The 55,931-nt window shown below is 65.4% G+C and carries 52 protein-coding genes, 1 rRNA gene and 1 riboswitch (2 of these 54 cut by a window edge); of the genes, 26 read left to right on the top strand and 27 right to left on the bottom strand.

Going from position 1 to position 55,931, the window contains the following annotated elements; genetic code table 11:
• On the top strand, positions 1–146 hold the 3' end of the coding sequence (locus ACNJYD_RS36070) for an ABC transporter ATP-binding protein (protein ID WP_439364792.1). It extends 823 nt beyond the left edge of the window; only the last 146 of its 969 coding nucleotides appear in the window; the start codon falls outside the window, past its left edge; the stop codon is at positions 144–146.
• Between the two features lie 60 nt (positions 147–206).
• Here ACNJYD_RS36070 and ACNJYD_RS36065 read toward each other — a convergent pair whose 3' ends face one another.
• Both ACNJYD_RS36065 and ACNJYD_RS36060 read right to left on the bottom strand, forming a co-directional pair.
• Positions 207–854, bottom strand: coding sequence for an HAD family hydrolase (locus ACNJYD_RS36065; RefSeq protein ID WP_439364791.1), 648 nt, complete (start codon positions 852–854; stop codon positions 207–209).
• Between the two features lie 49 nt (positions 855–903).
• Positions 904–1,935 (bottom strand): helix-turn-helix domain-containing protein, encoded by a 1,032-nt coding sequence (locus ACNJYD_RS36060; RefSeq protein ID WP_439364790.1) that lies wholly within the window; start codon positions 1,933–1,935, stop codon positions 904–906.
• 147 nt (positions 1,936–2,082) lie between these two features.
• On the opposite strand from ACNJYD_RS36060, the gene ACNJYD_RS36055 reads away from it, so the two are divergent.
• Positions 2,083–2,535: a YncE family protein gene (locus ACNJYD_RS36055; protein WP_439364789.1), complete on the top strand. Its 453-nt coding sequence runs from the start codon at positions 2,083–2,085 to the stop codon at positions 2,533–2,535.
• Between the two features lie 101 nt (positions 2,536–2,636).
• Here the strand turns inward: ACNJYD_RS36055 and ACNJYD_RS36050 are convergent, their stop codons facing one another.
• From ACNJYD_RS36050 to ACNJYD_RS36015, 8 genes are all read right to left on the bottom strand, one after another.
• Positions 2,637–4,541 (bottom strand): sensor domain-containing diguanylate cyclase, encoded by a 1,905-nt coding sequence (locus tag ACNJYD_RS36050; RefSeq protein WP_439364788.1) that lies wholly within the window; start codon positions 4,539–4,541, stop codon positions 2,637–2,639.
• A gap of 160 nt (positions 4,542–4,701) precedes the next feature.
• Positions 4,702–4,923 carry a dodecin gene (locus tag ACNJYD_RS36045; RefSeq protein WP_172785980.1) on the bottom strand — a complete coding sequence of 74 codons (222 nt, stop codon included), beginning with the start codon at positions 4,921–4,923 and terminating at the stop codon, positions 4,702–4,704.
• 261 nt (positions 4,924–5,184) lie between these two features.
• Positions 5,185–5,742, bottom strand: a complete 558-nt coding sequence (locus ACNJYD_RS36040) for an HNH endonuclease (protein ID WP_172785979.1) — start codon at positions 5,740–5,742, stop codon at positions 5,185–5,187.
• A gap of 203 nt (positions 5,743–5,945) precedes the next feature.
• A complete protein-coding gene (locus ACNJYD_RS36035; RefSeq protein WP_439364787.1) occupies positions 5,946–6,923 on the bottom strand; it encodes a peptidyl-alpha-hydroxyglycine alpha-amidating lyase family protein in 978 nt (325 codons plus the stop codon).
• 137 nt (positions 6,924–7,060) lie between these two features.
• Entirely contained in the window at positions 7,061–8,848 is a 1,788-nt protein-coding gene (locus ACNJYD_RS36030; protein ID WP_439364786.1) for a flavin-containing monooxygenase, read from the bottom strand.
• Positions 8,849–9,011: 163 nt separating this feature from the next.
• Positions 9,012–10,538, bottom strand: coding sequence for an acyl-CoA synthetase (locus ACNJYD_RS36025; protein WP_439364785.1), 1,527 nt, complete (start codon positions 10,536–10,538; stop codon positions 9,012–9,014).
• A gap of 23 nt (positions 10,539–10,561) precedes the next feature.
• Positions 10,562–11,746 (bottom strand): ABC transporter substrate-binding protein, encoded by a 1,185-nt coding sequence (locus tag ACNJYD_RS36020; protein ID WP_439364784.1) that lies wholly within the window; start codon positions 11,744–11,746, stop codon positions 10,562–10,564.
• Between the two features lie 51 nt (positions 11,747–11,797).
• Positions 11,798–12,772, bottom strand: coding sequence for an NAD(P)H-dependent flavin oxidoreductase (locus tag ACNJYD_RS36015; RefSeq protein ID WP_172785974.1), 975 nt, complete (start codon positions 12,770–12,772; stop codon positions 11,798–11,800).
• Between the two features lie 180 nt (positions 12,773–12,952).
• Here ACNJYD_RS36015 and ACNJYD_RS36010 point away from each other — a divergent pair, with 180 nt between their 5' ends.
• Positions 12,953–13,840, top strand: coding sequence for a LysR family transcriptional regulator (locus ACNJYD_RS36010; protein WP_172785973.1), 888 nt, complete (start codon positions 12,953–12,955; stop codon positions 13,838–13,840).
• Here ACNJYD_RS36010 and ACNJYD_RS36005 read toward each other — a convergent pair.
• Complete coding sequence (locus tag ACNJYD_RS36005; RefSeq protein ID WP_212256380.1) at positions 13,837–14,490, bottom strand: DNA-3-methyladenine glycosylase family protein; 654 nt, start codon at positions 14,488–14,490, stop codon at positions 13,837–13,839. The genes ACNJYD_RS36010 and ACNJYD_RS36005 overlap by 4 nt on opposite strands.
• Before the next feature lie 187 nt (positions 14,491–14,677).
• On the opposite strand from ACNJYD_RS36005, the gene gluQRS reads away from it, so the two are divergent.
• Entirely contained in the window at positions 14,678–15,550 is an 873-nt protein-coding gene (gene gluQRS / locus ACNJYD_RS36000; RefSeq protein ID WP_439364783.1) for a tRNA glutamyl-Q(34) synthetase GluQRS, read from the top strand.
• Between the two features lie 100 nt (positions 15,551–15,650).
• The gene (locus ACNJYD_RS35995; RefSeq protein WP_439364782.1) at positions 15,651–16,910 is read left to right on the top strand and encodes an ATP-binding protein; all 1,260 of its coding nucleotides are present in this window, start codon (positions 15,651–15,653) and stop codon (positions 16,908–16,910) included.
• On the opposite strand, the gene ACNJYD_RS35990 is transcribed toward ACNJYD_RS35995, so the two are convergent.
• Positions 16,837–17,730, bottom strand: a complete 894-nt coding sequence (locus ACNJYD_RS35990; protein ID WP_172785971.1) for a YihY/virulence factor BrkB family protein — start codon at positions 17,728–17,730, stop codon at positions 16,837–16,839. The genes ACNJYD_RS35995 and ACNJYD_RS35990 overlap by 74 nt on opposite strands.
• A 235-nt stretch (positions 17,731–17,965) precedes the next feature.
• Between ACNJYD_RS35990 and ACNJYD_RS35985 the strand changes: the two genes are divergently transcribed.
• From ACNJYD_RS35985 to ACNJYD_RS35960, 6 genes are all read left to right on the top strand, one after another.
• Entirely contained in the window at positions 17,966–18,160 is a 195-nt protein-coding gene (locus ACNJYD_RS35985) for a twin transmembrane helix small protein (RefSeq protein ID WP_028178512.1), read from the top strand.
• Between the two features lie 2 nt (positions 18,161–18,162).
• Positions 18,163–18,747 carry a cob(I)yrinic acid a,c-diamide adenosyltransferase gene (locus tag ACNJYD_RS35980; RefSeq protein WP_439364781.1) on the top strand — a complete coding sequence of 195 codons (585 nt, stop codon included), beginning with the start codon at positions 18,163–18,165 and terminating at the stop codon, positions 18,745–18,747.
• Positions 18,748–18,873: 126 nt separating this feature from the next.
• Positions 18,874–19,623: an electron transfer flavoprotein subunit beta/FixA family protein gene (locus tag ACNJYD_RS35975; RefSeq protein WP_260381133.1), complete on the top strand. Its 750-nt coding sequence runs from the start codon at positions 18,874–18,876 to the stop codon at positions 19,621–19,623.
• Positions 19,623–20,567, top strand: a complete 945-nt coding sequence (locus ACNJYD_RS35970; RefSeq protein ID WP_439364780.1) for an electron transfer flavoprotein subunit alpha/FixB family protein — start codon at positions 19,623–19,625, stop codon at positions 20,565–20,567. The genes ACNJYD_RS35975 and ACNJYD_RS35970 overlap by 1 nt, the downstream gene beginning before the upstream one ends.
• Before the next feature lie 208 nt (positions 20,568–20,775).
• A complete protein-coding gene (locus tag ACNJYD_RS35965; RefSeq protein WP_172785967.1) occupies positions 20,776–21,657 on the top strand; it encodes a 3-hydroxybutyryl-CoA dehydrogenase in 882 nt (293 codons plus the stop codon).
• A 192-nt stretch (positions 21,658–21,849) separates the two neighbouring features.
• Positions 21,850–22,044, top strand: a complete 195-nt coding sequence (locus tag ACNJYD_RS35960; protein ID WP_212256295.1) for a hypothetical protein — start codon at positions 21,850–21,852, stop codon at positions 22,042–22,044.
• 3 nt (positions 22,045–22,047) lie between these two features.
• Here the strand turns inward: ACNJYD_RS35960 and tlpA are convergent, their stop codons facing one another.
• Positions 22,048–22,713 carry a thiol:disulfide interchange protein TlpA gene (gene tlpA, locus ACNJYD_RS35955; RefSeq protein ID WP_439364779.1) on the bottom strand — a complete coding sequence of 222 codons (666 nt, stop codon included), beginning with the start codon at positions 22,711–22,713 and terminating at the stop codon, positions 22,048–22,050.
• 100 nt (positions 22,714–22,813) lie between these two features.
• Here tlpA and argH point away from each other — a divergent pair, with 100 nt between their 5' ends.
• The 3 genes from argH (at position 22,814) to lysA (ending at position 25,887) form a co-directional block, all read left to right on the top strand.
• On the top strand, positions 22,814–24,211 hold the full coding sequence (gene argH / locus ACNJYD_RS35950) for an argininosuccinate lyase (RefSeq protein ID WP_439364778.1): 1,398 nt from the start codon (positions 22,814–22,816) through the stop codon (positions 24,209–24,211).
• 93 nt (positions 24,212–24,304) lie between these two features.
• Complete coding sequence (lptM, locus tag ACNJYD_RS35945; protein ID WP_439364777.1) at positions 24,305–24,598, top strand: LPS translocon maturation chaperone LptM; 294 nt, start codon at positions 24,305–24,307, stop codon at positions 24,596–24,598.
• A gap of 23 nt (positions 24,599–24,621) precedes the next feature.
• A complete protein-coding gene (gene lysA / locus ACNJYD_RS35940) occupies positions 24,622–25,887 on the top strand; it encodes a diaminopimelate decarboxylase (RefSeq protein ID WP_439364776.1) in 1,266 nt (421 codons plus the stop codon).
• Between the two features lie 180 nt (positions 25,888–26,067).
• Here the strand turns inward: lysA and ACNJYD_RS35935 are convergent, their stop codons facing one another.
• Both ACNJYD_RS35935 and ACNJYD_RS35930 read right to left on the bottom strand, forming a co-directional pair.
• Positions 26,068–26,976 carry an NAD(P)-dependent oxidoreductase gene (locus ACNJYD_RS35935; RefSeq protein WP_439364775.1) on the bottom strand — a complete coding sequence of 303 codons (909 nt, stop codon included), beginning with the start codon at positions 26,974–26,976 and terminating at the stop codon, positions 26,068–26,070.
• A gap of 136 nt (positions 26,977–27,112) precedes the next feature.
• The gene (locus ACNJYD_RS35930; RefSeq protein ID WP_172789435.1) at positions 27,113–27,496 is read right to left on the bottom strand and encodes a carboxymuconolactone decarboxylase family protein; all 384 of its coding nucleotides are present in this window, start codon (positions 27,494–27,496) and stop codon (positions 27,113–27,115) included.
• Positions 27,497–27,665: 169 nt separating this feature from the next.
• On the opposite strand from ACNJYD_RS35930, the gene ACNJYD_RS35925 reads away from it, so the two are divergent.
• Positions 27,666–30,341 carry a TIGR02302 family protein gene (locus ACNJYD_RS35925; RefSeq protein ID WP_439364774.1) on the top strand — a complete coding sequence of 892 codons (2,676 nt, stop codon included), beginning with the start codon at positions 27,666–27,668 and terminating at the stop codon, positions 30,339–30,341.
• A 164-nt stretch (positions 30,342–30,505) separates the two neighbouring features.
• Here ACNJYD_RS35925 and ACNJYD_RS35920 read toward each other — a convergent pair whose 3' ends face one another.
• Together ACNJYD_RS35920 and ACNJYD_RS35915 are read right to left on the bottom strand one after the other, a co-directional pair.
• Positions 30,506–30,880 (bottom strand): response regulator, encoded by a 375-nt coding sequence (locus tag ACNJYD_RS35920; RefSeq protein ID WP_025033579.1) that lies wholly within the window; start codon positions 30,878–30,880, stop codon positions 30,506–30,508.
• A 37-nt stretch (positions 30,881–30,917) separates the two neighbouring features.
• Complete coding sequence (locus ACNJYD_RS35915) at positions 30,918–31,796, bottom strand: MJ0042-type zinc finger domain-containing protein (protein WP_439364773.1); 879 nt, start codon at positions 31,794–31,796, stop codon at positions 30,918–30,920.
• A 181-nt stretch (positions 31,797–31,977) separates the two neighbouring features.
• Here ACNJYD_RS35915 and ftsE point away from each other — a divergent pair, with 181 nt between their 5' ends.
• The 4 genes from ftsE to ACNJYD_RS35895 all read left to right on the top strand — a co-directional run bounded on the left by ftsE (position 31,978) and on the right by ACNJYD_RS35895 (position 35,156).
• Entirely contained in the window at positions 31,978–32,637 is a 660-nt protein-coding gene (ftsE, locus tag ACNJYD_RS35910) for a cell division ATP-binding protein FtsE (protein WP_018646542.1), read from the top strand.
• Positions 32,630–33,598: a cell division protein FtsX gene (locus ACNJYD_RS35905; RefSeq protein ID WP_172789432.1), complete on the top strand. Its 969-nt coding sequence runs from the start codon at positions 32,630–32,632 to the stop codon at positions 33,596–33,598. The genes ftsE and ACNJYD_RS35905 overlap by 8 nt, the downstream gene beginning before the upstream one ends.
• Positions 33,599–33,669: 71 nt before the next feature.
• Complete coding sequence (locus ACNJYD_RS35900) at positions 33,670–34,374, top strand: YdcF family protein (protein ID WP_172789431.1); 705 nt, start codon at positions 33,670–33,672, stop codon at positions 34,372–34,374.
• Between the two features lie 11 nt (positions 34,375–34,385).
• Positions 34,386–35,156 (top strand): lysophospholipid acyltransferase family protein, encoded by a 771-nt coding sequence (locus ACNJYD_RS35895; protein WP_439364772.1) that lies wholly within the window; start codon positions 34,386–34,388, stop codon positions 35,154–35,156.
• On the opposite strand, the gene ACNJYD_RS35890 is transcribed toward ACNJYD_RS35895, so the two are convergent.
• Positions 35,153–35,764, bottom strand: a complete 612-nt coding sequence (locus ACNJYD_RS35890; RefSeq protein ID WP_439364771.1) for a gamma-glutamylcyclotransferase — start codon at positions 35,762–35,764, stop codon at positions 35,153–35,155. The genes ACNJYD_RS35895 and ACNJYD_RS35890 overlap by 4 nt on opposite strands.
• 110 nt (positions 35,765–35,874) lie before the next feature.
• Between ACNJYD_RS35890 and ACNJYD_RS35885 the strand changes: the two genes are divergently transcribed.
• A complete protein-coding gene (locus ACNJYD_RS35885) occupies positions 35,875–37,059 on the top strand; it encodes a DUF2125 domain-containing protein (RefSeq protein ID WP_439364770.1) in 1,185 nt (394 codons plus the stop codon).
• A gap of 125 nt (positions 37,060–37,184) precedes the next feature.
• Here the strand turns inward: ACNJYD_RS35885 and ACNJYD_RS35880 are convergent, their stop codons facing one another.
• Genes ACNJYD_RS35880 through ACNJYD_RS35870 form a run of 3 tightly spaced genes read right to left on the bottom strand, consistent with a single transcriptional unit; the run spans position 37,185 to position 40,096 of the window.
• Positions 37,185–38,120: a prephenate/arogenate dehydrogenase family protein gene (locus ACNJYD_RS35880; RefSeq protein WP_439364769.1), complete on the bottom strand. Its 936-nt coding sequence runs from the start codon at positions 38,118–38,120 to the stop codon at positions 37,185–37,187.
• The gene (gene hisC / locus ACNJYD_RS35875) at positions 38,117–39,214 is read right to left on the bottom strand and encodes a histidinol-phosphate transaminase (protein WP_439364768.1); all 1,098 of its coding nucleotides are present in this window, start codon (positions 39,212–39,214) and stop codon (positions 38,117–38,119) included. The genes ACNJYD_RS35880 and hisC overlap by 4 nt, the downstream gene beginning before the upstream one ends.
• 33 nt (positions 39,215–39,247) lie before the next feature.
• Positions 39,248–40,096, bottom strand: coding sequence for a chorismate mutase (locus ACNJYD_RS35870; RefSeq protein ID WP_172789425.1), 849 nt, complete (start codon positions 40,094–40,096; stop codon positions 39,248–39,250).
• A gap of 156 nt (positions 40,097–40,252) precedes the next feature.
• Positions 40,253–40,332, top strand: a riboswitch (SAM riboswitch).
• A 94-nt stretch (positions 40,333–40,426) separates the two neighbouring features.
• On the opposite strand from ACNJYD_RS35870, the gene metX reads away from it, so the two are divergent.
• Complete coding sequence (gene metX, locus ACNJYD_RS35865; protein ID WP_439367552.1) at positions 40,427–41,629, top strand: homoserine O-acetyltransferase MetX; 1,203 nt, start codon at positions 40,427–40,429, stop codon at positions 41,627–41,629.
• Between the two features lie 2 nt (positions 41,630–41,631).
• Positions 41,632–42,294: a methionine biosynthesis protein MetW gene (gene metW, locus ACNJYD_RS35860; protein ID WP_172789424.1), complete on the top strand. Its 663-nt coding sequence runs from the start codon at positions 41,632–41,634 to the stop codon at positions 42,292–42,294.
• A gap of 117 nt (positions 42,295–42,411) precedes the next feature.
• On the opposite strand, the gene ACNJYD_RS35855 is transcribed toward metW, so the two are convergent.
• Positions 42,412–43,275: an alpha/beta fold hydrolase gene (locus ACNJYD_RS35855; protein ID WP_439364767.1), complete on the bottom strand. Its 864-nt coding sequence runs from the start codon at positions 43,273–43,275 to the stop codon at positions 42,412–42,414.
• Positions 43,276–43,490: 215 nt separating this feature from the next.
• On the opposite strand from ACNJYD_RS35855, the gene ACNJYD_RS35850 reads away from it, so the two are divergent.
• Complete coding sequence (locus ACNJYD_RS35850; RefSeq protein ID WP_212256314.1) at positions 43,491–44,150, top strand: NlpC/P60 family protein; 660 nt, start codon at positions 43,491–43,493, stop codon at positions 44,148–44,150.
• Positions 44,151–44,392: 242 nt separating this feature from the next.
• On the opposite strand, the gene ACNJYD_RS35845 is transcribed toward ACNJYD_RS35850, so the two are convergent.
• Positions 44,393–45,181, bottom strand: a complete 789-nt coding sequence (locus ACNJYD_RS35845) for an MOSC domain-containing protein (RefSeq protein WP_439364766.1) — start codon at positions 45,179–45,181, stop codon at positions 44,393–44,395.
• 242 nt (positions 45,182–45,423) lie between these two features.
• Here ACNJYD_RS35845 and clpB point away from each other — a divergent pair, with 242 nt between their 5' ends.
• On the top strand, positions 45,424–48,063 hold the full coding sequence (clpB, locus tag ACNJYD_RS35840; RefSeq protein WP_439364765.1) for an ATP-dependent chaperone ClpB: 2,640 nt from the start codon (positions 45,424–45,426) through the stop codon (positions 48,061–48,063).
• Between the two features lie 42 nt (positions 48,064–48,105).
• Here clpB and ACNJYD_RS35835 read toward each other — a convergent pair whose 3' ends face one another.
• A complete protein-coding gene (locus ACNJYD_RS35835) occupies positions 48,106–48,546 on the bottom strand; it encodes a nuclear transport factor 2 family protein (RefSeq protein WP_246709097.1) in 441 nt (146 codons plus the stop codon).
• 33 nt (positions 48,547–48,579) lie between these two features.
• On the opposite strand from ACNJYD_RS35835, the gene ACNJYD_RS35830 reads away from it, so the two are divergent.
• Positions 48,580–49,392: a helix-turn-helix domain-containing protein gene (locus ACNJYD_RS35830; RefSeq protein WP_439364764.1), complete on the top strand. Its 813-nt coding sequence runs from the start codon at positions 48,580–48,582 to the stop codon at positions 49,390–49,392.
• Between the two features lie 189 nt (positions 49,393–49,581).
• Here the strand turns inward: ACNJYD_RS35830 and ACNJYD_RS35825 are convergent, their stop codons facing one another.
• From ACNJYD_RS35825 to ACNJYD_RS35815, 3 genes are all read right to left on the bottom strand, one after another.
• The gene (locus ACNJYD_RS35825) at positions 49,582–49,845 is read right to left on the bottom strand and encodes a hypothetical protein (RefSeq protein ID WP_035996955.1); all 264 of its coding nucleotides are present in this window, start codon (positions 49,843–49,845) and stop codon (positions 49,582–49,584) included.
• Positions 49,846–49,928: 83 nt separating this feature from the next.
• Positions 49,929–51,548, bottom strand: a complete 1,620-nt coding sequence (locus ACNJYD_RS35820; RefSeq protein WP_439364763.1) for a hypothetical protein — start codon at positions 51,546–51,548, stop codon at positions 49,929–49,931.
• 155 nt (positions 51,549–51,703) lie between these two features.
• Positions 51,704–53,767 (bottom strand): M23 family metallopeptidase, encoded by a 2,064-nt coding sequence (locus ACNJYD_RS35815; RefSeq protein WP_172789722.1) that lies wholly within the window; start codon positions 53,765–53,767, stop codon positions 51,704–51,706.
• Between the two features lie 1,114 nt (positions 53,768–54,881).
• Between ACNJYD_RS35815 and ACNJYD_RS35810 the strand changes: the two genes are divergently transcribed.
• Positions 54,882–55,931: ribosomal RNA gene (locus ACNJYD_RS35810) — 16S ribosomal RNA — on the top strand (it continues 439 nt past the right edge of the window).

The following is a 55,931-nucleotide window of genomic DNA, read 5'->3' as shown; positions in this document are numbered from 1 at the left end:
AGGGCGACGTGCCGAGCCCGATGAAGCCGCCCTCCGGCTGTCACTTCCACACCCGCTGCCCGATCGCCCAGCCGCGCTGCGCGGAAAGCGCGCCGGTGTTGAGGGAGGGCGCGGGCGGGCACTTCGTGGCGTGCCATCTGGCGTAGTGCCATGAATCCGCAGGGCGGCCATTAGCGCTTGCGCGCGCTTCCGCACCCTACGCTTGTTCATCCATGAAGCAGTCCATGTTCCGAAAGAGCCTGCCTGAAAGCCTCCACGGACGTGTGATGATGCGCGAAAAGGCCCGCCTTTCGCGCGCCGGCGACGTTGGCCGCGAGGTCGTCGACGAACAGGACGGCTTCCGGCCTCACGTCGAGATCCGAAAGGCAGAGGCGATAGCAGCGCGGGTCCGGCTTGGCCGTCTTGAATTGGGCCGAGGCATAGATCCGCGAGCCGAACAGTGGACGCAGGTCCGGCAGCAGCGTGTCGATGTGGTCGGCGACCAGCGTGGTATTGTTGGTCAGGACCGCAATATCGACGGTTTGCCGCAAGCTCCCAGCAATCTCCAGCATCGCGCGATCCGCCTCCATTGAGCGGCGCCGCGCCTCGACCCACTCGTCGAGCGACAACGGATAGCCAATGCGCTCACCGAAGCCCCGCAGATAGTCCGCGGCCTCGAGCGCGCCGGAATCGCCGAGCGCTTCAAAGCCACTGTCCCAGATTGCCGCGTGGACGGCTTCGCTGGTCGTCCCCGCAAGCTCGGCGAGACATGCGACGCGCTTACCCCTGTCGTAATCGCATAGGACGTTGTCCATGTCGAACAGGACGAGCTTGATGACGTCAGTCACGGCGGCACTCGCGGATTGGCCGAACATCGGCCGTGAGTGCACTCATATCCCGCCGGAACGCGGGCGACAAATCCCGCTACGGCCGCGATCCGCGCCGCCGTGCGAGTTGATGCAGCACCGTGTCGACGGCCGGCACCGCTCCGGTCTCACGCAGCCAGGCGTCGGCCAACTCCCTGAGTTCGCCCGGCGTCAGGCCGAACTTGCGGCGGAATGCGCGAATGAAGGTGGAATCGCTGCTGAAGCGCATGTCGACGGCGAGCTCGATCAGGCGGCCGTCCTGCGCGGACGGCGATATCAACCGCCGAAACGCGAGATTGAGCCGCTGCTCCCGCACATAATGGGCAAGTCCGCCCTCGGCCTCGAACAGCCGGTAGAGGGTCGCGCGCGAGATCTGGAAATGGCGGCAGAGCTCTTCCGCGGTGAGCGCATCGGTTTCGAGATTGTTCGCGATGTGGCGCTTGATCAGCGTGATGTAAAGATGGCGCTCGGCGCGCTCGAGGCCCGCGACGATTTCAGCCGTCCCGCCGGCTGCGGCCGCGACGAGGTCGGCGATCGCCTCGACCGTGGCCTCGGCATGGCCGGTCGCGGTGTCTGTCCCGGGCCCGGAGCGCAAGGCGAGCGCGGCGTAGTGGCTGGCGAGCAGGCGGGCATGAGGATGGTCCGAGGGCAGCAGAGTTGCCGTCGCCGCATCCGGATGGGCGAGCCGCGGTGCCAGCATCGCGCGTTGCAGGACGATCGACATCAGGCGGGTGCGGCCGCCCGCGGCGCGCAGCGCGGTCCGGTTCGGTTGCGCCATGTCGATGAGGACGATGTCGCCGGGCCGCAGCGTGACCTCGCGCCGGCCCGAGCCGAACTTCATCTCGCCCTCAAGGCAGAGGGTGATCTGAAAATGATCCATGACGCCGCGGGCGACGTGTGCGGCCGAGCGGTCATAATCCTGGTCGGTGGCACGCGTGTCGATCAGCAACGCGTTGCGAGTCATCATCGTCACGGTGGTGACATGAAAATCGTCCTCCGCGGTATGCGGAATGACCTCGCAGATGTCGATCGTCATCGCGCGCAACCGCGCGAGCGCCTCCGGGCCGCGCCCGGGAATGTCTGCCGCCATGCTCACGTTCAACGCTGTGTCGTCCACATCCCCTCACGACGCGGAAGAACCGCACGCAACTGAATTCCCGAGATCGGCGGCAAGCCAATGTCGCGTCTGGATGTAGCCATTCGGAAATCGGTGTGCAAGCGAGGCGAGGTAGAGGGAGTGAATGACATTGTGCAACTATTACGAGATTTACGTGGATTTTGCCTCGCGCTGAGACGTTGGGCAAGGACCCGGGTCTATGTCGCCAACGAGAACTCTTCAAACATCTCGATCATCGACGCCGCGTCGAAGACCGTCATCGGCACGGTCGGGGTCGGAAGCGCCCCCTCCGGCATCACGATATCTTCGGACGGAAGCCGGATCTATGTGGCCAATCAAGGCAGTGGCAGCGTCACGGTGATCGATGCAGCGTCGCAATCGGTGGTGACGACGGTTTCGGTCTCAGGAGCCCCCTTGAGTGCTGCGGCCAGCCCGGACGGGTCGCGGATCTACGTCACGACGCAGTCCAGCCAACTCGTGGTCATCAATGCTCTGACGAACACGGTCACGGCAAACGTGACCCTGTCCGTAGTCGCACAGGACGTTGTCCATGTCGAACAAGGACGAGCTTGATCGCATCGGTCACAGCAGAATCTCTCGGACCGGCCAAGTATCGAGCCGTTGCCTACGGTCATATCCTGCCGGATCGCGAGCGGCAAATCCGGCCGTGCAGCTCACGCGGTTTTCGCGGGCCATGGGATCACCTGGCCCGACATCACCAGCCGGTCTCGGCCGCTCTCCTTGGCGGCGTAGAGCGCACGGTCGGCGGCGGCGACCAGCGTGCTAGAATCCATCGCAGTCTGGGACGGAAGAGCCGCGGCGCCGCCGACGCTCGCAGTCACGAGCCGGGAAGGCGGATTTTGCGCATGCAGCATGGCGAGATCGTGCAACGCCTGGCGAATCGCTTCTCCAACCTCGGCGCAGCCTTCGGGGCCGGTGTTCGGCAGCAGCACGGCGAATTCCTCGCCGCCATAGCGCGCCGCGAAGTCGGCTGGACGCCTGGCCTGGGCGGATAGAATCCGGGCCAGCGCGCGCAAGCAGGCGTCGCCCGCCAGATGCCCGTAGAGGTCGTTGAATTTCTTGAAATGATCGACATCGATCAGCAGCAGCGAGAGCTGCGTTCCGTCGCGGCGAGCCCGCGCCCATTCGTCGGCAAGGCGGTCGTCGAAGGCGCGGCGGTTGGCGAGGCCGGTGAGACCGTCGGTGGTTGCCAGCGAGGCGAGCCTGTCCTGAAGATCCTTCTGCTCGGTCATGTCGCGCACGACTGCGACGACGCCGTCGACCACGCCGCTGTCGGACGCCACGGTCACATGTAGCGCCGCCTCGGCCCAGATCTCGCCCCTGTCGCGATGACGCTGCCGATAGACGAACCGCGCTTCCTCCGCCTCGCCTTTCTTCAGCGCGGCGATGGCCTGCTCAACCCGTTCCATGTCGTCCGCGTGAATGCCGGCGAGGGCCGAGGTGCCCAGCAGTTCTTCGGCCGACCGGCCGGTGATGCGCGCGCAGGAGGGAGAGACGTAGAGCAGCCGGTTATCGAGCCCGATGCGGGTTACCATGTCGCTGGATTGTTCGGCCAGTAGGCGGAAATTGGCTTCCTTGGCGACCAGGGCCTGTGCCGTGCGCTGCCGCTGTAGTAGCTGACGGACGAGATAGTAGCCGATCACCGCGATCAAGAGCACGAGTCCGAGAACGAAGCTCATGCGTGTTGCTGCTGCGCGCCGCCAGGGGGCGAGTACGTCGTCCTGCGACTTGCTCGCCAGCACCATCAGCGGATAGCGGCTGCTGCGCTGGTAATAGCTCAGCCGCGCCACGCCATCGAGCGGCGATTTGAAATAATAAACCGCCGCGGCGGGGCGGCTCTTCCAGCTTTTGAACAAGGGCGCATCGGACAGGTCGCGTCCGACGAAGGCGCCGCTCTCGTCGCGACTGCGCGCCAGCATGATGCCGCTGCCGTTGAGCAGAGATGCCGAGCCGTTCGACCCGATGTCGAACCGCTCGTAGAACTTGACGAAATAGCTGACGTCGATCGTGAGCAGGGCAACGCCGGCGAAGCCGCCGTCGGAATCGTTGATCCGGCGGGATGCAGTGATGATCCACTGGCCGCCGGAGCGGCTCTTGATAGGCCGCCCGATCAGCGTGCCCGTCTCGGGAGAATCGCGATGGCGCTGGAAATATTCGCGGTCGTTGTTGTTGAGCTTGGAAAAGTCGAGGCGCTCCGTCGTGGCGAGCCAGCGGCCGGTCGCATCATAGACGAAGATGCCGCGGATGCGGTCCGATGATTTGCGGGTCGGCAGATAGGCCTGGAGCTTCGTAATCGTGTCCGGACCCGTCCCGTCGAGTTCGAGCCGGTGGACCAGCCCGACCAGAATCGTATCGGCAAGCTCGAACGTGTCGTCCGCATGCTGGATCAGCGAATGAGCAACGTTCGCCACGTCGATCTCGGCGTTCCTCAGATCGGCGTTGCGCGCCTCCCATTCGCGCCAGGCACTCAGGCCGAGGATGGTCACGCAAATCAGCACGACGAATCCGGCCGCCCAGAGCGGAAGGCGCGTCTTGCCGAGTTCGCGGCTCGTGACCATCAGGCTTGCTCCAAATCGGAGCAAACCTCTCACTTTCGCCTTAACGGCCTATTGCAATATCCGCGATGATTGTGCGGGGTCTGTACTGGACCGGGGGAACCATCGATATATCTTGGTTCATTCGCGTCAGCGGATGTTAACCTCGCTCCAGCCTAAGGCTTCATCCTTCCAACGTGAAACCGACGCGCAGCGTCACCTGAAAATGACGCACGGCGCCGTTCTCGACATGGCCGCGCGTCTGCACGACCTCGAACCATCTTATCTCGCGAACAGTCTTCGAGGCGCGGCTGATGGCGTTCTTGATCGCATCCTCGATCGAGGTCTCAGACGATCCGACGAGGTCCAGGATCTTGTAGACGTGATCGTGCTCGGGTGTGGGCATGGCCTTTCCCTTGTTTGATATGTTGCCATCCGAAACATGTATGGCGGAAGCGCAGGCGAGCGTGCCTGGCCCACGGTCTGAACGGTCGTCGAAGCTTCGGGTTCCTTGCTCCGCGATGGCCCGCATCCAGCCGAGGTGGAGCGGCCCGCGCCGGCCTGCTAAGCGTTGGGGATGGACACGGCGCGACGCGACGATCGGCTCTCTCTGCCTCTGCGTGACGCTGGCGTTGCAGCGAGGAGAGCAGAGCGCGCTGCTCGAACCCTACGGATCCAGCTCCGTATCCCAGTACAGATAGTCCAGCCAGCTGTCGTGCAGATAGTTCGGCGGGAAGAGGCGACCGTTGCGGTGGAGCTGGTGCACGGTCGGTGCGAACGCGGTCTGGCGCGGAAACATCTTCGCCTGCGCCGGCGTGAGATTGCCCTTGCGCAAATTACACGGCGAGCACGCCGCGACCACGTTCTCCCAGGTAGTCTGGCCGCCTTTGCTGCGCGGGACGATGTGATCGAAGGTGAGGTCTTCGGGCGAGCCGCAATATTGGCAGGCGAAACGATCGCGCAGGAAGACGTTGAACCGGGTGAAGGCGGGGTGGGTGGTCGGCTTGACGAAGGACTTGAGCGAGACGACGCTGGGCAGCTGCATTTCCAGCGTGGGACTTCGAACCGCCTGATCGTAATGTGCGACGATGTTGACGCGGTCGAGGAACACCGCCTTGATCGCGTCTTGCCACGACCACAACGACAGTGGGTAGTAACTCAGCGGCCGGAAGTCCGCATTCAGCACCAACACCGGCCAACTGCCTTGCGAGACATGTGCGTTCAAGTAACGCTCCCGGCCTCCAATGTACGCTGCGAAGCAGCATGTATTGACATACTACATGCAGCGTGACGGGATTGTGAAGCCCGTTGAGCGACTTATTCAGCCGCGGCCAATGCGGCGGCGGGGTGGCGAACTGCCCAAAAACGCCGTGATTCGGAGAGGGCCGGGCGAGGCCTGGCGCGGAACCGCCGGGCAGGCGCCGATCCTCATTCCGGTACCCGCTCCAGCTTCTGCAGGCATCGCGTTGCGCGCACCGCGGCCGGCATCTCCTCGTCCGGAAAGCTGGTCTCCCAGTTGGTGACGCCGACCTCGCCGACATAGATATCGCCCTTCGAGTCCAGCGCGATGCCGTGTGGCGCCAGGAATTTGCCGCTGGCGACGCCTGGTCCCTCCTCGCCGCCGAGCCGCGCGATGCGATTTCCCCTGGCGTCCACGATCGACAGCCGCGGGCCGAGATTGGGCACATTGCGGTTGATGGCGAGGCCGGGGCCGAGCTCGCCGATCACGAAAGTCGGGCTCTTGGCCCCGCCGCAGCGGCACAGCGCGCAGGGGCGGTGCAGATTGTTCCACTGCGTCTCGTACTTGCCCTCGCCGTCGAACACCTGGACGCGGTGGTTCTCGCGATCGGCGACATAGACCCAGCCGTCGGCATCGGTCGCGATATTGTGCACGATGTTGAACTGGCCGGGATCGGTGCCCGGCTCGCCCCAGCTCTTGATCAGCTTGCCATCGGGTGTGAATTTGTGCACGCGCGCATTGCCATAGCCGTCGGAAACGTAGATCTCGCCCTTCGGCGACAGTGCGGTGTGGGTGCAGCGATGGAACGGCTCGCCGCTCATGAACGGTGCCGGCTTTGCGGGGATGCCGATCGTCAGCAGCACCTTGCCGTCGGTGGTGCATTTGCGCACGGTGTGGTCGCCGTCATCGGTGCAATAGAGATTGTCGTCGGCGTCGGTGTGCAGGCCGTGCGCGCGCGAGAACAGGCCTTCGCCGAAACTGCGCAGGAAATTGCCCTCGCGGTCCAGCACCACCATCGGGTGGGCGCCGCGGTTGAAGACGTAGACGCGGTCCTTGCTGTCGACCGCGACCGAGGCGACGTCGGTGAGCTGCCAGCCGTCCGGCAATTTCGCGAAGTTGTCGACGACGCGGTAACGGTGCTCGCCGCTGCCGAGAATGGCTGGCATGGGTGGTCCTTTCCTTTAGTTGCTTCTTCCGTGCAGGTCTGCATCCGCGTCGTCATTGCGAGCGCAGCGAAGGAATCCAGACTGTCTCCTCGGAAAAATTCTGGATTGCTTCGCTACGCTCGCAATGACGGTGTTGCTCAAGCTGTGCTCAGCGGCGTAGCCACAGCCTTTGGCAAAATCCCTTCCTCGATCGCCTTGATCTGCAGCGCCAGATATTTCGAGTTGATCCGGCATTGCGCGAGGCTCCCGGCGATGAACCAGAGGCCGGGCTGCTTGGTGCGCGCATACATGTTGCGCAGCTCGAAGCCGTCGCCAAAACCCCAGATCGGGCCGACGCGGTCGGCGATGCAATCGCCAAACAGCTTGCGCACCAGATATTCCTGCGGCTTGTAACCGGTCGAGAGCACGATCAGGTCGGCGGCAATGATCGAGCCGTCCCTCATCCGCGCGCCGTCGGCGTTGAAGCTTTCTATGTCGGAAAACTGCCTGAGCCCGATCTTGCCCTCGACGATCAGGTTGGAGCAGCCGACGTTGAAATAATAGCCGCCGCCGCGGGTGAGGTATTTGAACTGCCAGCCGGTGCCGGCCTCGCCGAAATCGAGCTTGAAGCCGACGCGCGAGAGGCCGTCGAGCAGCTCCCTGTCGAGCTGCTTCGACTGCTCGGTCAGCATCACATGCGTCTTCCTCGCGAGCGGCGTCGGCATCGAGGCCGCGATCAGATCGTTGTCCTCGAGCGTGCCCTCATTGTAGGTCGCATAGGCCAGCTGCGCCGACGGCTCGATGTTGGTGACCAGCGTGGGCGAGCGCTGCACCAGCGTCACCTCGGCGCCGCTGGAATGAAGATCCTGCGCGATATCGTGACCGCTGTTACCGGTGCCGATGACGATCGCGCGCTTGCCGGTCCAATTCTCGCCGTCCTCGTAGCGGCTGGAATGCAGCAGCGTGCCCTTGAAATTGTCGAGCGCCGGAATGTCTGGAATGTTAGCGATGCCGCTGACGCCGGTCGCCATGATCACATGGCGCGGATGCATAGTCCGCTTGCTGCCATCGGCGCGCCGCAGCGTGACAGTCCAACGGCCGCTCGCCTCGTCATAGGCGCCGCCCTCGAACTCGGTGCCGGTCCAGAAGTTCAGCTCCATGGCATCGACATAGGCCTCGAACCAGTTGGCGAGCTTGTCCTTGGGGATATAGACCGGCCAGCTCGGCGGAAACGGCATATAGGGGAGGTGATTGACCTGCACCTGGTTGTGCAGGGTCAGCGCGTGATAGCGCTTGCGCCAATTGTCGCCGATCCGCATCCCGCGATCGACGATCAGGGTATCGACCTGCAGCTGCTTCAGCCGCGCCGCAATCGCGAGCCCGGCCTGCCCGCCGCCGACCACCAGCACAGCGGGATCGCGCTCGGCATAGGCGCGCGCGGCATTGCGCTGGTCGAGCCAGTTCGGCCCGCGGAAGTCGCGCGAATAGGCCTGGCCGCGCGGCCGCGAGGTGCCGAGCTGTTCCTCGAAGCCTTTGAGCTCGTCGAGCGCGGTCAGTAGCGTCCATGCCTTCAGGCGGTCGCCGTCGGCCGTGTCAGGGATGAGCCGCACGATGCCGCTGCCGCGGCCGATCGCGGTCTCGAAGTGGAAGATCGCTTCGATGCTGTTGGTGCCGGCGCGCGTCACCCAGCGCGGCGGCGCCCGGTTCGGAGCGATCCTGAAATGGGTCGGCGCCGCCCTGGGCGCGCGCGCTGTCAGCTCCTGCGTGATCGCGTCGCGGCCCGCGACAGTCTGCAGGTTCCAGCTCAGCGCCAGCACGTCGCGCCAGAAGCCGTCAGCGAGGAAGAGCGGGTCCAGCGTCGCGGGATCAGGTCTGCCCAGGATGCGCTCGAAGTCGTCGAGCCAGCCTTGCGCGGCGATGGAAATATCCTGCGTCCGGTCCAGCATGCGCGACCTCATGGCCGTCTTCGCGGCGTTTCCTCAGAGATCGAACGCTATACGGTTTCGCCGTCCGCCAAAAGCCGCGAACCCGAGCGAGGCCGGCATGCGGCCCTGCCCGGATGGAATATGGCCCGGAATTCCACGCGTGCGGACGCGGCCGGAGAACGACTTAAGCGCCGCCCGGCCTCTGGTCCGCCCAATAGGGATCGCGCAGCTTGCGCTTGAAGATCTTTCCGGTTGCCTCGCGCGGCAGCGCATCCAGGAACTTGACCTCCTTCGGTACCTTGAAGTTGGCCAGCCGCTCGCGCAAGAAAGCCTGCACCGCGCCCGCGGAGAGCTGCGCGCCGGTCTCGGGCTCGATGCAGGCGCACAGCCGCTCGCCATATTCCGCGTCCGGGATGCCGAACACGGCGCAATCGCGCACCCCTCGCATGGCGATCAGCACGTTCTCGATCTCGGCGGGATAGATGTTGACGCCGCCCGAAATCACCATGTCGCGCTTGCGGTCGCACAGGAACAGATAGCCGTCCTCGTCGAGATAGCCGACGTCGCCGACGCTGACGAGCCCGTCGCGCCCGGCCTCGGCGCGCGCCTGCGCCTTGCCGTGATAGTCGAAATCGGGCACCGCGGTCTGGCGCATGTAGATCTCGCCGACCTCATTGACATCGCAGAGGCTGCCGTCGTCACGAAAAATCTTGAGGATGCCGCCTTCGATGGCGCGGCCGACCGTGCCGGGCTTCTTCAGCGCTTCTTCGGCCGAGTGCCAGACCGGGATGCCGGTCTCGGTCGAGCCGAAATATTCGTTGATGACCGGTCCCCACCATTCGATCATCGCCCGCTTCACCTCGGGCGGGCAGGGCGCCGCGCCATGCACCACGAAGCGCAGCGACGACAGGTCGTAGCGCTGCCTGACAGCGTCCGGCAGGCGCAGCAGGCGGACGAACATAGTCGGCACCATGTGGATATGCGTCACACGGTGGCGCTCGATCAGCGCCAGCAGCTCCTCGGCATCGAAGCGGGGCTGGAGGGCGATGGTGCAGCCGTTGCGGAAGGCCATCATGCCATAGGAATGCGGCGCCGAGTGATACATCGGCCCGTTGATCAGCACGACCTGGCCCTCGCGCGGCTTGATGCCGTAGGCGATCGCGCCGACCCGTTCGGACGCGGCGGCCTGCTCCGGCGGCATCGGCATGCGCCGCACGCCCTTTGGCATGCCCGTGGTCCCCGAGGTGTAGATCATCGCCGCGGCACGCCGCGGCGGCTCCTGGGTCTCGGTGTGGCCGTCGCGCCAACGGTCCCAATCGGTGAGGCCCGCCGGGACCTCGGTCAGCTCATGGGGAATGGCGAAGGTCGTCGCCAGCTCGGGCGGTGTCGCGACCACGAGCAGGCGGACATCCCCCGGAATGCCGCCCCGAATTTGCGGCAGCAGGTCGGCGTGGCAGATCAGGATCTTCGCGCCGCTGTCGGTCAGGATGTAGCGGACCTCCTCGGCCTTCAGGTGCCAGTTGATCGGCACCACCGGGCTGCCCAGTGCGGCGGAGGCCGCGACCACCTCGAACAAGGCGAAATCGTTGCGCAGCATCATGGCAACCGGCGCGCCTTCGGCAAGGCCGAGGGTACGCAGCCCGCTCGCCGCGCGTTTGATGCGCGCCTGGATCTCGTCATAGCCGATCCGGCGTTCGCCACTGATGATCATGGTGTGTCCTATTCCGTTCGAGGCTAGCGATCGTCCAGCACGTCGCCGAAGCCGACCCAGCTCTTGCCGTTGAAGCGCCGCAACTGCAGCTGCTGGAACGGCAGATAGTCGTCGGCGCCGGTGGTGACGGACATGCCGGGCAGCAGCAGCGGCAGCTTCACGTCCTTCAGCGAAGCGGACTGACGCAGGATGTTGTCGCGGCTGAAATCATCCTTGCATCCCTTCAGCACCGTCATCAGCAGCGTCGCGTAGTGGTAGCCGGCCGCATAGTTGGAGTTGGAGAGGTCCGCATTCGGCATGTACTGCTTCATGAAGGCGAAATATTCCTTCACGCCGGGATCGCTGGCCCATTGCGGGTCCATCGTGTCTTTCTGGTTGCTCGACGAGATCAGGCCGACGGCGTTGTCGAGCCCGGCCGGCTCCAGGAACGAGATCGACGAGGCCGAGGTCGGCACGAAGAACAGCTCGGGCTTCCAGCCGATCTCGGCGACGCCCTTGATCATCTGCGAGGTGAACTTGCCGAGCACGACACCGAACAGCACGTCGGCGCCCGATGACTTCAGGGTCGAGAGCTGCGAGCTGATCGTCGGCGCGCTGGTCTCGTAGGTTGCTTCCGCAACGATCATGCCGGCGGCCTTGTCGCCGAGCGCGCGCTTGAAGCCGGCGACATAGTCGCGGCCGAAATCGTCGTTCTGGGAGAGGATGGCGATCTTGGCGCCCGGCTTGGTGCGCAGCACGTGCTTGGCGTAGACTACGCCCTCGGATTCATAGGCGGCCATGCCGGGCATGGTCCACGGATATTTCTGCGGATCGGCCCATTTGGTCGCGCCCGAAAGCACGAACAGCTGCGGCACCTTCTTGCCGTTGAGGTAGCGCTGCACGGCGCTGTTGGTGGCGGTGCCGAGCGAGCCGAACAACATCAGCACCTCGTCCTGCTCGACGAGCTTGCGGGTCTGCTCCACCGTCTTCGGCGGCGAATAGGCGTCGTCCAGCGTGATGAACTTGACCTTCCGGCCGTTGATGCCGCCTTCGGCATTGATCTTCTCGAAGAACGCCTCCTGCGTCCGGCCGATCGCGCCGAAGCCGGAGGCCGGGCCGCTATAGGGCAGGGTCTGTCCGATGCGGATCTCGTCCGTGCCTTCGGCATAGGCGCCGCCGCCGGCGAGCGCCAGCAGGGACAGGCCGATCAATGCGGCTGCCAGCTTCATGATGTCCTCCCGTTTTTGTTGCCAGTCCAATCCTGTTGTCGGACCACGCCTTCAGGCGCTGACGCGCATCAGGAAATCTTCTCTCGCCTGATCGAATTCACGCTTCATGCGCTCGACGAGCTCCGCGACGGAGGGGACATCGGTGATCTGGCCGATGCCCTGGCCCGATCCCCAGATGTCGCGCCACGCCTTGGACTTCATGTTGCCGCCGGAGCCAAAATTCATCTTTGATTTGTCTGCGGCGGGAAGATTGTCCGGATCGAGGCCGGCGGCGGCGATCGACGGGCCGAGATAATTGCCGTGCACACCGGTGAACAGGTTGGTGTAGACGATGTCGTGCGCGGCGTGCTGCGTCAGCGCCGACTTGTAGGTCTCATCCGCATTGGCTTCCTGCGTCGCGATGAAGCGCGTGCCCATATAGGCGAGGTCTGCACCCAGCGTCAGCGCCGAGGCGATGGCATAGCCGTCGCTGATCGCGCCCGACAGCAGGATGGCGCCGCCAAACCATTGCTTGACCTCGCGCACCAGCGCGAAGGGCGACAGCGTGCCGGCGTGTCCGCCCGCACCGGCGCAGACCAGGATCAGGCCGTCGACGCCCTGCTCGGCGGCTTTGCGCGCGTGCTTGACGTTGATGACGTCGTGGAACACCAGCCCGCCATAGGAATGCGCAGCCTCGACGATCTCCGCCGGCGGCCGCAGCGAGGTGATGATGATGGGCACTTTGTGCTTGACGCACGTCTCCATGTCCTTCATCAGCCGGTCATTGGAGGCATGGCAGATCTGGTTGACGGCGTAGGGCGCGACCTTCTTGCCGGGATTGCGCGATTTGTATTCGCCGAGCTCGTCCTCGATCCGGCTCAGCCATTCGCCGAGCATCTCGACGGGGCGGGCATTGAGCGCGGGAAAGGAGCCGACGACGCCGGCCTTGCACTGGGCGATCACCAGTTCCGGGCCGGAGACGATGAACAGCGGCGAGCCGACCACGGGCAGCTCGAGCGAATCCTTCAAGAGAGTGGGCAGTGCCATCATGTCCTCCCGAAACGCGGCCCCGCCGGCGGGCGGATTACGAGGCGTTTCCGTTTTGATTGTCGCGCGGGCGGATAGGCCGCCCGGGGCCGCGGATTTGATCCCATTATAAGGTTGGACTGCGCGGCCGGGCCGTTCAATAATGAACGGATCATCATTCAGGTATGAACAGGGCGGCCGATGGATTGGGACCTTTGCAAGACCTTCGTCGCGGTCGCCGATACAGGCAGCTTCACCGCCGCGGCCCGCCGGCTGCACACCAGCCATCCCACCGTCAGCCGCAAGATCGCGGCGCTTGAAGCCCAGCTCGGCACCCGATTGGTGGCGCGCGCCGCCGACGGCCTGGCGCTGACCGCGGATGGACGGACCTTGCGCGAGCACGCCGAGGCCATGGCGGCCGCAGCGCTGCGGGCCGAGACCGCGGTCGCCGCGGGTGGACACAAGGCGCGCGGCATCGTCAAGCTGTCGATCGGCGCGACGCTCGCCTCGCACTGGCTGATGCCGCGTCTGCCTGCCTTCCTGCGTGCGCACGATCATATCCAGCTCGAGATCATCACCCATCCGTTTCCGGCGAGCGTGCGCCGGCGTGAGGCGGACGTGGTGCTGCGGCCCTTCGACAGCGGCGAGGAGAACCTGGTCGGCCGCAAGATCGGCCGTCTCGGCACGGGCTTCTATGCCTCGCGCGATTATGCCGCCGGGCGGCCCCTGCCTGAACGGCGCGGCGATTGGAAGGAGCACAGCGTCATCGGCTTCGCCGACCAGACGTCCAATGCGCAGCTTGCGCGCTGGAGCGACGTCGTCACGCGGCAGGCGAGGGTGGCGATGCGCTGCTCGTCCCAGGGGGACATGCTGGCGGCGGTCCGCGCCGGCATCGGAATCTCCGCGCTGTCGTGCTTCGTCGCCGAAGCCTATTCCGATCTCGTGCGCGTCGCCCCGCAGAAGCTCGCCAGCGTCGCGGATCTCTGGTTGCTGGCCCATCCCGACCTCGTCGAGCTGCCGGCGGTGCGCGCCGTGATCGACTTCGTCGCCGAATGCGCCCGGACCGACCGCGCGCGGCTGCGCGGTTAGCCCGATCCCGCGAGCACGCCCTCGCGCTTCTTCACCGCGCGGTAATAGCTCCACCACAGATGCGCCGCAGCACCGCGCAGCGGACGCCAGGGCTCGGCGATCGGCGCCATCTGCTTCTCCGTCGGCCGCGCCTTGAGGCCGAGCCCGATGCGGATGCCTTCCTGCACGGCGAGGTCGCCGGCCGGCCAGGCATCGCCGTGGCCGAGGCAGAACAAGAGGTAGACGTCGGCCGTCCAGGGACCGATGCCGGGCAGCGCGATCAGGGTGTGGTGCGCCGCGTCGGCATCCTCCTCCGCGAGCACGTCGAGGTTCAGCCGTTGCGCGGCGATCTCGCGGGCGAGATGCTTGAGCGTCTTGATCTTGGCGGCGGAGAGGCCGAGCCGTCCCAGCCGGTCGGTGCGGGCGCGGCGCACTGCCTCATGATCGAACGGATCGAACGCCGCCGACAGCCGTCCCCAGATCGCCGCGGCACTCGCGGTGGAGAGCTGTTGCCCGCAGACGATGTGGGCGAGCCCCGTAAAACCCGGCTCGCGCCGCCGCAATGCCGGCATGCCCGCGATCTCGAGCACGGATTTGAGACGCGGATCGCGCTTGATCAGCGCGTGAACGGCCTCTTCGAGATCGGACTGGGTTTCGAGGTGGATGGTCATGGTATTTGGCGGGCTCTCTCCGGCGTCATGGCCGGGCTTGTCCCGGCCATCCACGTTTTTCTCACCGTGAGGCACTGTGTAGCATGAGCGTGGTCGTCGTGTTTGTTCGTGACGTTGACACGATCGGTCTGTGGTACCGAAGAACGTGGATGGCCGGGACAAGCCCGGCCATGACGAGATTCACGTGATGGCACCACCCGTTTTCCGATTCGCCCCCAGCCCGAACGGCTTCCTGCATCTCGGCCACGCCTATTCCGCGCTGCTCAACTTCGATCGCGCGCGACAGACGGGCGGTCGGTTGTTGCTGCGGATCGAGGACATCGACGCGACGCGCTGCCGGCCGGACTATGAGACGGCGATCTACGAGGATCTCGCCTGGCTCGGAATTGCCTGGGGGACACCGGTGCGGCGGCAGTCCGAACATCTCGCCGATTATCGCGCCGCGCTGGAAAAGCTCTCGGCGCTCGGTCTCGTCTATCCCGCCTTCGAAAGCCGCGCCGAGATCGCAACGCTGGTGGCGGCGCGCGAGGTCGACGGGCCGTGGCCGCGCGATCCCGACGGCGCGCCGCTTTATCCGGGCGACGCCAAATCACTCTCGGCCGACGAGCGCTCGCAGCTGATCGCCTCGGGCGCGCCCTATGCGCTGCGGCTCGACATGGCGGCCGCCTGCCGCCGCGTCGCCGGTCTGAGCTGGAACGAACTCGGCGAGGGGCCGGATGGCGAGCGCGGCATCGTCCCGGCGCGGCCGGAGGCCTGGGGCGACGTCATCCTGGCCCGCAAGGAGACGCCGACCAGCTACCATCTCTCGGTTGTCGTCGACGACGCGCTCCAGGGCGTCAGCGAGATCGTGCGGGGGCAGGACCTGTTTCACGCCACCGCGGTGCACCGCCTGCTCCAGGTCCTGCTCGGCCTGCCCGAGCCGGCCTATCGCCATCACCGGCTGATTCGCGATGAGGCGGGTCGGAAGCTGTCGAAATCGGGTCGCTCGACCGGGCTGCGCGAATTGCGCGCGGCCGGCCTCACGCCTGCCGCGATCCGCCAGCTGGTGGGATTAGGTTAAGTTTCTCTGGGGGTTAGCTCAACGTCGCCGTGACTCCTGGTGTTCCTCCGTGCCATGCTTGGCCGCGCGGGGTTCGAAGAGGGTACTTCGAAGGGGATTCATGGCGGCGAAGACGCGTCCAGTGCGCACCACCCGGACATCCAGGCGGCGGCCGCTTCGGAAGCGGGCCGGGCCGGCCGGCCGGGTGCGCAAGCGCAGCACCAAGGCGGTTGCGCCGGATGTCGTCCAGGCGGCGCTGGCAGCTTTTGCCCATGAGGTCCGCACCCCCCTGACCGGCATTCTCGCGATCAGCGACCTGCTCGCGACCTCCGATCTCGGCGAGCGGGAGCGGCGCTGGGCCGACACCATCAAGGCCGGCGCCGAGCATCTGGCGAGCCTCGCCACGCTGTTCGTGGATGCGGCCAAAACGGGGAAAGGCGGCAGCACGCCGCGGCAGGACCTGTTCGATCTCAAGGCGCTCGCCCGCACCGCCGGCGATTCGCTGGCCGGCCGCGCCGCGGCCAAAGGTCTCCAGGCCAAGGTCGCGATCGCCGAGAAGATCCCCGCGCTCGTGGTCGGTGATTCCGTCCGGCTGCGCGCTGCGCTCGAGAACCTGATCGACAACGCCGTGAAATTCACCGACCAGGGCGGCGTGGCGCTCGCGGTCGAGCCTTGGCGTCCCGCCAAAGGCAAAGCAAAGGGCAAAGGAAAGGTCGGCGTCGCCTTTGCGGTGTCCGACAGCGGCATCGGCCTGACCATGGCCGAGATCAAGCGGCTGTTCCGCCCCTTCACCCAGGCCAATGTCACCATTGCCTCACGCTTCGGCGGCGCCGGCTTGGGGCTCTCCTCGGTCAAGCAATTGGCGCAGGCGATGGGCGGCGACATCACCGTCGCGCCGCGCCGGGGTGGCGGCGCCACCTTCACATTGACGGTGTCGCTGGACGCGGCGGGACCGGGCAAGACCCGCAAGGCAAAGGACGGCAGCGAGCCGGAGGCGGTCGCCGCGCTCCGCGTGCTCAGCGTCGAGGACAACCCGTTCGGCCGCGTCGTGCTCAACACCATCCTGACCGAGCTCGGCCATCATGCCGAGTTCATCGGGCGCGGCGAGGACGCCGTGAAGCGGCTGGAGCAGGGTGCGTTCGACGCGGTGCTGATGGACATGGTGCTGCCGGGCATCGACGGCATCGAGGCCATCCGGCGGATCCGAAAGCTGCCGACGCCGCTGGCTCAGATCCCGATCATCGGCGTGTCCGGCCGCGGCGAGGACGAGGCCGCCTCGCGCGAAGCCGGGGCCGACGCCTTCCTGGTCAAGCCTGTGTCTCCGCGGGCGCTAGCGACTGCGCTGCTTGAAGCGACACGCCGTGAGGAAGCCGCGACTTGATGATCGCGGCGTTCAACTCGCCGCCGTAAACGAAGATCGCGGCGATGAAGTACAGAAACACCAGCGCGATGATCACCGAGGCGAGCCCCGCATACATCGTCACGTAATTGTTGGCGAAGCGCGCCAGATATTGTCCGAACACGATGCCTGATATCAGCGACGCCACGATGGTGAAGACGATGCCGGGCAGAATCTGGAAGAAGCTGCGCCGCCCCGCCGGCAGCCAGACATGCAGGATGATGAGCGCCACCACCAGCGCACTGATGGTGATGCCGTAGCGCAGCCAGGTGAGAATGCTTTCGTTGGATTCCACGAACAATGGAATGTGGCGCCGCGCGGCCTCGATGATCAGCGGACCGAGCACGATCAGGAACGCCATGGCGAGCGCGGTGAAAGCTGCGATCAGCGTATAGACGATGGATTCGAGCCGCAGCCAGTACCAGCTCCGCATCTCCACCACGGCATAGGCACGGTTGAGCGCCACCCGGAGCGCCTCGACGCCGTTGGAGGCGAAATAGACCGACAGCGCCGCGCCGATGGTCAGAATGCCGGTGCGGGTGGTGGTCAGCACGTCATGAACCTCGCCCGAGATCGAATCGGCGACCTGCTTGGGCCAGATCTGGAGCATCAGGCTGGCGGCCTGGTCGGCAAGTTCCTTGGAGCCGAAAAAGCCGGCGAGCGAGGTCAGCACGATCAGGAACGGGAACAGCGCCATCAGCGTCGACAGCGCGATGTGGCTTGCGATCGCCCAGCCGTCGTCGGCCAGGAACGTATAGAACGCGTCCTCCAGCACGCAGTAGATGTAGCGGACCGCTTTCACGTGGCACCTACAGCGCTGCTCTCTCCCCCTGCGCGCAGGGAGAGATCGGGAGAACAGGCAATGGGCGCAAATCGGAAATCATCGCGCTACCATCTGATATTATTGGCCCAAAAGCCAGTTCGCGAAGCGCCGCGCCGGTCATTCCGGGCTCGATGCTTCGCATCGCCCCGGAATGACGCCGGAGGCTGTCGCGGCACCATGGCGGACCGGCACGCACGGTGTTATCTACCCTCAAATGGCATCTCTCCTGAGTACTTTCATCCTGCCGGCGGCCGCCGGCGCCGTGGCGCTGGTGCTGCTGCTCGGGCTCATCAACATGATGCGCGGCGGCTCGCCCAACACCTCGCAGAAGCTGATGCGCTGGCGCGTGCTGCTTCAGTTCGTGGCGATCATCATTGCGATGCTCGCGGTCTGGGCGATGGGGCGTTGATCATGGTGGTGCTGAACCGCATCTACACGAAGACCGGTGACGACGGCACGACGGCGCTCGGAACCGGCGAGCGGCGTCCGAAATACGATCTGCGCATCGAGGCCTATGGCACCGTCGACGAGACCAATGCCGCGATCGGCGTGGTCAGGGTCCACACCGGGGAGATGCCCGAGCTCGACGCGATGCTCGGCCGCATCCAGAACGATCTGTTCGATCTTGGTGCCGATCTCGCGGTGCCGGAGCGCCAAGACAAGGACAAAGGCAAGGCGGAGCGGCTGCGGGTGGTGGCGAGCCAGGTCGAGCGGCTCGAGCGCGACATCGATACGCTCAACGACAAGCTTGCCCCGCTGACCTCCTTCGTGCTTCCCGGCGGCACGCCGGCTGCGGCCCATCTGCATGTGGCGCGCACGATATGCCGCAGGGCGGAACGCCTGATCGTGGAACTGGCGGCCCAGCCCTGCGAGCCGGTCAGCGCGGCTGGCATCCAATATATGAACCGTCTGTCGGACTTTCTGTTCGTGGCCAGCCGAGCCGTGAACGGCAATGGTGCCGGCGACGTGCTCTGGGTTCCCGGCCAGAACCGCTGACCCATCGCGCTCCCGCATTTCAGAAGGCTAAAATTAGACCCGTTCGCGCGTTGACCGGGGCAGATCAGGCCTTTAGGTTCCGCGCCAGTTGATAACCCCCCTCCCAAATTGAGTGAAAGAGGATCGATGAAGGTCTTAGTGCCGGTAAAGCGGGTGGTCGATTACAACGTCAAGGTCCGCGTCAAGGGCGATGGATCGGGCGTTGAACTCGCCAACGTCAAGATGTCCATGAACCCCTTCGACGAAATCGCAGTCGAGGAAGCGCTGCGCCTGAAGGAAGCCGGCAAGGCTACCGAGGTCGTGGTGGTCTCGATCGGACCGGCGCAGGCGTCCGAGACGATCCGCACCGGTCTGGCCATGGGCGCCGATCGCGGCATCCTGGTGAAGGCAGAAGGCACCGTCGAGCCGCTCGCCGTCGCCAAGATCCTGAAGAAGGTTGCGGAAGAAGAGCAGCCGGGCCTGATCATTCTCGGCAAGCAGGCGATCGACGACGACTCGAACCAGACCGGCCAGATGCTGGCCGCGCTGCTCGGCTGGTCGCAGGCGACCTTCGCCTCCAAGCTCGAGGTCGAAGGCTCCGACTTCAAGGTGACGCGCGAAGTCGATGGCGGCCTGCAGACCGTGAAGCTGAAGGGCCCGGCGATCGTCACCACCGATCTCCGCCTCAACGAGCCGCGCTACGCCTCGCTGCCCAACATCATGAAGGCGAAGAAGAAGCCGATCGCGGAGAAGACGGTCGCCGATTACGGCGTCGACATCGCCGCGCGTCTGGAAGTTCTGAAGACGGCTGAGCCTGCGGGCCGCAAGGCCGGCGTCAAGGTCAAGGACGTCGCCGAGCTGGTGTCGAAACTCAAGAACGAAGCCGGGGTGCTCTGATGACGACGCTTCTGATTGCCGAACACGACAATGCGTCGCTCAAGGACGCCACCAACAAGGCCCTGACCGCAGCAGCCGCGCTCGGCGCGGATGTCGAGGTGCTGGTCGCCGGCCAGAACGCCAAGGCCGCGGCGGATTCCGCCGCCAAGCTCGCCGGCGTGAAGAAGGTGCTGCTCGCCGATGGCGACCTCTACGCGCACGATCTCGCCGAGCCGCTGGCTGCGCTGGTCGTGTCGCTGGCGTCCGGCTATGACGCGATCGTCGCGCCGGCGACCTCGCGCTTCAAGAACGTGATGCCGCGCATCGCCGCCCTGCTCGACGTCATGCAGGTCTCGGAGATCATCAAGGTGGTCGCGCCCGATACCTATGAGCGTCCGATCTATGCCGGCAACGCCATCCAGACGGTGAAGTCGAAGGACGCCAAGAAGGTCATCACGGTCCGCACCTCCACCTTCGCCGCGGCGGGCGAGGGCGGCAGCGCCCCGGTCGAGACCGTGACGGCGGCGGCCGATCCGGGCCTGTCGACTTTCGTCGGTGAGGAAGTCGCCAAGAGCGATCGTCCCGAGCTGACCTCGGCCAAGATCATCGTCTCCGGCGGCCGCGCCATGCAGAGCCGCGAGAATTTTGCCAAGTACATCGAGCCGCTCGCGGACAAGCTGGGCGCCGGTGTCGGTGCCTCGCGCGCCGCGGTCGACGCCGGCTATGCGCCGAACGACTGGCAGGTCGGCCAGACCGGCAAGGTCGTGGCCCCCGAACTCTATGTCGCGGTCGGCATTTCCGGCGCGATCCAGCATCTGGCCGGCATGAAGGACTCCAAGGTGATCGTCGCGATCAACAAGGACGAGGACGCGCCGATCTTCCAGGTCGCCGATTACGGCCTGGTCGCCGACCTCTACCAGGCGGTTCCTGAGCTGACGGACGAACTCGCCAAGCTCGGCAAGTAAAAGCCGTACAAAACGCCGGCCGGAGGTATAAACTCCGGCCGGTGTTTCATTTTTGAGGCGTTTTCTTTCGCGTGGGGCACGCCTTCGAAGCGATCCAATCTAGGTTTCGAGCCAAGGTTCTGATTAAATCAGGCTTCTGGTCAATCAGACCTCCCGGCTCAGGGGATAGGCAGGGCGCGATAAGCGCGCCGTTCCGGTGGATGACATTATGGCGGCAGTGATCAAGAAGGTCGGCGTGATCGGCGCGGGTCAGATGGGCAATGGCATCGCGCATGTCGCGGCGCTCGCCGGCTTCGACGTGGTGCTCAACGACGTTTCGGCCGACCGCCTCAAGTCGGGCATGGCCACCATCAACGGCAATCTGGCGCGACAGGTCTCCAAGAAGGCCGTCACCGAGGACGACAAGGCCAAGGCGGTCGCACGTATCAAGCTGGCCGAGAAGCTGGACGACCTCGCCGATTGCGATCTCGTCATCGAGACCGCGGTCGAGAAGGAAGAGGTCAAGCGCAAGATCTTCCACGAGCTCTGCGCCGTGTTGAAGCCGGAGGCGATCGTCGCTTCCGATACGTCCTCGATCTCGATCACGCGCCTCGCCGCCGCCACCGACCGCCCGGAACGCTTCATCGGCATTCATTTCATGAATCCGGTGCCGTTGATGGAACTGGTCGAGCTCATCCGCGGTATCGCCACCGACGATTCCACCTTCGAGGCCGCCAAGGAATTCGTCGGCAAGCTCGGCAAGCAGGTCGCGGTCTCCGAGGATTTCCCGGCCTTCATCGTCAACCGCATCCTGCTGCCGATGATCAACGAGGCGATCTACACGCTGTATGAAGGCGTCGGCAACGTCGAGGCGATCGACGCGGCGATGAAGCTCGGCGCCCACCATCCCATGGGTCCGCTCGAGCTCGCCGATTTCATCGGCCTCGACACCTGTCTCTCCATCATGCAGGTGCTGCACGAGGGGTTGGCCGATTCCAAGTACCGCCCGTGCCCGCTGCTGGTGAAATACGTCGAGGCCGGCTGGCTCGGCCGCAAGACCCAGCGCGGCTTCTACGACTACCGCGGCGCCAAGCCGGTGCCGACGCGCTGACCCATTTCCGGCGCCGTACGGTGCGCAAAGCGAAGCGTGCCCACGGCTTCAAATCCAATTGCGGACAGATGGTGGGCACGGCGCAAGTGCGCCTTTGCCTACCCTACGGTACCTCCGCCGTAGGTTCGTGAGACATTTCATCTCCCGTTAACCCCTCGCGCCTAGGTTACGACCGGTACGAGGGTTCGCGTAATGGACATGATGGCAATGGTCAGCACCATGCTGGCCGCACAGCAAGGCGCGCTGCAGTCGAATATTGCGGCGACGCTGACCAAGCAGAACGCGGATATGGAGAAATCCACCGTCCTGACCCTGCTCGGCGCCGGCCAGCCCTCGCTCGCCAATGTCGGCGCTGGCGTCGGGAGCAATCTCAACGTCACCGCCTGAGCTTCAAAGCGACGCAGCGGCCTTGCCGGTCGCCGCCCGGATCAGCTTGAGCGCGTCCTCGCTCGCCCATTCCGCCGGCCCCGCGATCGTCGCGATCTCGCAGCCCTGCGGGTCGACCAGCACCGAGGTGGGCATGCCCAGCGCCCGTCCAACTCCTTTAAGATCCTGAAAAACCTTGGCTTTCTGGTCGCTGAAATAGCCGAGCCGGGTCAGATTGGCCTCTTTCAGGAAGGATTTCGGCTTCTCCGGGTCGCGGGTGTCGATGTTGATCGCCACCACCTCGAAATTCGGGCCCGACAGCTTGCCCTGGAGCTCGTCCAGCGCCGGCATCTCCTTTCGACAAGGCACGCACCAGGTCGCCCAGAGGTTCACCAGCAGGGTCTTGCCGCGGAAGTCGGACAGCTTCTTCGGCTTGCCGTCGGAATCCTCGAAGGCGAGGTCGGGCAGTTTCAGCGGGGCGCTTGCCATGGTCAGCGCCGCGACCTCGCCATGGGCGAGCGGGGCGATCTTCTGCGCCGTCGCCACCGCCGCCTTGCAGGTCGGATCGCCTGAAGGCGCCCGGCTCAGGCCGAACCCGTACAGCGCGGCGAAGCCGGCCAGCCCGCCGATCGCCACGGTGGCGATGACGAGGGGGATGCGGCGCGTGGCTGAGGGCTTTTGGTCGAGCATATCGTTTGTCATCCGGTCGCAGATATGGCTATCAGGGGCCTCTTAGTACGGCTGGCCGTGGCCAGCAAACGTGCGGCAAATCAGGCGTGAGCAGGGGATCATGAGCAACAAGATGTGGGGCGGCCGGTTCTCGGAACGTCCCGATGAGATCATGGAAGAGATCAACGTCTCCATCGACGTCGATCGTCACCTCTACGCCCAGGACATTGCCGCGTCCAAGGCCCACGCCGCGATGTTGGCCAATCAAGGCATCATCACGGCTTCTGATGCGAAAAATATCGGCAAGGGTCTAGACACAATCCTGTCAGAGATTGGCAACGGCGGCTTCGAATTCAAGCGCGCGCTCGAGGACATCCATATGAATGTCGAGAGCCGCCTGTCCGAGCTGATCGGCCCCGCCGCCGGACGGCTGCACACCGCACGCTCGCGCAACGACCAGGTCGCGACTGATTTCCGCCTGTACGTCCGCGACGTCATCGACGAGACCGATGCCGCGCTCGCGGCGTTCCAGCAGGCGCTGGTGGAGCGCGCGCTGGAGCATGCCGGCACGGTGATGCCCGGCTTCACCCATTTGCAGACCGCGCAGCCCGTGACCTTCGGCCACCATCTGCTCGCCTATGTCGAGATGGCCGCGCGCGACCGCGGCCGCTTCCAGGATGCACGCAAGCGGCTGAACGAATCGCCGCTCGGCGCCGCCGCGCTCGCCGGCACCTCGTTCCCGATCGATCGCCACGCCACCGCGAAGGCGCTTGGCTTCGACCGCCCGATGGCGAACTCGCTCGATGCGGTCTCCGACCGCGACTTCGTGCTGGAGACGCTGTCGGCGGCCTCGATCTGCGCCGTGCACATGTCGCGCCTTGCCGAGGAGATCGTGATCTGGACCTCGCCGCTGGTCGGCATGATCCGGCTCAGCGACAAGTTCACCACCGGCTCCTCGATCATGCCGCAGAAGCGCAATCCGGACGCCGCCGAGCTGGTGCGCGCCAAGACCGGCCGCGTCATCGGCGCGCTCAACGGCCTCCTGATCGTCATGAAGGGCCTGCCGCTGGCCTATCAAAAGGACATGCAGGAGGACAAGCAGGGCGCCATGGAAGGGTTTGCCGCGCTGTCGCTGGCAATCCGCGCCATGACCGGCATGGTCCGCGATCTCGTTCCCGACGAAGCCAAGATGAAGGCGGCCGCGGGCGAGGGTTACGCCACGGCGACCGACCTCGCCGACTGGCTGGTGCGGACGCTGAAGATGCCGTTCCGCGAGGCCCACCACGTCACCGGCCGCATCGTCGCCAAGGCCGCCGAGGGGGGCGTCGCGCTGCACGAGCTGCCGCTCGAGGAGATGCAGGCGATCGCGCCCAAGATCACGAAGGACGTGCTCGGCGTGCTCTCGGTCGAATCGTCGGTGAAGAGCCGGACCAGCTTCGGCGGCACCGCGCCGAAGAACGTGACGTCCCAGGCCAAGGCCTGGGCGAAGCGGCTGGAAAAAGAGCGAAAATTGGGCTGAGGGCAAAATTTCGCTTATGTTTCATGGTCATCCGGCTCTCGCCAGAACGCGCCAATCTCTGTATGGTGCGCCGCGCGTAGTGGGGATTTCGTCGTGACGTCAAAGTTTCGCCCGGCCGGCTCGGGGTGGGCCATCATTGTCTTGAGCCTGACGGCGCTCGCGCTTGCCGGCTGTGGCCGCAAGGGCCCACTGGATCTGCCGCCGACTGCCTCCAACGCGCCTGTGGCCGCCGGCGCCGCGCCCGTCGATACCGAGACCGCAGCCCAGAAGACGCCGAGCCTGTTCGACCCCACTGCCGGCGCGGATGCCGCGCCCGCAGCGGCCAAGGGCCGGAAGAAACCGTTTATTCTCGACCCGCTCCTGGACGAACCTCCCGGCAAGAAATAAGCCGGGACAACCGAGCCTGCGCCATGAACCATTTCGACTATCGCAACGGCGTGCTGTACGCCGAGGCGGTGAACCTGTCCGAGCTGGCAGCCACCGTCGGCACGCCGTTCTATTGCTATTCGACGGCAACGCTGGAGCGGCACTACCGCGTCTTCACCGAGGCCTTTGCCGGCGAGAAGGTGCTGGTCTGCTACGCCATGAAGGCGAACTCCAACCAGTCGGTGCTGCGGACGCTGGCCAAGCTCGGCGCCGGCGCCGACGTGGTCTCGGGCGGCGAGCTCAAGCGCGCTTTGGCCGCAGGCATTCCCGCCAGCAAGATCGTCTTCTCCGGCGTCGGCAAGACGGAAGCGGAGCTGCGCGCGGCGCTCGCCGCCGACATCCTCTGCCTCAACGTCGAATCCGAGCCGGAGCTCGAGCTGCTGTCGCGCCTCGCGGTCGAGATGGGCAAGACCGCGCGGATCTCGCTCCGCGTCAATCCCGACGTCGATGCCGGCACGCACGCAAAAATTTCCACCGGCAAGTCCGAGAACAAGTTCGGCATTCCGATCGTCCATGCCCGCGAGGTCTACGCGCGCGCGGCGAAGCTGCCCGGAATCAAGGTGACCGGCACCGACGTGCATATCGGCAGCCAGATCACCGATCTCTCCGGCATGGAGACTGCGTTCCGCATCCTCTCCGAATTCGTGCAGACGCTGCGCTCCGACGGCCACGACATCAGCCACGTCGATTTCGGCGGTGGTCTCGGCATTCCCTATTACATGGACCGCGAGGCACCCCCGGCGCCGGCCGCCTATGCCGCCATGGTCAAGCGCGTCAGCCACAATCTCGGCTGCACGCTGATGTTCGAGCCGGGCCGCATGATCGTCGGCAATGCCGGCATTCTCGTCGCCAAGGTGATCTACGTGAAGCATGGCGACGGCAAGAATTTCGTCATCATCGACGCCGCGATGAACGACCTGATCCGCCCGACGCTGTACGAGGCGCATCACGACATCCTGCCGGTGAAGCAGCCCGCCGAGGGCGCCGCCACCATTAAGGCCGATGTCGTCGGCCCGGTCTGCGAGACCGGCGACTATCTCGCGCTCGACCGCACGCTGCCGACGCCCGCGCCCGGCGATCTCCTCGCCATCATGACCGCGGGCGCCTATGGCGCGGTGCAGGCCGGCACCTACAACACCCGGCCCTTGGTGCCCGAGGTGCTCGTGAAGGGCGACCAATACGCCGTGGTGCGCCCGCGCATCGAGGTCGAGCAGCTGATCGCGATGGATACGCCGGCGCCGTGGCTGTGAGGTGACGACGTCCACTCAACAAGCTCGGTGTCGTCCCCGCGAAGGCGGGGACCCATAACCACAGGGAGTGGTTGCTTGGCGAAGCTGTAACTCCGAGTCCTCGTAATCACATCCGCCTGTGGTTATGGGTCCCGGGCTCGCGCTTCGCGCGCCCCGGACGACGGAGAGAGTGTGGGATGGCTACTTTCCCGCCAATCCGCCCTTCGCTCCGCCCACCACGACGCCCGCTTTCTTCTCGATCGGCTTGATCGCCGCGGTGAAATCGGACTCGGCGCCTTCCGCGCTGATCACGGTCTCCCACAACCGCCCGACCGCGTCGGCAACTTCCATCGACAGGCCGAGCTGCTTCATCTCCTCCAGCGCCAGCCGCACGTCCTTCACCATCAGTCCCGTGGCGAAGCCGAAGTCGAACGTGCGCGGCAGCACCGCGCGCGGAAACTTGTCGCGGCTCGCCGTGTTCATGCCCGAGCCGGCATTGATGACGTCGATCATCACGGCGGGATCGAGCCCGGCTTTCACGCCCATCACCACGGCTTCCGACGTCGCCACGATCGCGGTGGCCGACAGGAAATTGTTGGCGAGCTTCATGGTTTGCGCCGCGCCCGGCTTCTCGCCGATGAAGAACACTTTTCCGATCACCTCGAGCGCGGGCTTGAGCAGCTCGAACTCGGCTTTCGGGCCCGACACCATCACAGCAAGCGTGCCCTTCTCGGCGCCGCCGACGCCCCCGGAGACGGGACAGTCGATCTGCACGATGCCGCGCTTGGCGAGCAGGCCGTGAATCTTCGCGGCCATCGCCGAGCCGACGGTTGAGAGATCGACGAAGCGTTTGGCGCGCTTGCCCTCGATCACGCCGCCAGCGCCGGTGGCAACGTCCAGGGAAGCCTGCAGCGAGGGCAGGCTCGCCATCACGGTCTCGACCCGGTTGGCGACGTCCTTCGGCGACGACGCGGCACTGGCACCTCGCGCGACCAGCCTGTCCATGACCTCCTTGCGCGTGTCGAACACGACGAGCCTGTGTCCCGCCTCGATCAACCGCCGCGCCATCGGGAAACCCATGTTTCCGAGCCCGATGAATCCGATGTCCATGGTGTTCTTTCCTCCCGTCGTCATTGCGAGGAGCGAAGCGACGAAGCAATCCAGGAATGTTTCCGCGGAGGATGTCTGGATTGCTTCGCTTCGCTCGCAATGACGGAGCAATACGATTCAGAGCGGTCAGCCTGTCTCACGCCTTGGCGTCGATCTCCGCGAACACCTCGCGCGCAATGCGGAAGCTGTCGACCGCGGCGGGCATGCCGCCATAGATCGCGACCTGCATCAGGATCTCGCGGATCTCCTCGCGGGTGACGCCGTTGGTCAGCGCGCCCTTGAGATGTGCGCGAAACTCGTGCTGGCGGTTGAGGATGGCGATCATGGCGATGTTGAGCATGCTGCGGGTCTTGCGCGGCAGCTCCTCGCGGCCCCACACCGTGCCCCAGCAATATTCGTTGAGCATCTCCTGGAACGGGCGGTTGAAATCGTCGACGTTCTTCAGGGCATTGTTGACATAGGCCTCGCCCAGCACCGCTTTGCGGACTTCCAGGCCCTTGTCGTGCATCTTCTTGTCCATGGCGTTTCCCTTATTTCCCTCGAGATTGGCGCGCGGAAATTACGGGGTTGCACCCGGCCAGTCACGTCCTCGTGTTATGCGGGAAAAGGAGGCGCTCCCGTACAGGAACGGATGCCTCAGTGCTGCCGTTGTGATAGGCTCTTCTCTACCGGGCAACCTGGAGAGTTGATTGAACGGCCTCACCCCCGAGCCGTCAGACCCGACCCGCGGCAGTGATGCGCTGTCGCGGCTGAAGCTGGCGCAGGCCCTTGATCGGGCAACTTATGCCATCGCATGGGAGCGTGCCTGGCCCAATGCGGCGCGCCTTCTGACCGTCGTCGGCCTGTTCCTGGTGGTGTCCTGGGCCGGCCTCTGGCTGGCGCTGCCGTTCATGGCCAGGGCCGTCGGCCTCGCCCTCTTCGCCGCGATCGCGGCGGCCGCCCTGTTCCCGCTGATTCGCTTCCGTTGGCCGCGCCGCGAGGAAGCGCTCGCCCGGCTCGACCGTGGCTCCGGCATCCGTCACCGCCCGGCCACCGCGCTCACGGACACGCTGACCTCGCAGGACCCGGTCGCGCTGGCGCTGTGGCAGGCGCAGCGCGAGCGGACGCTCGCCTCCATCAAGCGCATCCGCGCCGGTGTACCGCACCCGCGACTCGCGCTTCACGACCCCTGGGCGCTGCGTGCCCTCGTCATGGTGATGCTGGTTGCGACCTTCTTTGCCGCGGGTGACGAGCGTGCGATGCGCCTTGGCGCCGCCTTCGACTGGAACGGGGTGCTGGCGCCGGCCAATGTTCGCGTCGATGCCTGGGTCACGCCGCCGCTCTACACCGGCAAGCCGCCGGTCATCCTGTCGGCCGCCAACAAGGAAGCTGCGGCATTGCCCGCCGGCGGCCCGCTCGCCGTTCCCGCCGGCTCGACCCTGATCGTGCGCTCCTCCGGCGGCAACCTGGATGTCGTCGTTTCCGGCGGCCTCAAGGAGGTCGCCCCGACTGAAGCCAGCCCCAAGGGGACCAACGAAAAGCATTTCGCCATTTCCGGCGACGGCACCGCCCATGTCCGGGCGCCCTCCGGCCAGCCGCAATGGGCCTTCGCTGCCACGCCGGACCGTCCGCCGACGATCGCGCTCGCCAAGGACCCCGAGCGCCAGGCGCGCGGCGCGCTCCAGCTCTCCTACAAGATCGAGGACGATTACGGCGTCACCGGCGCCGAGGCGAAATTCGCCACGCGGTCGACCGACGCCCGGGACGGCGGCAAAGACGGTGCCAAGGATGGTACCAAGGATGGTGCGAAGGCCGCTGCCGGCGACGGCGACAGCAGGACGGCGCCGCGGCCGCTGTTCCAGCCGCCGCAATTCCCGCTCGCGCTGCCGAATGCGCGCACCCGCAACGGCGTCGGGCAATCCGTGAAGGATCTCAGCGAGGATCCCTATGCCGGCGCCGAGGTTACGCTCACTCTCACGGCCAAGGACGAGGCCGGCAACGAGGCTGTTAGCGAACCGTTCAACATGCGCCTGCCCGAACGGCTCTTCACCAAGCCGCTGGCCCGTGCATTGATCGAGCAGCGCCGCATCCTCGCGCTCGATGCCAACAAGAATTCCGACGTATATGCCGCGCTCGACGGGCTGATGATCGCGCCCGAGATGTTCACGCCGGAGCCCGGACAATATCTCGGCCTGCACAGCGTGGCCCGACAGCTCGAGGCCGCGCGTACCGATGATGCCCTGCGCGAGGTTGTGGCGAGCCTGTGGGCGCTTGCGGTGACGATCGAGGACGGCAAGATCTCCGACGTCGAGAAGGCGTTGCGCGCGGCCCAGGACGCGCTGAAGCAGGCGCTGGAGCGCGGCGCGAGCGACGAGGAGATCAAGAAGCTCACGCAGGATCTGCGTCAGGCGCTGAACGATTTCATGCGCCAGCTCGCCGAGCAGTTCCGCAACAACAATGACCCGCAGCAGCTGGCGCGGCCGCTCGATCCGAACACCAAGGTCCTGCGTCAGCAGGATCTGCAGAATATGATCGACCGGATGGAGCGCCTGTCGCGCTCCGGCGACAAGGATGCCGCCAAGCAGTTGCTCGACCAGCTCCAGCAGATGCTGGAAGGCCTCCAGATGGCGCAGCCGGGGCAGTCCGGCGAGAGCGACATGGAGCAGGCGCTCAATGAGCTCGGCGACATGATCCGCAAGCAGCAGCAATTGCGCGACAAGACGTTCAAGCAGGGCCAGGATTCCCGGCGCGACCGCTCGCGCGGCAAGCAGCAGCAGGGCGATCAGTCCATGTCGGAGCTGCAGCAGGACCAGCAAGGGCTGCGCGATCGGCTGAAGAAGCTGCAGGACGAGCTTGCCAAGCGCGGCCTCACCCAGAAGGGGCAGAAAGGCCAGCAGGCACAGAAGGGCCAGAAGGGTCAGCAAGGTGATCAGGGCCAGCCTGGCCAGAACGGCGATCAGGACGGCGACCAGGGCGATGACGACGGCAGCCTGGATGCGGCCGACGGTGCCATGGGCGATGCCGGATCAAAGCTCGGCGAGGGCAATGCCGACGGCGCTGTGGACTCGCAAGGCAAGGCACTCGACGCGATGCGCAAGGGTGCGCAGAAGATGGCCGAGGCGATGCAGCAGGGCGATGGCGACGGCCAGGGCGACGGCCCCGGCCAGCGCGCCGGTCGTCAGCAGAGCGGCGGCAACCAGACCGATCCGCTCGGTCGGCCGCTTCATGGGCGCGAATATGGCGACGATTATACGGTCAAGATTCCCGGCGAGATCGACACGCAGCGTGTCCGCCGGATTCTCGAAGAGCTCCGCCGTCGTCTCGGCGATCCCTCGCGGCCGCAGATCGAGCTCGACTATCTCGAGCGGCTGCTGAAGGAGTTTTGAGAAGATAGCCCGCTACGTCCTCGTCATTGCGAGCGAAGCGAAGCAATCCAGAGTTTTTCCGCCGAGGCATTCTGGATTGCTGCGTCGCGAGGGCTCCTCGCAATGACGAAGTAGATGCCTTGCGCGCCAGTCCTTCAACGGCGAAGGCGGCTGTCGTTCGGACGCTAACCTTTCTTCGCGGCCAGCGCATCGGCAACCGCCGTGCGGATATCCGCGACCGAGAACGGTTTGGTCACGACGTCATGCACCAGCGCGTTCAGGTTCGAGGCGCGCTCGCGCTGGTCGGCAAAGCCGGTCATCAGCAAAATGGTCAGGTCAGGGAAATCGCGCGCGGCGGAGAGCGCCAGCGCGATGCCGTCCATCACCGGCATCTGGATGTCGGTGAGCAACAGGTCGAAGGCGCCATCCTCGCGGGTCAGGATCTCCAGTGCCTCGGCGCCGTCCTGAGCGGTGACGGTCTCATGGCCGTCCATGGCGATGGCGCGCGCCACCAGCGTGCGCATCGAATCCTCGTCGTCGGCGATCAGGATTTTCGGCATGAGACCAACCTTGGGACAAACGCCCTTGCGGGGGCGATTATACGCTGCCGCCGGCAATGTCGCGCCGGTTGAAGAAACGAACGTCGATGTTGCGGCCCTCCGGCGGCGGCGAGGCCAGGCGTGAGCGGAAGAAGGCGCGCTCGCCGGGCCGCAGCACGGTCTGCTCCAGCACCGCGTTCCAGGCATAGATCTCCGCGCCTTGGGCGTCGCGCACGGCAAAGCGCAACCGCGGAATGTCGAGCGGCTTCTTGCCCTCGCCAACGATCACGCCTTCGATCACCAGCACCTGCTTACCGTCCACGGTCTCGCTGGAGAGCTTGACGTCCTTGAAGGCGAGGCCCCGCAGGTTCACCTCGAGCCCGACCATCTGGTAGAACGCCGCCGTCTGGGGCAGCAACCGCACCACGTCGCCCCGCCAGATCACCAGTGCCAGCACCAGCGCGCCCATCGCGGCACAGGCGGTGGGCAGGCCAAGATAGGATTTGCGCGGAGCCGCGGGGGCGACCGGACGGCTCACCCGCGCGCCGCGACGGGGGAACAGGCCGCGGAACCAGGACTGGTGCTGCGCGCCGGCGACCTCCTCTTCGGCCTGCCGGGCCGCTGCTGACCACTCGTCCTCGGTTTCGCGGGCGTGCTCGTCCGGCCAGTCGCTGGCGATCGAGGGGCTATCTACGACGGGTGCATCAGTGGCGCCGTCGTCATTGGCATAGGAGTTCCATTGTTCGGCGAGGTCGGACTGGTCGTCAGCTCGGCTGGCCGCGGCCATGGCCGGAACGGATGCCTCCTCGATGGCGTCCTCGGCATGGGCGATCCAGGTCTCCTTGCAACGGGAGCAGCGGACCGCCCGCCCGTTCGCCCCAAGGCTCGCGAGCTTGATGGCGTAGGATGTCATACAATGGGGGCAGACGATATGCATGGACGAGCCTTGATGCATGAACGAAGGTCTTGACGATGCCATGGTCGCGGAGAATCGGGCGCCCCTTATGCTACAGGGCGACCGTTAACGAACCGGAAACCATAACGGCGGCAAAACCCGTTGATCGCGTATGGCGGAGCGCCGCAATGCGACCCGCGCCCCCTCTCGAACGGAGCTGAGCTTGGTTCGGTTCGAAAATGTCGGATTGCGTTACGGTCTGGGGCCGGAGATTCTGCGCGACCTCAGCTTCCAGATTCCCGCGCATTCCTTCCAGTTTCTCACCGGACCGTCCGGCGCCGGCAAGACGTCGCTGCTGCGCCTGTTGTTCCTGTCGCATCGACCGACGCGGGGCCTCGTCAATCTGTTCGGTCATGACATCTCGCAGCTCGGCAAGGACGAGATCGCGGATTTGCGCAAGCGCATCGGCATCGTGCTCCAGGATTTCCGCCTGCTCGATCACATGACGACTTATGAGAACGTCGCGCTGCCGTTCCGCGTCATGGGCCGCAGCGAGTCGAGCTACCGCAAGGAGGTGATCGACCTGTTGCGCTGGGTCGGCCTCGGCGATCGCATGGACGCGCTGCCGCCGATCCTGTCGGGCGGCGAGAAGCAGCGCGCGGCGATCGCGCGCGCCGTGATTTCGCGGCCGCAGCTGCTGCTCGCGGACGAGCCGACCGGCAGCGTCGATCCGACGCTCGGTCGCCGCCTGCTGCGACTCTTCATCGAGCTCAACAAATCAGGCACCGCCGTCATCATCGCCACCCACGACATTGGGCTGATGGACCAGTACGAAGCACGGCGGCTGGTGCTGCACCAGGGACGGCTGCACGTCTATGAGTAGGCTGGACGAGCGCGGCGTGCTGGTCGATCTCGGACAGGAGCGTCCGCAGCTTCCGGCCAAGGCGCGCAACATGTCGCCGATCGTGCCGCGCGCCTCGATCCACGGCAGAGCGCTGGTTGCGGTGGTCGCCATCATGACGTTCCTCGCCTCGATAGCCACCGGCACGGTGCTGCTGGTGAGTGCCTCCGCCGCCGAATGGCAGTCGGATGTCGCGAGCGAAATCACGATCCAGATTCGTCCGCAGGCCGGCCGTGACCTCGAGCGCGACACCGCAGCCGTGGCGGAGGCGATGCGCGCGCAGGCCGGCATCGTCGAGGTCAAGCCGTTCACCAGGGAGGAGAGCGGCAAGCTGCTCGAGCCCTGGCTCGGCACCGGCCTGTCGATGGACGATCTGCCGGTACCGCGCGTGATCATCGCGCGCGTGCAGCCGGGTACGCCGCTCGATCTCGGCGCCTTGCGCGCGCGCGTCGCGCAGGTCGCGCCGGGCGCCAGTGTCGACGATCACCGCGCCTGGATCGAGCGCATGCGCCTGATGACGAACGCCACGGTGCTGGCCGGCCTCGGCATCCTCGCGCTCGTCATCGTCGCAACCATCATCTCGGTGTCGTTCGCGACGCGCGGCGCCATGGCGGCGAACCGTCCGATCGTCGAGGTCCTGCATTTCGTCGGCGCCGGCGACCGCTACATCGCCAACCACTTCCTGCGTCATTTCCTCAGGCTGGGCCTGGAGGGCGGCGTGATCGGCGGCGGTGCCGCCATGCTGATGTTCGGCTTCTCCGAGTCCATCGCAGGCTGGTTTTCCGGGACGCCCGTCGGCGACCAGTTCGCCGCGCTGCTCGGCACCTTCTCGCTGCGCCCGTCCGGCTACATCGTGCTCGCGGTCCAGGCCGTGCTGATCGGCGGCATCACCGCGGTCGCCTCGCGCCAGACGCTGTTCGCGACGTTGAATGACGTCGACTAGGCTTGATAACCGGACTCCACTTCGCCTCAAAACGTCATAAAATCACATCGGGAAGGGATCACCGACATCGCATGACCTCGCCGACCGACGATCGATCGCCGAAACTGCCGCGCGGCTGGCTGCGCGCGACAATCGTGTCGACGATCGCGCTCGCCTTCGTCGGCGCGGCGGCGGGGTTCGTTGCATTCCTGTCGCAATTGCGCGGCGCCGAGACGGTGCCGGACCGCAAGGCGGACGGCATCGTGGTGCTGACCGGCGGCTCCTCGCGGGTATCGGATGCGATGGAGCTGCTGGCTGCCGGCTACGGCAGGCGGCTCCTGATCTCCGGCGTGCATCCGACCTCGACGGCGAGCGACATCTCCCGGACCTTGCCGGAGAACCAGTCCTTCATGACCTGCTGCGTCGATCTCGACCGCACCGCGCTGTCGACCCGCGGCAACGCGGCGGAGGCGCGGCGCTGGGCCGAGGGGCGCCGATTTACATCTCTGATCGTGGTCACCTCGAACTATCACATGCCGCGCGCGCTGGTGGAATTCTCGCATGCGATGCCACGGACGACGCTGATCCCGTTCGCGGTGGTCGGCGAAAAATGGCGCGAGGAGCCGTGGTGGACCTCGGGCTCGACGCTGCGGCTGCTCTTGTCCGAATACGTCAAGTACGTTGCGGCCGAGCTCAGGGTGCGGCTGGAGGATTTCGGGATTGACCTTTGGCCCGAGATGTCGGAGCAGCCTGCAGGTCAGCAACCGAAGCGGCCCGCCACCGCACAGGCCAATTGATCGGACCATCGATGTTTCTGATTTTCCTGCGCTCGCTCGTGTTCAACGTACTGTTCTATGCCGTGCTGGTCCTTCTCGCGATCGTTGCGCTGCCGACCTTTGCATTGCCGCCGCGCGCCATGCTCACGGTGGCGGAATGGTGGGCCAAGGCGACGCTGGTCCTGATGCGCCTGGTCTGCAACATCAAGGTGGAATTCCGCGGGGTGGAGAAGATCCCGACAGGACCGCTGCTGATCGTGGCCAAGCATCAGTCGTTCTGGGAGACCTTCGTGCTGCCGGGTTTCTTCAACCGGCCGATCTTCATCCTCAAGCGCCAGCTGATGCAGATCCCGGTGTTCGGCCAGTTCCTGGTCAAGACCGGGATGATCGGGATCGACCGCAATGCCGGCGTGAAGGCGCTTCTGGACATGACGCGCCGCGCGCGCGAGGCGGTGCGCAGCGGAAAGCAGCTCGTGATCTTTCCGGAAGGCACGCGCCGCGCGCCGGGCGCGCCGCCCGACTACAAGACCGGCTTTGCACAGATCTATTCCTCCTGCGGCGTGCCGTGCCTGCCGGTCGCGCTCAATTCCGGCCTGTTCTGGCCGCGCCGCACTTTCATGCGCTATCCCGGCACGCTGGTGGTGGAGTTTCTCGAGCCGTTGCCGCCGGGTCTGTCGAAGGACGAGTTTCTCGCGCGCGTGCAAGCGGCGGTCGAGGACGCGACCGGTCGCCTCGTCGAAGCAGGGCGGAAAGAGCAGGAGCGGTTGATCGGCTCGGCGCCGAGCTACGCGCCGACCGGCTAGCGGCTTTCGCGATCTTCGTGCCGATCCGTCGCGTGCAGCGAGTGCGCATCACCATGCAGCATCAATGCAAGCTGATGCAGCTGGGTGTCGCGAAAGCCTTCGGCCTCGATCGCCTTCACCGTTGCGGTGACGTAATCGCGGTTGGCGCCGGACTGGCCGTGGCCCTGGACGACGTGGCGGTGCTGCTCGGCGAGCGAGAGGCGGCCGGCATATTGCACATGGCCGCGGTCGACGACGTAGGCGAGTGCGGAGACGCGCTGGCGCGCATCGTTCTCCAGCCACACCGAGCGCATCACCTCGCGATAGACCGAGGTGACCTGCTCGCGTGCGCGCAAATATGCGACCACCTCGGCACGGTTCTTCTCGGCGACGCGGAAGGCGATGCCGCGGCAGGCGCCGCCGCGGTCGAGCCCGAGCACCAGGCCCGGCTTCTCCGGCGTGCCGCGATGCACGAACGAGTAGACGCAGAGCGCGCGGTGCTCGCCGACCAGCCGCGCCGGGACGCGTTCCTCGAAGTCAAAGCCCGGCCGCCACATCAGCGAGCCGTAGCCGAACACCCAGAGGTCGCCCGTGGCTGTGGTGATGGAGGGGAGGGTGATTTCCGACATTTCGGGCACGGCTACCAGAACCCTGCGGTCAAGCGAAGCGATTTCTGCGCCTTTCGTCGCAGGCCGGCCCCGCTTACATTTGCCTGAATCTGGCGTCAAAGGGTCGCCGCATGTCCAATATGCCCGTTGCCACAGGCCGCCGCTCCCGCTGGGGCCTTTTCATCGCCCCCGTTCTCGTCCTGATCCTTGCCGTCGGCTGGAGCTGCTTCTGGTTCTATGCGGCGTCGCAGGCCGAAATCGTCGCCGACGCCTGGCGGGCGCAGGAGGCGAAGGCCGGCCGCATCTACGATTGTGCCAAACGCTCGATCGCCGGCTTCCCGTTCCGCTTCGAGGTCCAGTGCTCCGGCGCCAGCGTCGCCCTGGTCTCGCAGAATGCGAGCAAGACGCCGTTCACGGCCAAGCTCGACAACATCCTGGTCGTGGCCCAGGTCTACGACCCCAAGCGCATCATCGCCGAATTCTCCGCGCCCGCGACGCTGATCGACGGCGTCACGCAAAACACTTTCACGGTGAATTGGAGCAAGGGCCGCGCCAGCGTGGCGGGCCTGCCGGCGGTGCCGGATCGCGCTTCCATCGTGTTCGACGAGCCCAGCCTCAACCGTCTCGATGGCAGCGTGCAGGTGCCGCTTGCGCGCGCCAAGCAGGTCGAACTGCATGGCCGTCTCGCCGACGGATCACCATCGGATCATCCTGTAATCGAGACCGTGCTCCATGTCGCGCAGGGCAGCATCCAGGGCGTGCATCCGCTGCTCGCCGAGCCGTTCGAGGCGGACACTCGCGCCAAGATCACCGGCCTCTCCGACCTCACGCCAAAGCCCTGGCCGCAGCGCTTCCGCGAGATCCAGGCCGCCGGCGGTCATATCGAGATCGTGCAGTCGCGCATCCAGCAGGGCGAGATGATCGCGGTCGCGGCCGGCACGCTCGGCCTGTCGCCCAATGGCCGGCTCGACGGCGAATTGCAGATGACGGTGACCGGCCTCGAGCGCGTGATCCCGGCGCTCGGCATCGAGAAGATGCTGGAGGAGGGCGTGCCGCAGGCAACGCTCGACCGCCTCGCGCCCGGCGTGAAGTCGCAGGACCTCAACAATCTGTTCGGCGCACTCGACCGCGCCGTGCCCGGCCTCGGCAAGGTGATCAAGCAGAACGCCAATGCCGGCGTTGCCGCCGGCATCAATTCGATCGGCACCGAGAGCACGCTGGAAGGCAAGAAGGCGCGGAGCTTCCCGCTGAAATTCGTCGACGGCGCCGTGTTGCTCGGCCCGGTCAAGGTCGGCCAGATCCCGCCGCTGTATTGAAGACTCTCTCGTCATTCCGGGGCGATGCGTAGCATCGAACCCGGAATCCATTTCACAGCGTGCGCTGCGGCCCAATGGATTCCGGGCTCGCCCCTTCGGGGCGCCCCGGAATGACGGGGGTGACGCTACGGCTTCTTCAGCGCCGCATGCGGCCGGCCGAAATCGGGCGCGGCTGAATCCTGGCCGATCTCGACGATGCCGCGGCGGATGGCGCGGGTGCGGGTGAAGTGGTCGAACAGCGCCTCCCCATCGCCGCGACGGATCGCGCGGGTGAGCTTTGCCAGATCCTCGGTGAAGGTGCCGAGCATTTCCAGCACGGCCTCCTTGTTGGCGAGGAAGACGTCGCGCCACATCGTCGGGTCGGAGGCCGCGATACGGGTGAAGTCGCGAAAACCACCGGCGGAGAATTTGATCACCTCGGATTCCGTCACCTGCGCCAGCTCGTCGGCGGTGCCGACGATGGTGTAGGCGATCAGATGCGGCAGATGGCTGGTGATGGCGAGCACGAGGTCATGATGATCGGGCGTCATCACCTCGACCTTGGCGCCCATCGCCGCCCAGAACGCGCGCAGGTGGTCAGTCGCCGCCGCATCGGTGCCGTCGGGCGGGGTCAGGATGCACCAGCGGTTGATGAAGAGCTCGGCAAAGCCGGAATCCGGGCCGGAATGCTCGGTGCCCGCCACCGGATGCGCCGGGACGAAATGAATGCCGCTCGGCAGATGCGGGGCCATGTCCCTGACCACCGCGCCCTTGACCGAGCCAACGTCGGAGACGATCGCCCCCGGCTTGAGATGGGCAGCGATCTCCTGCGCCACGGGTCCGCAGGCGCCGACGGGAATGCAGAGGATGACGAGATCGGCGTCCTTCACGGCCTCAGCATTGGTCGCCACGACCTGATCCACGATGCCGAGCTCGGCGACGCGTGCGCGCGTCTTCTCGGAGCGTGCGGTGGTGACGATTTCACCGGCCAGCCCCTGGAGCTTCGCAGCGCGCGCGATCGAGCCGCCGATCAGGCCGAAGCCGATCAGCGCAACGCGCTGGAAGTGCGCCTGCGCGCTCATTTGCCGCCCATGAAGTCGCGCAAGCCGTCGACCACGAGGCGGTTGGCCTCCTCGGTGCCGATCGTCATGCGCAGCGCATGCGGCAGGCCGTAGTTTTTCAGGCCGCGCAGCACGAGTCCACGCTTGGTCAGGAAGGCGTCGGCGTCGTCAGCGGTCTTGCCCTTGTCCGTCGGGAAATGGATCAGCACGAAATTGGCGACGCTCGGCGTCACCTTCAGCCCGAGCTTGCCGATCTCCTCGGTGAGCCAGTTGCGCCAGGTCTCGGTGAACTGCTTCGACATCGCCTGATGCGCGGTGTCCTCGATCGCGGCGACCGCGGCATACATCGCCGGCGTCGACACGTTGAAGGGACCGCGGATGCGGTTGACCGCGTCGATGATGTGCTCGGGCCCGAACATCCAGCCGATGCGCAGTGCAGCCAGGCCATGGATCTTGGAGAAGGTGTGCGTCACCACGGTGTTCTCGGTGGTGGCGACGAGCTCGATCCCCATCTCATAGTCGTTGCGCGAGACGTAATCGCAATAGGCGGCATCCAGCACCAGCAGCACGTGCGAGGGCAGGCCGGCACGCAGCCGCTTGACCTCGTCGAACGGCAGATAGGTGCCGGTCGGGTTGTTGGGGTTGGCGAGCCAAACCAGCTTCGTCTTCGGCGTCACCGCCTTCAGGATGGTGTCGACGTCGGCGGTGAGGTTGGTCTCCTTGGCGATGACGTTCCTGGCGCCGACCGCCATGGTCGCGATCGGGTAGACCAGGAAGCCGTGCGTGGTGGAGATCGCCTCGTCGCCTTGGCTGAGATAGGTGTGCGCGAGCAGATTGAGGATCTCGTCCGAGCCGGCGCCGCAGATGATGCGGTTGGGGTCGAGCCCGAACGAGCGGCCGATCGCCTCGCGCAGCACGCGCGAGGTGCCTTCCGGATAGTCTTCCAGATGGTCCGCCACGCGCTTGAACGCCTCGATCGCCTTGGGCGAGGGCCCGAACGGCGTCTCGTTGGCGGAGAGCTTGAACACCTTGCGGCCCGACTCCGGCACCGGGCTCTTGCCGGGCGTGTAGGGCGCAATATCGAGAATGCCGGGATTCGGCACGGGGCGGGACATCTTGGACTCCGGATAGGCTGGGCGGCTCGCGATTTACGATTTCGGCCCGGTCGGGGGCACCGTATAGCGCGTTGCGTGGCTGCCGACGAGGGCCACAGAGCGAACCGAGGCCCCCGCCTCGATCAGGGCAGCCCTGATTTTGTCGATGCTGGTCGCGCTGGTGACCGAGACCAGCAGCGCCGCGCCGTCGAAGGCGGTATCGGGCACCGCAACGATCTCGGCGAGCGGCGACAGCGCGCGGGCGACCTCGGCGTTCCATCCCGAGACGCGCACGCTGAAGGTCTCGACCTCTGTCACCAGGGCGCTGTCGGCGACGCGCGAGATCGCGAACACCGGCAGCGAGGCCGGATGGTCGGCACGCTCGACGAAGGGCATCCGTGCGATGATCTTGGGCGCGCCGTCGGCTTCCAGCTCCAGCCACCACGGCGTGCGGCTCGAGGTCGCCGAGACCAGCGCCAGGTCGCCCTTGGATTTCGCCACCGCCTCGACCGCGGCCTGCGCGCTGAAATGCGCCACGTAAGGCACGGTGAAGCCGAAATGGAAGCGCACGGAATCGCGCATCGCCGGTTCGCTCACCGAGATGTCGGCATGCACGGAGAACGGCGCCTGCACATAGGTGAAGGTCGAGATGATGACGCGCCAGATGCTCTCGACCGTGTCGAGCGGCAGGATGCCGCGATGACGCTGCACGATCTCGCGCATCATGGAAGCCTCCCGCGCAGGCCGAAACGCCGAGCCGACCTCCTGGGTCTGCTTCACCTGGATCAGCCGGTCGATGATGTCGCCGCGCTGCATGAGGAGGCGATGCATGCCCTCGTCGATCGCGTCGATCTCCTTGCGCAGTTCCTGCAGCGATGGTGGCGCGGGCGGGCGTTGGGACATGTCTGGTCGTCGATCGTTCCGATGGGGGATGTCCTGATTAGGCAGTCGTGGCGGCGAAAGCAAAGAGAAATGACGTGCTTTGCGGGCGACGCGACTGAGGCGAATTGGGCCGATCCGGGCCGCGACTTGACGAAAACCGCCCAAGACGGTAGCTTTTGCCCGTTCCGTGGTCATTTGAGCCGGCCGGCTTGCAGCCACGTTAAAAAACTCGCTAAACAGGCCGGGGACGCTTCCGATCCCGGCCGAACCTATCGTTCAGGCCGGGTTTTTCATGGCCTGATGTCAGCGGCGCGGTCGAGCAGCCAGTCGCAAACGAGGTCGATGTCCGAGATGGGTAGCGTCAAGTCGATACCGAGTCCTGCGATCAGCGCCGACGAGCGGTCGCATGAGGTGGACCATCCAAGCTCGCTGATTGCGCATTTCGGCACCGAGCAGCCGCTGCGGCTCGATTGCGGCGTCGATCTCACCCCGTTCCAGATCGCCTACCAGACCTATGGCGAGCTCAACGCCGATCGCTCCAATGCCGTGCTGATCTGCCATGCGCTGACCGGCGACCAGCATGTCGCCAATGTCCATCCCGTCACGGGCAAGCCGGGCTGGTGGGAGACGCTGGTCGGCCCCGGCCGCCCCCTCGATCCCAAGCACTACTTCATCATCTGCTCCAACGTGATCGGCGGCTGCATGGGCTCGACCGGGCCGGCGTCGATCAATCCCGCCACAGACAAGGTCTGGGGCCTGGATTTCCCCGTCATCACCATCCCCGACATGGTGCGCGCGCAGGCGATGCTGATCGATCGACTCGGCATCGACACGCTGTTTGCGGTCGTCGGCGGCTCGATGGGCGGCATGCAGGTGCTGCAATGGACCGCGGCCTATCCTGAGCGCGTGTACTCCGCGCTGGCGATTGCCTGCGCGACGCGGCACTCGGCGCAGAACATCGCCTTCCACGAGCTCGGCCGCCAGGCCGTGATGGCCGACCCCGACTGGCACGGCGGCGGCTATGCCGATCGCGGCATCCATCCGCATCGCGGGCTCGCGGTGGCGCGGATGGCGGCGCACATCACCTATCTCTCGGACGCGGCGCTGCATCGCAAGTTCGGTCGGCGCATGCAGGATCGCGAGCTGCCGACCTTCTCGTTTGACGCCGACTTCCAGGTCGAATCCTATCTGCGTTACCAGGGCTCGTCCTTCGTCGAGCGCTTCGACGCCAATTCCTATCTCTACCTGACGCGCGCGATGGACTATTTCGACATCGCCGCCGATCACGGCGGCGTGCTGGCCAAGGCCTTCGCCGACATCAAGACCCGCTTCTGCGTGGTCTCCTTCACCAGCGACTGGCTGTTTCCGACCTCGGAATCGCGCGCGCTGGTGCACGCGCTGAATGCTTCGAGCGCGCGGGTGTCGTTCGCCGAGATCGAGACCGATCGCGGCCACGACGCCTTCCTGCTCGACGTGCCCGAATTTTTCGACATCTCCCGCGCCTTCCTGCAATCGGCAGGCAAGGCCCGCGGGCTCAGCCTCGAGGACCGCTAGCGATGTCCGTCCAGGAAGTGCTGCCGTTGAACGGCGCTGCGACTGCGTCGTCCGGCCAGTTTCGCGCCGATCATCTGCTGGTCGCCGAGATGGTCAAGCCGGGCTCGAAGGTGCTCGACGTCGGCTGCGGCGACGGCGATCTGCTTCAGCTGCTGGAGACCCGCGGCATCGACGGCCGCGGCATCGAACTGTCCCGCGAGGGCGTCAACCGCTGCGTCGCCAAGGGGCTCGCGGTGGTGCAGGGTGATGCCGATACCGATCTCGTCAATTATCCCGACGATGCCTTCGACTACGTGATCCTGTCGCAGACGCTGCAGGCGACGCGGCAGCCGAAAGTCGTGCTGGAGAATCTGCTCCGCATCGGCCGCCGCGCCATCGTCTCGTTCCCGAATTTCGGGTTCTGGAAGATGCGGCTCCAGCTCCTGATCGGCGGCCACATGCCGCGCACGGAGAATCTGCCGGCGACCTGGTACGACACCGCCAACATCCATTTCTGCACCATCAAGGATTTCGTGCAGCTCTGCGACGAGATCAACGTCAAGATGGAGCGCTCGGTCGCGCTCGATCTCTACGGCCGCCCGGTGCCGCTGAACCTGCCCTGGTGGGTGTGGAACATGTTCGGCGAGCAGGCGGTGTTCTTGCTGAGCCGGGGCGGGGGGAAATAGTCCCCGTCGTCATTGCGAGGAGCTCTTGCGACGAAGCAATCCAGGCTGTCTCCGCGGAGGGATTCTGGATTGCTTCGCTGCGCTCGCAATGACGGAGTACTGGGCAGCGCATCTGCCTTAATGCGCCGCCAGCGACCGCGGATCCCGCACCGGCCATCGCCCCGCTTCCACCAGCGTCACGAACCGCTCCACGCTCTCGTTGAACAGCGCGGGCTCCTCCAGATTGAGCACGTGGCCCGACTTCGGAAACATCGCGAGCCCCGCCGCGGGCAGATGCTTCTTCAGGAACAGGCTCGGCCCGATGCACGGATCGTCCTCGTCGCCGCAGATGATCAGCGCCGGCGTCGCCGCCTTCGCGATCGCCTCCGTCATCGTGTAGATCGAGGGACGGCCGCCCTGAAATCCGCGCATGGTACGCGCCGATCCCCTGGCATCGTGCCGCGCCAGCGCGGCGTAGAAATCGGCGTGCCCGCGCGGGTCCTTCACCAGGAACGGAATCCGGCTCGGCGCCTCGCGCGTGACTTTTGCGACCTCGGCGGAGCCCAGCGTCTCGAACTGCTCGGCATTGGCGCGGCACTGCTTGCGCCAGGCCTCGAGGTTATCGAGCTCCGAGCCGGAGCCGACGCCGGCCAGTGTCATCGACAGCGCGCGCTTCGGCGCGTTCAACCCGATCTGCAGCGAGGAATAGGCGCCCATCGACAGGCCGACGAGATGGGCGCGCTCGATGCCGAGATGGTCGAGCACGGCAAGCGCATCGGTGTAGAAATGCGTGAAGGTGTAGACCTCGCCGTCAGGCACATCCGAGGGCGTGTAGCCGCGCGCCGAATAGGTGATGCTGCGATGGCCACGCGAGAAATAGCGCATCTGCGGCTCCCAATTGGTGTAGTCGGCCGCGAACTCATGCAGAAAAAGGATCGGCGTTCCCTGGCCCGCCTCCTCGAAATAAATGCGGACGCCGTCCCTGGTCGTGGCGTGGGGCATTAACCGTTTCCCTCTGTTTCAAGCCGTGCTTCAGGATCGCAGTTAACGCTGTTGTCGGCAATGCGGCAGCCGCAGCCGAGCACGGACACAAAATCATCGCAGCTATTCGCCGACGTCGCGTCTTTTTCTCGCCACATCGGGCGGCTTAACGGCCAAACGGATGTCGGCCATTGCACGGGCCGGCGGGAAGTGGGGGTGTCAACTAGGGATGAAGAATGGTTGAGTTGTTTGCGTATCGCCTGTCGCGTTGTGTTGTCGCGCTGGCGCTTCTCTTCGCGGCGGTCGCCGCGTTCGTTTCTCCGGCCTCGGCGCGGCCGCATCATCGTCATAGCGCAGAGCGGCACGTGTACGTGCACCACGCCAGACATCATCATCACCGCCACCATGCGAGAGGCTTGCGCTTCGAGCGCAGCGCGGCGCAATTGCAGGCGAGCGGTTTCGCCGACACCCAGGCGAGCTACGATCCCAGCGCCAACAATGGCGGCGTGGCCGGCAACGCGCTTGTCCCAAGTGGCGGTTTCGGTGGCGGATCGGGCCTGGTGTCCGAGGCACGCCGCTATATCGGCGGCAATCCGACCGGGCGCGGCAGCCTGTGGTGTGCGCGGTTCATGAACATGGTGCTGGAGCATACCGGCCATAAGGGCTCAGGCTCCGACATGGCGAGCTCGTTCGCGCGCTACGGCACGCGCATCTCCGGTCCGCAGGTCGGCGCCATCGCCGTGATGTCGCGCGGCGGCCGCGGCGGTCATGTCGGCATCATCACCGGCATCGACGCGCAGGGCAATCCGATCATGATCTCCGGCAACAACGGCAACCGCGTCCGCGAAGCCCCGGTCTCGCGCGGCCGGATCTATGCCTATGTGATGCCGAATTGAGGCTCGTGGCCGTCATTGCGAGCGAAGCGACTTGTCCGCCGAAGCCTTGGCGAAGGCGGAAGCAATCCAGAATCCCTCCGCGGAAATACTCTGGATTGCTTCGTCGCTTCGCTCCTCGCAATGACGGGAGTGCGTGGAGACAGGTGCCGTAGGGTGGGCAAAGGCGCGCAAGCGCCGTGCCCACCGGCGGTATGTCAGCGTTCGCTCGCGGCAACGGTGGGCACGCTTCGCTTTGCCCACGCTCAGACGAGCCTCGGCTCTTCCACCGCCACCACATCACCCACGCCGACGTCACCGCCTTCGATCACCTCGGCATAGATGCCGCAGTCCATGTGGCCGAGATGGCGCGAGAGCGTCGGTGGTATCTCGAGATCGCGCCTGGCGGTTTCAGGGTCGACATTGGTGGCCGGGCAGCGAACGATGCGCTTGATCACCTTCAGCCGGGCCTGTCCGATCGCGAGCGTCTGGCCGACGAGGTCGAGCTCCGACCAGGCCGGCCAGCCCTTGACGTAGAGATTGGCGCGGAAGCGCAGCGGATGCACGGCGACGCCCCCGAGCATGGTCTCGATGGCGCGCACGCTGCCGAGATTGATGATGGAGACGACCTTGCGGGCGACGTCGGAGAAGCTATGGTCGCGGCCGGACAGAATTTTGGGCGGGCCCTTCAACTCGGGCTGGAAGTTGTCGCGGAAATAGGCCTCGATCGCGGCGCGCCCGGCGGCGCTCTCGAGATCGCCGCAGGCGACGATCTGGCCGTCCTTGCGGATGGTCAGAACGTTGGTTTCGTCGTCGAACCGGCTGTCGAGCGCGGCCAGTCGCTCATTGCGCGCCAGCATCAGGAACTGGATTTTCGGCTTCCATTCGGGCGCCTCGGGGTCGAACCCGCTCGGGCCGTTCTCGATGGCGTAGCGGCGGTCGGCCGGCAGGGTCTGGCCGGTCCGCAAAGGGGCGCGCAGCAGGCGTTCCGGCGTTAGGCCCTTGACGGGATAGCGGTAGAGGCCGGTGATCTCGGCGGTATGGCTGGCTGTCATGCCGCTACTTAGGGGATTCGGCGGGCCGTCGCCAAGCGGGCGGATCAGCGCACGAAATTGTGAACTCGCCTCTACCGATCCGAGGGCGCGCTTCCCACATCTGGGTCAGGCCGGCGCCAGCGCCGGCTGATAAGCGACCGCTTGCTGTGTTGAGGAACGTCAACGCATCAGGCGGAAACCCAATGAAGATGCCGTTCGGGGTGCCTTAGAGGGCCCTGAGGGCAGGCCGAGGGACAGAAAAGATGAATATCGACAAATACACCGAACGCTCCAGGGGCTTCATCCAGTCCGCGCAGTCGCTTGCGATGCGCGAGGGGCACCAGCAATTCTCCACCCTGCACGTGCTGAAGGTCCTGCTGGACGACAATGAGGGGCTCGCCGCCGGTCTGATCGACCGCGCTGGCGGCAATTCCCGTGCAATTCTGAAGGCGACTGAGGACGCCCTCAACAAGGTGCCGAAGGTCTCCGGCGGCGGCGCCGGGCAGATCTACCTCGCGCCCGAGCTGGCCCGCACTTTCGATGCCGCCGAAAAGGCCGGCGAGAAGGCCGGCGACAGCTTCGTCACGGTCGAGCGGCTTTTGCTCGGGCTGACGCTGGAGAAGACCAGCGAGGCCGGCACCATCCTCAATAAGGGCGGCGTCACGCCGCAAAACCTCAATGCGGCGATCGAGGCGCTGCGCAAGGGCCGCACGGCCGACTCTGCCACCGCCGAGAACGCCTATGACGCCCTGAAGAAATATGCCCGCGACCTGACCCAGGCCGCGCGCGACGGCAAGCTCGATCCGGTCATCGGCCGCGACGAGGAGATCCGCCGCACCATCCAGGTGCTCTCGCGTAGGACCAAGAATAACCCCGTCCTGATCGGCGAGCCCGGCGTCGGCAAGACCGCCATCGCCGAAGGTCTCGCGCTGCGCATCGTCAACGGCGACGTGCCGGAGAGCCTGAAGGACAAGAAGCTGCTCTCGCTCGACCTCGGCGCGCTGATTGCGGGTGCAAAATACCGGGGCGAGTTCGAGGAGCGGCTGAAGGCTGTGCTGCAGGAAGTGACCGGCAGCGAAGGCACCTTCATCCTGTTCATCGACGAGATGCACACGCTGATCGGCGCCGGCAAGGGCGACGGCGCGATGGACGCCTCCAACCTGCTCAAGCCGGCGCTCGCGCGCGGCGAGCTGCACTGCATCGGCGCGACCACGCTCGACGAATATCAGAAGCACGTCGAGAAGGACGCCGCGCTGGCGCGGCGCTTCCAGCCGATCTTCGTCAGCGAGCCCTCGGTCGAGGACACCATCTCGATCCTGCGCGGGCTGAAGGACAAGTACGAGCAGCATCACGGCGTGCGGATCACCGATTCCGCGCTTGTGGCGGCCACGACGCTGTCCAACCGCTACATCACCGACCGCTTCCTGCCCGACAAGGCGATCGACCTGATGGACGAGGCCGCGGCGCGGCTGAAGATGCAGGTCGATTCCAAGCCGGAAGAGCTGGATTCGCTCGACCGCGAGATCATCCGGCTCAAGATCGAGCAGGAGGCCCTGAAGAAGGAAAGCGATGTCGGCTCCAAGTCCCGGCTCCAGACCCTGGAGAAGGACCTCGCCGAGCTTGAGGAGAAGTCGGCGGCGCTGACGGCGCGCTGGAGTGCGGAGAAGAGCAAGCTCTCCGACGCCCAGAAGCTGAAGGCCGAGCTCGACGCACTTCGTGTCGAGCTCGCCAACGCGCAGCGGCGCGGCGAATTCCAGAAGGCCGGCGAGCTGGCCTATGGCCGGATCCCGCAGCTCGAGAAGCAGCTCGCGGACATCGAGGCCAAGGAGAATTCCGGCGAGATGATGGAGGAGGCTGTCACCGCCAACCACATCGCGCAGGTGGTCTCGCGCTGGACCGGCGTGCCCGTCGACAAGATGCTGGAAGGCGAGAAGGAGAAGCTCCTGAAGATGGAGGAGCAACTCGGCAAGCGCGTCATCGGCCAGGCCGAGGCCGTGCGTGCGGTCGCAACCGCCGTGCGCCGCTCGCGCGCCGGCCTGCAGGACCCGAACCGCCCCACCGGCTCGTTCATGTTCCTAGGGCCGACCGGCGTCGGCAAGACCGAGCTGACCAAAGCCTTGGCGGAGTACCTGTTCAACGACGAGACCGCGATGGTCCGCCTCGACATGTCCGAATACATGGAGAAGCACTCGGTCTCGCGGCTGATCGGCGCGCCTCCCGGCTATGTCGGCTATGACGAGGGCGGTGCGCTCACCGAAGCGGTGCGGCGCCGGCCCTACCAGGTCGTGCTGTTCGACGAGATCGAGAAGGCGCATCCTGACGTCTTCAACGTCCTGTTGCAGGTGCTCGACGACGGCCGCCTGACCGACGGCCAGGGCCGCACCGTCGACTTCCGCAACACGCTGATCATCATGACCTCCAACCTCGGTTCGGAATATCTGGTGAACCAGCCGGAGGGCGAGGACACCGCGGCCGTGCGCGAGCAGGTGATGGGAATGGTGCGGGCGCACTTCCGGCCCGAATTCCTCAACCGCGTCGACGAGATCATCCTGTTCCACCGTCTGCAGCGCAGCGAGATGGGCCGGATCGTCGAGATCCAGTTCGCGCGTCTGCAGAAGCTCCTGACCGATCGCAAGATCGTGCTCAGCCTCGATGCCGCCGCCCGCGACTGGTTAGCTGCCAAGGGCTGGGATCCCGCCTACGGCGCAAGGCCGCTGAAGCGGGTGATCCAGCGCTACCTCCAGGATCCGCTCGCCGAGATGATCCTCGCCGGCGACGTCAGGGACGGCGACAACGTCGCGATCTCGGCTGAAGGCAACGTCCTGACCTTCAACGGCAAGGCGCCGCAGACCGCGGAGATCGCGCAGTTCGAGGCGCCGGTGGCGAAGCGGAAGCTGAACTGAGGAAATACACGCCCTTCGTGCCAAACTCGCGGAGGGCGTTTTTCAATCTGCGAAGAACGCGTCCACCACTGCCTGATCGCGGTCGTAGACCCAGCATTCGCTCAGCAGGCCTTCGCGCACGGCATAGACCAGCAGCCGTTCCAGTTCAGCCGTGCGACCGTCCCGGCTGAATGATTCCCGTGCGAGAATGGCGCCGCGCCGCGGTCCGGCCATCACTTCATCGATGCCGAGAAGTTTTCGGTTGGAGCGGCGTGCGACCTCGGCCAGAGTGGCAAGAGCGGCCGTCTTGCCGTGGTGAGTGCCGGCGAGCGGGTTATGGCCGGCATAATGCAGCATGAATTCATCGTGGTAGCAGGCGGCGATCGCGGCGCGGTCACCGGCCTGCCAGGCGGTCGCGTAGCGCGTGACGGCGGCGCGTATCGCGGCGATTTGTGCGGCGTCATCTACAAGAACTCTATTCATCGATGTGATCTCCCGGGTCATCGGCAGCGCTGTGCTGGTGCGCTATGATAAGGCATGACCTCGCCTCCCGACTTTCAGGAACTGGCTATCAGCACGCCGCCCAGCGGCGGGCCGAAGAAGGCGCGGATGCTCGATTGGGACGCGCGGGTGATCTATCTCGGTCCAGCCTTCGGGTTGACTCCCCACCGCAATGCCACCGGCGTGCTGGCCGTCGCGCTCGACGGGGCGATAGGCGTAGCTAACGATCCAAGGGCGCGCTCGCCCTCTTATCGCCAGACCCGCAGCGTGCTGATCACGCCCAACAGTCTGCACCATCTCCGCATCGACGCCGGACCGACCGCCTTTCTGTATGTCGATCCCCTCGGGCGCGATATCGAGGCGCTTCGTTCACGAATGAAGGAGGTAGGATCAAACGCCGCGTTCGACCTGATCGACGAGAGGTCGGTCGTCGCGCTGTTCCGCGACACTGCGGAACGACGCCTCGCATCAGAGGACGCGCGGCAAGCAGCCCGCGATATGCTTGGGATCGGATCAAATCCGCAGCCGGATGCGAGAATTGCCGCCGCCATCGAGCGGATGTGCGAGGAGCCCGGCGGTTCGCACACGCTTGCTGAACTAGGCCGCAAGGCCGGGCTTTCGTCCTCGCGCTTCCTGCATCTTTTCAAGGACGTCACGGGTGTGCCGCTCCGCCGCTACCGCATCTGGTCCCGGATCGGCGCTGCCGCGCGGGCGGTCGCACAAGGCCAATCGCTGACCGAGGCCGCGCATGGCGCGGGCTTTTCCAGCTCCGCGCATTTCAGCACGGCCTTTCGCGACATGTTCGGCATGATGCCGTCGGAATTGTTCGCACGGCTGCGCGCGGGTTAGCGTCTTCAACGTGCTGTTGCAGGCGCTCGACGACGGCATGCTGACCGTACCGTCGATTCCGCGACATGCTGATCATCATGGCCTCGAACCTCGGTCCGAGTAGCTCGTGAATCAGCCGGAGGGTGAGGATCTGAAATGAAATCCGCCCCGGAGGGTCACCTCTCCGGGGCGTCTTGTTTTGCTGTCTCGCTAGTTGCCGGGCGCCGAGGCGGAGCGCGGCTCGACGCCGTCCTCCTCGTCCTCCTCCAGCTCCGAAAGTATATCCACCAGCTCGCGTACCCGGCCCTGCGCCAGCGGGCGCAGGTCGTTGATCATCGGCTCGTCATTGGCGAGCCAGGCCTGGGCTTCAGCGAGTTCTTCGGCGGTCGCGCCGGTTCCGATGATCTGGGCAATGGTGACATCGTCGGCGCGGTCCACCGCCTTGACGACATCGTCGCGTGAGAGGCGCGTCATGGGCGATCCTCCTGCTGGCTTCGGTCAGCGTCTAACCGGGAACCGGCGTGCCGGTTCCCGGGCCAGGCCCGTGCGCGCCATTCCTACTTCTTCACCACCTTGTAGATCGCATTCTCGACATCTGAGCTGAAGTAGATCGTACCCGTCACGCCGACGGCAACGCCGGTGGGGACATGTGTCGGCAAACCGCCGGGTGCGCCGGTCAGGCCGATCGGGAGATTGGCGGCGATCTCGGTGATCTTTCCGCTCTCCGGTGCGATCTCGATCAGCCGCTTGGCGCCGACCTCCGCCACGATGAGCTGGCCTTCGGGACCTCTTGCGATGCCTTCCGGCATCTTCAGCTCCTTGGCAATCACGGTCTTTTCACCGTTGCTGTCGATCCTGGAGACGAGGCCCGCAAACGCCTCGGTCAGGTAGACCTCGTCGGATTTCCCGCGAACGAGGCCGACCGGGCCTTCGAGCGCGCCGATCAGCGTGGTGCGGTCCTTGCCGTGCTCGCCGCTCACCTTGACCAGCGACTTGGTGCCGAGCTCGGCCACCAGGATGCTGCCGTCCGCGAGCACGACCGCGTCATGCGGCGCCTTGAAGTCGTGCAGCATCTCGCGCGTCGCGCCGGTCTTGCCGTCGATCACCTGCACGGTGCCGGTGAACCAGCTCGACAGGACCACGTCGTTGCCCTTTGCCGTCGCGCTCATCGGATATTCGAGCGTGACGCCGGCAGCGTGCATGCGCGCCTTCTCGGTGACCTCGCCGGTCGCCCCGTCCACCGTGCGATAGGCGAACAGATCGGCGACGTGGATGGTGTCCTTGCCGTTCTCCGAGGTGACGCCGAGGCCGCCGGGCAAAGCGAGCTTGCCGATGATGATCTGCTTGGCCTGGCCGGTCGCGGGATCGACCTCCTGGATGCCGTTGTCGGCCATGTTGGAGACGTAGATGCGGTCCTTGTCGTCGATGGCGAGATTATCCAGCGAGGGCTTCAGCTGCGCGACCATGGTCTTGGCGCCGGACTTCGGATCGACCCGGACCAGCTGGCCGAGCGCGGTGTCGATCACAAAGAGGTTGCCCTTGGAATCGAAGTTCACGGCGGCCGGAACCTTGAAGCCGTCGGCGACGACGCTCAGCTCGGCCTTGTCGACGTCGACCCTAGCGACCTGGCCCTTGAACCAGAGCGGACCATAGAGCTTGTCGTCGGGACCGAACTCGAAGCCGTTGAGGCCGCCCATCTTCTCCATGATCTGGCGTGGCGGTTTGACGCCCTCGACGTCGATCTCGTAGAGCGCATCGCCGAGGAAGACGGTGGTGGCGTAGAGCCTGCCGTCCTTGCGGAAGGCGAGCGAGTTGATGCCGGGAAGCCCGGACGCGAGCTTTTTGATCGGTCCGTCGCCCTTGCGCGCATAGAGATCGCCGGCGAGGAAGCCGGTCCAGGCCATGGTGCCGTCGGGTGCGAATGCGATGTCGTCGGCCATCCCGACCGGTGCCGGGATTGCAACCTTGGCGTTGCCGCCGGCGATGTCGACCTCATAGAGCGCAGCGCCAGCGACGCTGCCGGCAAACAAATGGCCGGCCTTGTCGACACCGAGCCCGTGCACACCGTGGAACGCCGAGCCCGGCACGAGCCTCGTGACCTCCCAGCCGTCGGCCGATGCGCTCGTTGTGGAGAACAGCGCAGCAATCAGGGCTGCGCAGGCGAGCCTGCTCTTCATGGCGTGACCTCCCGTTTTTTGGAAAGTATTCGCCCGTCCTGCGGCTTTGGCAAACGAAACTTGACGTTGTGACGCCGCGAAGCGGCCCCGGCTGCGCAGCGTGCTTGTTTCAAATACTGTTTGAAAATGCCGGCCGATACCGGCGGGCTGCCGATTTACCGGTTGGTGACCTGCAGCGGCCCGCCGGTCGCGTCCGACATGCGGGCGATGGCGCCGCCGCGGCCGCTCATCATGCCGTCGAGCCGGTCGCGCTCCTTCTCGAAGCTTGCCAGCATCGGGCCCTCCAGCGAACGGCCGCGCGGCAGCTTCACGCGCATCGGATCGACGAAGCGGCCGTTGACCAGGATCTCGTAATGGACGTGCGGGCCGGTCGACAGGCCGGAGGAGCCGACGAAGCCGATCACCTGACCCTGCCGCACCTTCTTGCCGACCTCCATGCCCTTGGCGAAGGCCGACATGTGGCCGTAGGCGGTCTCGTAGCCGTTGGAATGCTTGATGCGGATGTACTTGCCGTAGCCGCCCTCGGGGCCCGCCTTCTCGATCACGCCGTTGCCGGAGGCGAAGATCGGCGTGCCGTAGCTGGTGGACCAGTCGACGCCGGTATGCATCTTGACGTAGCCGAGGATCGGGTGGCGACGGCCGCCGAAGCCGGAGCGCATGATGGCGTTGTTGACGGGCTTTCTGACCAGGAACTTCTTCGCGCTCTTGCCGGTCTCGTCGTAATAGTCGACCAGGCCGTCGTCGGGGCTCTGGTAGCGGTAGTATTTCTTGGTCTCGCCGCCGACGGTGAGCGAGGCGAACAGCACCTCGTTCTTTTCGCTCGACGTCACGCCCTCGTCCTCGCCGGCGTAGAACACGTCGAAGGAATCGCCGGGCTGCACCTTGCGCTGGAAATCGACGTCGTAGGAGTAGATCTTGATCATGTCCTCGATGACGGGCATCGGGACCTTGTTGCGCATCGCGGTCTCGTAGATGCTCTGGTAGAGCCGCACGCCGGAGCCGTCATCGTCATCGTCGTCGTCGCTGCTGGCGTTGGCCGCGGTATCGGCGACGGTGTTCATGCTGGAGACGTCGACGGCGACGTACTTGCCGAGATCGGACAGCGCCGCGATCGCTTCCACCATCGTGTCGTTTGCAACCACGACGCGATAGGGCTGCAGGCGGGCGCCGGGGCTCGCGGGCGCCATCAGGATGCGAAGCTTCTCGCCTTCCTTCAGGCCGCCATCGCGGCCGCGCGGTCCGAGCGTCGCGGTGATCGCCTTGATCTCGTCGGCATTGGCGCCGAGATCGCGCAGCACCGAAGCGACGCTGTCGCCCTTCTTGACCATGTGGACGCGTTCGCCGTTGGGATTGCCGCCGGTGATCTGCTCCTTGGTCTTGGGCAGCAGCGTGACGTTTTCCGGCACCACGCGCGTCTCGAAGCCGGCATAGGGATCCGACGGCGAGACCTCGGCTGCGTAGGCGGTTCTGATCTCGGAGGGGCCGGTCGCGCCGGAGATGTCGGCGGCCGCATTGGCGAGCGAGGCGTAGCGCACCCCGCCATTGCCGCGCCAATTGGCGGCATCGCGCACCCGCATCAGGATGTCGTCGAGCGCCACCACCGCGGAAATCTTGGCCTTCGGCAGCACCGGCGACAGGTCCTTGGTGACGAAGGACACTTCCGCGTCGGGCTCGACGGCTTCGGGATTGTTGGGATCGTCGGACGCCGTCTTCGGGTCGGAGCCGACATCGGTCAGCAGGCGCTGGGCGTTGAACGGCGGGATCTTCGCCGACAGATCGCTCGTCGTCATCGACAGATTGCCGGCGATCCGCACGAACGGACGCACCCGCATCACGTCACGGTTGCCGACGCGGGCCACGGTCGAGACGCGCATCACGTTGCGCGAGGCCGTGGATTCGCTCGGCGGCGGCAGGCGGTCGCTCTTGTGCAGCGTGGCGGCGCGATCGGCGGCGCCGAATGCTCCGCGCAGCGCGCCTTCGACCCGCTCCGGCACCTTGGCGAAGGTCATCTCGCCGTCGAGCGAAGCGAAAACGGCGCCGCCGATCAGGGCTGCGCCGCAAAGTCCGGTCAAAATTGTCCCGCTGAACCATTGCACCGAGACGCGGCGGCGGTCGATCACGGCAGCTTCAGAACCATCGACGGACAGCGGCGGCTCGTGGCCGAGATCGATGATCCCGGTCTCACGCCCGTAAGCGCCGCGTGACGTCCTGTGGTTCAACCCAAGTCCCCCAATCAACGACCCAAGATGCCCGTTCTCGAACCTGGTCCCGGCTGCCCTCTTGAACGGGGATCGCCGGAAAAGGCAAGCCGCACAGCTATCCGCGCCCAGAACGCCCCTTGATGGGGCCGGCCGAAATTACGAACAGCTGGACGGGTAAAGCTCTCTCGATGTCTTTCGAATGCCGAAGGAAGGTCGCGTCATTTGCAAGATCGCCTTCCTCTGACCCCATGAAAATCGCCGGCAGCCCCCACAGGCATCCCCGCGATTCAAGCTTGTCTCTTATCAGAACGCCGCGGGATTGTGGCTCAAGTACGGCGCCAAATATGGAAAAAGTTTCCTGAACGCCGGGCCGTAAAGACCCTGCGTGCAACCACTGGCGGAGCTCGGGCCGGGTGGGGACACGGCCCCCATCCGGCGGGGGAGCGGGCGTCTGGCCGGGAGCCCTCAGACTGGGAACGGGGCACGCCAGCCCAGGGGTTGCGGGGGCGGCGAGGAAGGGGCCGGGGAGGGGCCCCAAGGCGCCTTCCGGAGCCCGCCGGCGGGCAAACTTTTTTTCAGATTTTTTGCCGGGCCGGATCGTCCGACGCGCTCGGCGGTCCTCTAACTGGCTGGAATCGTGGATGTTTTATCGCTGGTCCACTGTGCGACGATTTGTTGACGATTGGCGTTGACAGGCCGGAAGGTGGGGCCTATAACCCCAACCACTGAGCGCGGCGCCGCCGGGTCACTGACCAAGGCGAGCGAACGCGCCACTGATGCTCCTCACCTTGTTGAGTGACACAACAGCCGACACCAGTCGGTTGGAGTTCATCCATCGTCGGTAAGGGTGTCGGAACCCTTCCTCTCAGGAAGGTTGAGGCCTCTCCGGTCTCGGGCTGTTTGACAAGTGAAGATGAAGAAAGAGAAACGTGGACGGCGGAGTCCTTGCGGGTCTCGCTTCCGAAAAGCTTCGGCTTTTCTGATCGAGACCGGACGAAAGACTTCGGCGGTACACGTTTTCAAGGAAACACCATCGTTGCCAGCGATGTGAATCGCGGGCAGCACATCGACTTCGGTCGATAATGGTGGGACCTCGTCAAACGTTGTGATCAGCCGGTTCAAAGTTCAAGTCCAACTTGAGAGTTTGATCCTGGCTCAGAGCGAACGCTGGCGGCAGGCTTAACACATGCAAGTCGAGCGGGCGTAGCAATACGTCAGCGGCAGACGGGTGAGTAACGCGTGGGAACGTACCTTTTGGTTCGGAACAACACAGGGAAACTTGTGCTAATACCGGATAAGCCCTTACGGGGAAAGATTTATCGCCGAAAGATCGGCCCGCGTCTGATTAGCTAGTTGGTGAGGTAATGGCTCACCAAGGCGACGATCAGTAGCTGGTCTGAGAGGATGATCAGCCACATTGGGACTGAGACACGGCCCAAACTCCTACGGGAGGCAGCAGTGGGGAATATTGGACAATGGGGGCAACCCTGATCCAGCCATGCCGCGTGAGTGATGAAGGCCCTAGGGTTGTAAAGCTCTTTTGTGCGGGAAGATAATGACGGTACCGCAAGAATAAGCCCCGGCTAACTTCGTGCCAGCAGCCGCGGTAATACGAAGGGGGCTAGCGTTGCTCGGAATCACTGGGCGTAAAGGGTGCGTAGGCGGGTCTTTAAGTCAGGGGTGAAATCCTGGAGCTCAACTCCAGAACTGCCTTTGATACTGAAGATCTTGAGTCCGGGAGAGGTGAGTGGAACTGCGAGTGTAGAGGTGAAATTCGTAGATATTCGCAAGAACACCAGTGGCGAAGGCGGCTCACTGGCCCGGTACTGACGCTGAGGCACGAAAGCGTGGGGAGCAAACAGGATTAGATACCCTGGTAGTCCACGCCGTAAACGATGAATGCCAGCCGTTAGTGGGTTTACTCACTAGTGGCGCAGCTAACGCTTTAAGCATTCCGCCTGGGGAGTACGGTCGCAAGATTAAAACTCAAAGGAATTGACGGGGGCCCGCACAAGCGGTGGAGCATGTGGTTTAATTCGACGCAACGCGCAGAACCTTACCAGCCCTTGACATGTCCAGGACCGGTCGCAGAGATGTGACCCTCTCTTCGGAGCCTGGAGCACAGGTGCTGCATGGCTGTCGTCAGCTCGTGTCGTGAGATGTTGGGTTAAGTCCCGCAACG

The organism is Bradyrhizobium sp. SPXBL-02 (assembly GCF_051853065.1).
Taxonomy (GTDB): Bacteria; Pseudomonadota; Alphaproteobacteria; order Rhizobiales; family Xanthobacteraceae; genus Bradyrhizobium.
This window is presented reverse-complemented; position numbering and strand designations above follow the sequence as displayed.

Coding starts and splice junctions, on each gene's coding strand:
- ACNJYD_RS35880 (WP_439364769.1), bottom strand. CDS start 38,120: ATGAGCGCGCAGGCGCACTTCCAGCGCGTTGCGCTGATCGGCTTCGGC.
- metW (WP_172789424.1), top strand. CDS start 41,632: ATGTCCGTCCAGGAAGTGCTGCCGTTGAACGGCGCTGCGACTGCGTCG.
- ACNJYD_RS35830 (WP_439364764.1), top strand. CDS start 48,580: ATGACCTCGCCTCCCGACTTTCAGGAACTGGCTATCAGCACGCCGCCC.
- ACNJYD_RS36005 (WP_212256380.1), bottom strand. CDS start 14,490: ATGACCATCCACCTCGAAACCCAGTCCGATCTCGAAGAGGCCGTTCAC.
- ACNJYD_RS35985 (WP_028178512.1), top strand. CDS start 17,966: ATGGCATCTCTCCTGAGTACTTTCATCCTGCCGGCGGCCGCCGGCGCC.
- ACNJYD_RS35975 (WP_260381133.1), top strand. CDS start 18,874: ATGAAGGTCTTAGTGCCGGTAAAGCGGGTGGTCGATTACAACGTCAAG.
- ACNJYD_RS36060 (WP_439364790.1), bottom strand. CDS start 1,935: ATGGCGGCAGACATTCCCGGGCGCGGCCCGGAGGCGCTCGCGCGGTTG.
- ACNJYD_RS35995 (WP_439364782.1), top strand. CDS start 15,651: ATGGCGGCGAAGACGCGTCCAGTGCGCACCACCCGGACATCCAGGCGG.
- ACNJYD_RS35820 (WP_439364763.1), bottom strand. CDS start 51,548: ATGAAGAGCAGGCTCGCCTGCGCAGCCCTGATTGCTGCGCTGTTCTCC.
- lysA (WP_439364776.1), top strand. CDS start 24,622: ATGAACCATTTCGACTATCGCAACGGCGTGCTGTACGCCGAGGCGGTG.
- ACNJYD_RS35890 (WP_439364771.1), bottom strand. CDS start 35,764: ATGTCGGAAATCACCCTCCCCTCCATCACCACAGCCACGGGCGACCTC.
- hisC (WP_439364768.1), bottom strand. CDS start 39,214: ATGTCCCGCCCCGTGCCGAATCCCGGCATTCTCGATATTGCGCCCTAC.
- ACNJYD_RS35960 (WP_212256295.1), top strand. CDS start 21,850: ATGGACATGATGGCAATGGTCAGCACCATGCTGGCCGCACAGCAAGGC.
- ACNJYD_RS36030 (WP_439364786.1), bottom strand. CDS start 8,848: ATGCTGGACCGGACGCAGGATATTTCCATCGCCGCGCAAGGCTGGCTC.
- ACNJYD_RS35930 (WP_172789435.1), bottom strand. CDS start 27,496: ATGGACAAGAAGATGCACGACAAGGGCCTGGAAGTCCGCAAAGCGGTG.
- ACNJYD_RS36065 (WP_439364791.1), bottom strand. CDS start 854: ATGTTCGGCCAATCCGCGAGTGCCGCCGTGACTGACGTCATCAAGCTC.
- tlpA (WP_439364779.1), bottom strand. CDS start 22,713: ATGCTCGACCAAAAGCCCTCAGCCACGCGCCGCATCCCCCTCGTCATC.
- ACNJYD_RS36035 (WP_439364787.1), bottom strand. CDS start 6,923: ATGCCAGCCATTCTCGGCAGCGGCGAGCACCGTTACCGCGTCGTCGAC.
- ACNJYD_RS35965 (WP_172785967.1), top strand. CDS start 20,776: ATGGCGGCAGTGATCAAGAAGGTCGGCGTGATCGGCGCGGGTCAGATG.
- ACNJYD_RS35825 (WP_035996955.1), bottom strand. CDS start 49,845: ATGACGCGCCTCTCACGCGACGATGTCGTCAAGGCGGTGGACCGCGCC.
- ACNJYD_RS35835 (WP_246709097.1), bottom strand. CDS start 48,546: ATGACCCGGGAGATCACATCGATGAATAGAGTTCTTGTAGATGACGCC.
- ACNJYD_RS35870 (WP_172789425.1), bottom strand. CDS start 40,096: ATGTCCCAACGCCCGCCCGCGCCACCATCGCTGCAGGAACTGCGCAAG.
- ACNJYD_RS36010 (WP_172785973.1), top strand. CDS start 12,953: ATGGATTGGGACCTTTGCAAGACCTTCGTCGCGGTCGCCGATACAGGC.
- ACNJYD_RS36025 (WP_439364785.1), bottom strand. CDS start 10,538: ATGATCATCAGTGGCGAACGCCGGATCGGCTATGACGAGATCCAGGCG.
- ACNJYD_RS36015 (WP_172785974.1), bottom strand. CDS start 12,772: ATGGCACTGCCCACTCTCTTGAAGGATTCGCTCGAGCTGCCCGTGGTC.
- ACNJYD_RS36045 (WP_172785980.1), bottom strand. CDS start 4,923: ATGCCCACACCCGAGCACGATCACGTCTACAAGATCCTGGACCTCGTC.
- argH (WP_439364778.1), top strand. CDS start 22,814: ATGAGCAACAAGATGTGGGGCGGCCGGTTCTCGGAACGTCCCGATGAG.
- ACNJYD_RS35855 (WP_439364767.1), bottom strand. CDS start 43,275: ATGCCCCACGCCACGACCAGGGACGGCGTCCGCATTTATTTCGAGGAG.
- clpB (WP_439364765.1), top strand. CDS start 45,424: ATGAATATCGACAAATACACCGAACGCTCCAGGGGCTTCATCCAGTCC.
- ACNJYD_RS35935 (WP_439364775.1), bottom strand. CDS start 26,976: ATGGACATCGGATTCATCGGGCTCGGAAACATGGGTTTCCCGATGGCG.
- ACNJYD_RS35980 (WP_439364781.1), top strand. CDS start 18,163: ATGGTGGTGCTGAACCGCATCTACACGAAGACCGGTGACGACGGCACG.
- ACNJYD_RS35885 (WP_439364770.1), top strand. CDS start 35,875: ATGTCCAATATGCCCGTTGCCACAGGCCGCCGCTCCCGCTGGGGCCTT.
- ACNJYD_RS35845 (WP_439364766.1), bottom strand. CDS start 45,181: ATGACAGCCAGCCATACCGCCGAGATCACCGGCCTCTACCGCTATCCC.
- ACNJYD_RS35900 (WP_172789431.1), top strand. CDS start 33,670: ATGACCTCGCCGACCGACGATCGATCGCCGAAACTGCCGCGCGGCTGG.
- metX (WP_439367552.1), top strand. CDS start 40,427: ATGGGTAGCGTCAAGTCGATACCGAGTCCTGCGATCAGCGCCGACGAG.
- ACNJYD_RS36050 (WP_439364788.1), bottom strand. CDS start 4,541: ATGGTCACGAGCCGCGAACTCGGCAAGACGCGCCTTCCGCTCTGGGCG.
- ACNJYD_RS35915 (WP_439364773.1), bottom strand. CDS start 31,796: ATGCATATCGTCTGCCCCCATTGTATGACATCCTACGCCATCAAGCTC.
- ACNJYD_RS35895 (WP_439364772.1), top strand. CDS start 34,386: ATGTTTCTGATTTTCCTGCGCTCGCTCGTGTTCAACGTACTGTTCTAT.
- ACNJYD_RS35970 (WP_439364780.1), top strand. CDS start 19,623: ATGACGACGCTTCTGATTGCCGAACACGACAATGCGTCGCTCAAGGAC.
- ACNJYD_RS35920 (WP_025033579.1), bottom strand. CDS start 30,880: ATGCCGAAAATCCTGATCGCCGACGACGAGGATTCGATGCGCACGCTG.
- gluQRS (WP_439364783.1), top strand. CDS start 14,678: ATGGCACCACCCGTTTTCCGATTCGCCCCCAGCCCGAACGGCTTCCTG.
- ACNJYD_RS36020 (WP_439364784.1), bottom strand. CDS start 11,746: ATGAAGCTGGCAGCCGCATTGATCGGCCTGTCCCTGCTGGCGCTCGCC.
- ACNJYD_RS35905 (WP_172789432.1), top strand. CDS start 32,630: ATGAGTAGGCTGGACGAGCGCGGCGTGCTGGTCGATCTCGGACAGGAG.
- ACNJYD_RS35850 (WP_212256314.1), top strand. CDS start 43,491: ATGGTTGAGTTGTTTGCGTATCGCCTGTCGCGTTGTGTTGTCGCGCTG.